Source organism: Micromonospora rhizosphaerae (assembly GCF_900091465.1).
In the GTDB taxonomy this organism is placed as follows: Bacteria; Actinomycetota; Actinomycetes; order Mycobacteriales; family Micromonosporaceae; genus Micromonospora; species Micromonospora rhizosphaerae.
In genome coordinates this window covers 6950134-7005603 of sequence record NZ_FMHV01000002.1, presented here as the reverse complement: position 1 = coordinate 7005603, position 55470 = coordinate 6950134, and the positions used below count along the sequence as shown (strand labels likewise).

At 73.4% G+C, this 55470-nt stretch carries 56 protein-coding genes and 2 pseudogenes (2 of these 58 cut by a window edge); 34 read left to right on the top strand and 24 right to left on the bottom strand.

The window, feature by feature from the left end; translation table 11 throughout:
* Window positions 1–409, top strand: partial view of a glycosyltransferase gene (locus GA0070624_RS32940; RefSeq protein ID WP_091347496.1) — the end only. It extends 794 nt beyond the left edge of the window; only the last 409 of its 1203 coding nucleotides appear in the window; its start codon lies off the left edge, out of view; its stop codon occupies window positions 407–409.
* Here the strand turns inward: GA0070624_RS32940 and GA0070624_RS32935 are convergent.
* From GA0070624_RS32935 to aroA, 4 genes and pseudogenes are all read right to left on the bottom strand, one after another.
* Window positions 364–1322 (bottom strand): annotated as a pseudogene (locus tag GA0070624_RS32935) (hypothetical protein). The gene GA0070624_RS32940 and the pseudogene GA0070624_RS32935 sit on opposite strands and share 46 nt — an antisense overlap.
* A gap of 59 nt (window positions 1323–1381) precedes the next feature.
* On the bottom strand, window positions 1382–2191 hold the full coding sequence (hisN, locus tag GA0070624_RS32930) for a histidinol-phosphatase (protein ID WP_091347490.1): 810 nt from the start codon (window positions 2189–2191) through the stop codon (window positions 1382–1384).
* Window positions 2192–2391: 200 nt separating this feature from the next.
* Window positions 2392–3327, bottom strand: coding sequence for a ribosome small subunit-dependent GTPase A (gene rsgA, locus GA0070624_RS32925; protein ID WP_091350346.1), 936 nt, complete (start codon window positions 3325–3327; stop codon window positions 2392–2394).
* Between the two features lie 165 nt (window positions 3328–3492).
* Window positions 3493–4794, bottom strand: a complete 1302-nt coding sequence (gene aroA, locus GA0070624_RS32920) for a 3-phosphoshikimate 1-carboxyvinyltransferase (protein ID WP_091347489.1) — start codon at window positions 4792–4794, stop codon at window positions 3493–3495.
* Window positions 4795–4896: 102 nt separating this feature from the next.
* Here aroA and GA0070624_RS32915 point away from each other — a divergent pair, with 102 nt between their 5' ends.
* The 5 genes from GA0070624_RS32915 (at window position 4897) to rsrA (ending at window position 8340) form a co-directional block, all read left to right on the top strand.
* Window positions 4897–5607 (top strand): SOS response-associated peptidase, encoded by a 711-nt coding sequence (locus GA0070624_RS32915; RefSeq protein WP_091347486.1) that lies wholly within the window; start codon window positions 4897–4899, stop codon window positions 5605–5607.
* Window positions 5608–5813: 206 nt separating this feature from the next.
* Entirely contained in the window at window positions 5814–6206 is a 393-nt protein-coding gene (locus GA0070624_RS32910) for a WhiB family transcriptional regulator (protein ID WP_091347484.1), read from the top strand.
* 107 nt (window positions 6207–6313) lie between these two features.
* Window positions 6314–6952 (top strand): alpha/beta hydrolase family protein, encoded by a 639-nt coding sequence (locus GA0070624_RS32905; protein WP_091347482.1) that lies wholly within the window; start codon window positions 6314–6316, stop codon window positions 6950–6952.
* Window positions 6953–7252: 300 nt separating this feature from the next.
* Window positions 7253–8050, top strand: coding sequence for a sigma-70 family RNA polymerase sigma factor (locus GA0070624_RS32900; protein ID WP_281181037.1), 798 nt, complete (start codon window positions 7253–7255; stop codon window positions 8048–8050).
* A gap of 2 nt (window positions 8051–8052) precedes the next feature.
* A complete protein-coding gene (gene rsrA / locus GA0070624_RS32895; RefSeq protein ID WP_091347478.1) occupies window positions 8053–8340 on the top strand; it encodes a mycothiol system anti-sigma-R factor in 288 nt (95 codons plus the stop codon).
* A 117-nt stretch (window positions 8341–8457) separates the two neighbouring features.
* Here the strand turns inward: rsrA and GA0070624_RS37075 are convergent, their stop codons facing one another.
* Entirely contained in the window at window positions 8458–8532 is a 75-nt protein-coding gene (locus GA0070624_RS37075; RefSeq protein WP_141715252.1) for a 50S ribosomal protein bL37, read from the bottom strand.
* 224 nt (window positions 8533–8756) lie between these two features.
* Between GA0070624_RS37075 and GA0070624_RS32890 the strand changes: the two genes are divergently transcribed.
* Together GA0070624_RS32890 and GA0070624_RS32885 are read left to right on the top strand one after the other, a co-directional pair.
* Window positions 8757–8972 carry a biotin/lipoyl-binding carrier protein gene (locus GA0070624_RS32890; protein ID WP_073834949.1) on the top strand — a complete coding sequence of 72 codons (216 nt, stop codon included), beginning with the start codon at window positions 8757–8759 and terminating at the stop codon, window positions 8970–8972.
* A complete protein-coding gene (locus tag GA0070624_RS32885; RefSeq protein WP_091347476.1) occupies window positions 8969–9481 on the top strand; it encodes a GNAT family N-acetyltransferase in 513 nt (170 codons plus the stop codon). Before GA0070624_RS32890 ends, GA0070624_RS32885 begins: the two co-directional genes overlap by 4 nt.
* On the opposite strand, the pseudogene GA0070624_RS32880 reads toward GA0070624_RS32885, so the two are convergent.
* Window positions 9379–10060: pseudogene (locus tag GA0070624_RS32880) on the bottom strand (TetR/AcrR family transcriptional regulator). The gene GA0070624_RS32885 and the pseudogene GA0070624_RS32880 sit on opposite strands and share 103 nt — an antisense overlap.
* Before the next feature lie 112 nt (window positions 10061–10172).
* Here GA0070624_RS32880 and GA0070624_RS32875 point away from each other — a divergent pair.
* Complete coding sequence (locus tag GA0070624_RS32875) at window positions 10173–11762, top strand: MDR family MFS transporter (protein ID WP_091347473.1); 1590 nt, start codon at window positions 10173–10175, stop codon at window positions 11760–11762.
* A 204-nt stretch (window positions 11763–11966) separates the two neighbouring features.
* Here the strand turns inward: GA0070624_RS32875 and GA0070624_RS32870 are convergent, their stop codons facing one another.
* Complete coding sequence (locus GA0070624_RS32870) at window positions 11967–13799, bottom strand: tetratricopeptide repeat protein (RefSeq protein WP_091347470.1); 1833 nt, start codon at window positions 13797–13799, stop codon at window positions 11967–11969.
* 184 nt (window positions 13800–13983) lie between these two features.
* Between GA0070624_RS32870 and GA0070624_RS32865 the strand changes: the two genes are divergently transcribed.
* Window positions 13984–15015, top strand: a complete 1032-nt coding sequence (locus GA0070624_RS32865) for an SIS domain-containing protein (protein ID WP_091347468.1) — start codon at window positions 13984–13986, stop codon at window positions 15013–15015.
* Between the two features lie 25 nt (window positions 15016–15040).
* Entirely contained in the window at window positions 15041–16600 is a 1560-nt protein-coding gene (locus GA0070624_RS32860; protein ID WP_091347466.1) for a sensor histidine kinase, read from the top strand.
* A 77-nt stretch (window positions 16601–16677) separates the two neighbouring features.
* On the opposite strand, the gene GA0070624_RS32855 is transcribed toward GA0070624_RS32860, so the two are convergent.
* The gene (locus GA0070624_RS32855; RefSeq protein WP_245719220.1) at window positions 16678–18099 is read right to left on the bottom strand and encodes a glycosyltransferase family 39 protein; all 1422 of its coding nucleotides are present in this window, start codon (window positions 18097–18099) and stop codon (window positions 16678–16680) included.
* 449 nt (window positions 18100–18548) lie between these two features.
* Here GA0070624_RS32855 and GA0070624_RS32850 point away from each other — a divergent pair, with 449 nt between their 5' ends.
* From GA0070624_RS32850 to GA0070624_RS32840, 4 genes are read left to right on the top strand one after another with little or no spacing between them, the layout of a single operon-like run.
* Window positions 18549–20258: a nitrite/sulfite reductase gene (locus tag GA0070624_RS32850; RefSeq protein ID WP_091347460.1), complete on the top strand. Its 1710-nt coding sequence runs from the start codon at window positions 18549–18551 to the stop codon at window positions 20256–20258.
* Complete coding sequence (locus tag GA0070624_RS34490; RefSeq protein WP_141715229.1) at window positions 20255–20413, top strand: IS1 family transposase; 159 nt, start codon at window positions 20255–20257, stop codon at window positions 20411–20413. Before GA0070624_RS32850 ends, GA0070624_RS34490 begins: the two co-directional genes overlap by 4 nt.
* A 53-nt stretch (window positions 20414–20466) precedes the next feature.
* On the top strand, window positions 20467–21228 hold the full coding sequence (locus tag GA0070624_RS32845) for a phosphoadenylyl-sulfate reductase (RefSeq protein WP_091347458.1): 762 nt from the start codon (window positions 20467–20469) through the stop codon (window positions 21226–21228).
* Window positions 21210–22028 (top strand): sirohydrochlorin chelatase, encoded by an 819-nt coding sequence (locus GA0070624_RS32840; protein ID WP_091347456.1) that lies wholly within the window; start codon window positions 21210–21212, stop codon window positions 22026–22028. The genes GA0070624_RS32845 and GA0070624_RS32840 overlap by 19 nt, the downstream gene beginning before the upstream one ends.
* On the opposite strand, the gene GA0070624_RS32835 is transcribed toward GA0070624_RS32840, so the two are convergent.
* Both GA0070624_RS32835 and GA0070624_RS32830 read right to left on the bottom strand, forming a co-directional pair.
* Complete coding sequence (locus GA0070624_RS32835) at window positions 22016–22273, bottom strand: WhiB family transcriptional regulator (RefSeq protein ID WP_091347454.1); 258 nt, start codon at window positions 22271–22273, stop codon at window positions 22016–22018. The two genes, GA0070624_RS32840 and GA0070624_RS32835, sit on opposite strands and share 13 nt — an antisense overlap.
* A gap of 441 nt (window positions 22274–22714) precedes the next feature.
* Window positions 22715–23665: a diacylglycerol/lipid kinase family protein gene (locus tag GA0070624_RS32830; protein ID WP_091347453.1), complete on the bottom strand. Its 951-nt coding sequence runs from the start codon at window positions 23663–23665 to the stop codon at window positions 22715–22717.
* Between GA0070624_RS32830 and GA0070624_RS32825 the strand changes: the two genes are divergently transcribed.
* Window positions 23664–24098 carry a hypothetical protein gene (locus GA0070624_RS32825; protein ID WP_425413532.1) on the top strand — a complete coding sequence of 145 codons (435 nt, stop codon included), beginning with the start codon at window positions 23664–23666 and terminating at the stop codon, window positions 24096–24098. The genes GA0070624_RS32830 and GA0070624_RS32825 overlap by 2 nt on opposite strands.
* A gap of 94 nt (window positions 24099–24192) precedes the next feature.
* Here GA0070624_RS32825 and GA0070624_RS32820 read toward each other — a convergent pair whose 3' ends face one another.
* The 3 genes from GA0070624_RS32820 to sodN form a co-directional block, all read right to left on the bottom strand.
* On the bottom strand, window positions 24193–24600 hold the full coding sequence (locus GA0070624_RS32820) for an ATP-binding protein (RefSeq protein ID WP_091347447.1): 408 nt from the start codon (window positions 24598–24600) through the stop codon (window positions 24193–24195).
* Window positions 24601–24632: 32 nt separating this feature from the next.
* The gene (locus GA0070624_RS32815; RefSeq protein ID WP_091350343.1) at window positions 24633–25088 is read right to left on the bottom strand and encodes a GNAT family N-acetyltransferase; all 456 of its coding nucleotides are present in this window, start codon (window positions 25086–25088) and stop codon (window positions 24633–24635) included.
* A 65-nt stretch (window positions 25089–25153) separates the two neighbouring features.
* Window positions 25154–25558, bottom strand: a complete 405-nt coding sequence (gene sodN / locus GA0070624_RS32810) for a superoxide dismutase, Ni (protein WP_091347444.1) — start codon at window positions 25556–25558, stop codon at window positions 25154–25156.
* Between the two features lie 85 nt (window positions 25559–25643).
* On the opposite strand from sodN, the gene GA0070624_RS32805 reads away from it, so the two are divergent.
* From GA0070624_RS32805 to GA0070624_RS32795, 3 genes are all read left to right on the top strand, one after another.
* Entirely contained in the window at window positions 25644–25994 is a 351-nt protein-coding gene (locus GA0070624_RS32805) for a S24/S26 family peptidase (RefSeq protein ID WP_245719094.1), read from the top strand.
* A 137-nt stretch (window positions 25995–26131) separates the two neighbouring features.
* The gene (locus tag GA0070624_RS32800) at window positions 26132–27307 is read left to right on the top strand and encodes an NAD(P)-dependent malic enzyme (protein ID WP_091347441.1); all 1176 of its coding nucleotides are present in this window, start codon (window positions 26132–26134) and stop codon (window positions 27305–27307) included.
* 127 nt (window positions 27308–27434) lie between these two features.
* The gene (locus tag GA0070624_RS32795; protein WP_176731958.1) at window positions 27435–28397 is read left to right on the top strand and encodes a zinc-binding dehydrogenase; all 963 of its coding nucleotides are present in this window, start codon (window positions 27435–27437) and stop codon (window positions 28395–28397) included.
* 109 nt (window positions 28398–28506) lie between these two features.
* On the opposite strand, the gene GA0070624_RS32790 is transcribed toward GA0070624_RS32795, so the two are convergent.
* Both GA0070624_RS32790 and GA0070624_RS32785 read right to left on the bottom strand, forming a co-directional pair.
* Entirely contained in the window at window positions 28507–29472 is a 966-nt protein-coding gene (locus GA0070624_RS32790; protein WP_091347436.1) for an alpha/beta hydrolase family protein, read from the bottom strand.
* Window positions 29473–29616: 144 nt separating this feature from the next.
* Window positions 29617–30585, bottom strand: coding sequence for an alpha/beta hydrolase family protein (locus tag GA0070624_RS32785; protein ID WP_091350334.1), 969 nt, complete (start codon window positions 30583–30585; stop codon window positions 29617–29619).
* Window positions 30586–30741: 156 nt separating this feature from the next.
* Between GA0070624_RS32785 and GA0070624_RS35155 the strand changes: the two genes are divergently transcribed.
* Window positions 30742–30912: a hypothetical protein gene (locus GA0070624_RS35155; RefSeq protein WP_176731957.1), complete on the top strand. Its 171-nt coding sequence runs from the start codon at window positions 30742–30744 to the stop codon at window positions 30910–30912.
* A gap of 13 nt (window positions 30913–30925) precedes the next feature.
* Here GA0070624_RS35155 and GA0070624_RS32780 read toward each other — a convergent pair whose 3' ends face one another.
* The 4 genes from GA0070624_RS32780 to GA0070624_RS32765 all read right to left on the bottom strand — a co-directional run bounded on the left by GA0070624_RS32780 (window position 30926) and on the right by GA0070624_RS32765 (window position 35508).
* A complete protein-coding gene (locus GA0070624_RS32780; RefSeq protein ID WP_091347434.1) occupies window positions 30926–32044 on the bottom strand; it encodes an acetate/propionate family kinase in 1119 nt (372 codons plus the stop codon).
* Complete coding sequence (gene pta, locus GA0070624_RS32775; RefSeq protein ID WP_091347432.1) at window positions 32041–34107, bottom strand: phosphate acetyltransferase; 2067 nt, start codon at window positions 34105–34107, stop codon at window positions 32041–32043. Before pta ends, GA0070624_RS32780 begins: the two co-directional genes overlap by 4 nt.
* Before the next feature lie 59 nt (window positions 34108–34166).
* Window positions 34167–34880: a hypothetical protein gene (locus tag GA0070624_RS32770; protein ID WP_091347430.1), complete on the bottom strand. Its 714-nt coding sequence runs from the start codon at window positions 34878–34880 to the stop codon at window positions 34167–34169.
* A 124-nt stretch (window positions 34881–35004) separates the two neighbouring features.
* Window positions 35005–35508: a GNAT family N-acetyltransferase gene (locus tag GA0070624_RS32765; protein WP_218105352.1), complete on the bottom strand. Its 504-nt coding sequence runs from the start codon at window positions 35506–35508 to the stop codon at window positions 35005–35007.
* A gap of 49 nt (window positions 35509–35557) precedes the next feature.
* Between GA0070624_RS32765 and GA0070624_RS32760 the strand changes: the two genes are divergently transcribed.
* Window positions 35558–36136 carry a TetR/AcrR family transcriptional regulator gene (locus GA0070624_RS32760; protein ID WP_091347426.1) on the top strand — a complete coding sequence of 193 codons (579 nt, stop codon included), beginning with the start codon at window positions 35558–35560 and terminating at the stop codon, window positions 36134–36136.
* A gap of 11 nt (window positions 36137–36147) precedes the next feature.
* On the opposite strand, the gene GA0070624_RS32755 is transcribed toward GA0070624_RS32760, so the two are convergent.
* The 5 genes from GA0070624_RS32755 to GA0070624_RS32735 all read right to left on the bottom strand — a co-directional run bounded on the left by GA0070624_RS32755 (window position 36148) and on the right by GA0070624_RS32735 (window position 42988).
* A complete protein-coding gene (locus tag GA0070624_RS32755) occupies window positions 36148–36327 on the bottom strand; it encodes a DUF6104 family protein (RefSeq protein WP_091347424.1) in 180 nt (59 codons plus the stop codon).
* 89 nt (window positions 36328–36416) lie between these two features.
* Window positions 36417–40142: a multifunctional oxoglutarate decarboxylase/oxoglutarate dehydrogenase thiamine pyrophosphate-binding subunit/dihydrolipoyllysine-residue succinyltransferase subunit gene (locus GA0070624_RS32750; protein ID WP_091347421.1), complete on the bottom strand. Its 3726-nt coding sequence runs from the start codon at window positions 40140–40142 to the stop codon at window positions 36417–36419.
* 258 nt (window positions 40143–40400) lie between these two features.
* Window positions 40401–41234: an ABC transporter permease subunit gene (locus GA0070624_RS32745; protein WP_091347419.1), complete on the bottom strand. Its 834-nt coding sequence runs from the start codon at window positions 41232–41234 to the stop codon at window positions 40401–40403.
* Window positions 41231–42169 carry an ABC transporter ATP-binding protein gene (locus tag GA0070624_RS32740; protein ID WP_091347417.1) on the bottom strand — a complete coding sequence of 313 codons (939 nt, stop codon included), beginning with the start codon at window positions 42167–42169 and terminating at the stop codon, window positions 41231–41233. The genes GA0070624_RS32745 and GA0070624_RS32740 overlap by 4 nt, the downstream gene beginning before the upstream one ends.
* Before the next feature lie 162 nt (window positions 42170–42331).
* Window positions 42332–42988 (bottom strand): hypothetical protein, encoded by a 657-nt coding sequence (locus GA0070624_RS32735; protein WP_091347415.1) that lies wholly within the window; start codon window positions 42986–42988, stop codon window positions 42332–42334.
* A gap of 215 nt (window positions 42989–43203) precedes the next feature.
* On the opposite strand from GA0070624_RS32735, the gene GA0070624_RS32730 reads away from it, so the two are divergent.
* The 13 genes from GA0070624_RS32730 to GA0070624_RS32670 all read left to right on the top strand — a co-directional run.
* On the top strand, window positions 43204–43983 hold the full coding sequence (locus GA0070624_RS32730; protein WP_091347413.1) for a GNAT family N-acetyltransferase: 780 nt from the start codon (window positions 43204–43206) through the stop codon (window positions 43981–43983).
* On the top strand, window positions 43980–44921 hold the full coding sequence (locus GA0070624_RS32725) for a lysophospholipid acyltransferase family protein (protein ID WP_091347411.1): 942 nt from the start codon (window positions 43980–43982) through the stop codon (window positions 44919–44921). Before GA0070624_RS32730 ends, GA0070624_RS32725 begins: the two co-directional genes overlap by 4 nt.
* Window positions 44922–45027: 106 nt before the next feature.
* Window positions 45028–45861, top strand: coding sequence for a DUF4097 family beta strand repeat-containing protein (locus GA0070624_RS32720; RefSeq protein ID WP_091347410.1), 834 nt, complete (start codon window positions 45028–45030; stop codon window positions 45859–45861).
* Window positions 45858–46475 (top strand): PadR family transcriptional regulator, encoded by a 618-nt coding sequence (locus tag GA0070624_RS32715; RefSeq protein WP_091347408.1) that lies wholly within the window; start codon window positions 45858–45860, stop codon window positions 46473–46475. Before GA0070624_RS32720 ends, GA0070624_RS32715 begins: the two co-directional genes overlap by 4 nt.
* 95 nt (window positions 46476–46570) lie before the next feature.
* Entirely contained in the window at window positions 46571–47272 is a 702-nt protein-coding gene (locus GA0070624_RS32710; RefSeq protein WP_073834697.1) for a response regulator transcription factor, read from the top strand.
* Window positions 47269–48822: a sensor histidine kinase gene (locus tag GA0070624_RS32705; protein ID WP_091347407.1), complete on the top strand. Its 1554-nt coding sequence runs from the start codon at window positions 47269–47271 to the stop codon at window positions 48820–48822. Before GA0070624_RS32710 ends, GA0070624_RS32705 begins: the two co-directional genes overlap by 4 nt.
* Before the next feature lie 62 nt (window positions 48823–48884).
* Window positions 48885–50426, top strand: a complete 1542-nt coding sequence (locus GA0070624_RS32700) for a S1C family serine protease (RefSeq protein ID WP_091347405.1) — start codon at window positions 48885–48887, stop codon at window positions 50424–50426.
* 164 nt (window positions 50427–50590) lie between these two features.
* Window positions 50591–51262 (top strand): BON domain-containing protein, encoded by a 672-nt coding sequence (locus GA0070624_RS32695; RefSeq protein ID WP_091347403.1) that lies wholly within the window; start codon window positions 50591–50593, stop codon window positions 51260–51262.
* Window positions 51263–51398: 136 nt separating this feature from the next.
* On the top strand, window positions 51399–52457 hold the full coding sequence (locus GA0070624_RS32690) for a glycosyltransferase family 4 protein (RefSeq protein ID WP_091350330.1): 1059 nt from the start codon (window positions 51399–51401) through the stop codon (window positions 52455–52457).
* A gap of 155 nt (window positions 52458–52612) precedes the next feature.
* Window positions 52613–53449: a patatin-like phospholipase family protein gene (locus GA0070624_RS32685; RefSeq protein WP_091347401.1), complete on the top strand. Its 837-nt coding sequence runs from the start codon at window positions 52613–52615 to the stop codon at window positions 53447–53449.
* Entirely contained in the window at window positions 53449–54471 is a 1023-nt protein-coding gene (locus GA0070624_RS32680) for a 1-acyl-sn-glycerol-3-phosphate acyltransferase (RefSeq protein ID WP_091347399.1), read from the top strand. The genes GA0070624_RS32685 and GA0070624_RS32680 overlap by 1 nt, the downstream gene beginning before the upstream one ends.
* 52 nt (window positions 54472–54523) lie before the next feature.
* Complete coding sequence (gene cutA, locus GA0070624_RS32675; protein WP_091347397.1) at window positions 54524–54844, top strand: divalent-cation tolerance protein CutA; 321 nt, start codon at window positions 54524–54526, stop codon at window positions 54842–54844.
* Between the two features lie 47 nt (window positions 54845–54891).
* Window positions 54892–55470, top strand: partial view of an SCO7613 C-terminal domain-containing membrane protein gene (locus GA0070624_RS32670; RefSeq protein ID WP_091347395.1) — the beginning only. It continues 2886 nt past the right edge of the window; only the first 579 of its 3465 coding nucleotides appear in the window; its start codon is at window positions 54892–54894; the stop codon falls past the right edge of the window.

Sequence of the window (55470 nt, the reverse complement as noted above, 5' to 3'; positions counted from 1 at the left end):
CACCGGGGTGGCCGACCAGGTGAAGCTGGTGGGCGCGGTGCCGCACGACCAGATGGCCACCTGGTACCGCTCCGCCGACGTGGTCGCCTGCACCCCGCACTACTCGTCGGCCGGGCGGGTGTCGCTGGAGGCGATGGCCTGCGGCGTGCCGGTGGTCGGCTACGCCATGGGCGGCATCGCCGACGCGGTGGTGGACGAGGTGACCGGGAAGCTGGTGCCGCCGGGGGACATCCGCACCCTCGGGGTGACCCTCCGTCGGCTGCTCTCCGACAACGCCGGGCGGTTCGCGTACGGGCACGCCGCGGTCGACCGGGTCCGGTGCAGCTACACCTGGGAGCGGACGGCCGGCGCGCTGGAGCGGCTCTACGAGCGGGTGGTCCGCCGTCGCAAGCCGGTCGAGGCGGCGTGATGGGGAAGGGCAGCGGCCGGTAGCGGCGGTATCGAGGGCCGGCCGGTCAGCGGCGCGGGCGGGCGGCCGAGCCGGCGCCGACCATCAAACGCTCCCGGTCCCGGGCCACCGCATGGTGGTGCTGCGGCTCGGCGTACCGGGTCAGGCCGACCACCGCGACCAGCGTGATCAGAAAGCCCGCGGCGGCCAGCCACTCCCGTCCCGGCCAGATCTTGTCGTTGAGCAGCAGCAGGCCGACGATCGCCGCGGGCACCGCCCCGGCGGCGTCCATCGCCGCCACCGCCGCCGTGGTGGAACCGCGCTGCATCGCCAGGCCGAGCAGCAACTGCCCGACCACCGAGTGGGCGACCAGCAGGTAGAGCAGCGGGTCCCGGACGAACGCCTCCGCGGAGTCCGCCGAGGCGAGCGGTCGGGCGGCCACCGCGGCGGCCGAGAACGCCAGGCCGGCGAGCGAGCCGAGCGCCACCGAGCCGGGCGCGCCGTGCAGCCGGACCGCGAAGAAGCCGAGCACGGCTATCGCGCCCAGCGCGGCCGCCAGCGCGATCAGCCCGGCCGTGCCGAGTTGCCGCGACGGCGCCGGCCGGGCGGCCAGCACCAGCGCGGTGATCCCGCCGAACAGCAGCGCGAGCAGCGCCACCTCGGCGGCCGGCAGCCGCCACTTGAGCACCATCACCCCGAGCAGGGCGGTCACCCCGAGCCCGGCCGCCACGCTGGCCTGGACCAGGAAGAGCGGCAGGTCACGGCGGGCCAGGAAGGCCAGCACGAAGCCGGTGACCTGGCAGAGCAGCCCGACCAGGTACGTCCGGTGGCTGGCCAGCCGCAGCAGCAGCCCCGGGTCGAAGGTGTGGTGCACCGTGGTGCGGGTGGCGGCCACGGACTGGAGGAGGTTGGCGAAGCCGTAGGCGACGATCATCGCCGCGAGAAAACACCAACCGGAGGACGCCACCTGGCGAGGATAGAGGCAACTGCCGGTCAACGCTCGGCCGGCCGACCGAGGCGGCCCAGGATGTCGGCGTGGAGCAGGCCGTTGCTGGCCACCGCGCTGTTCTCGCCGCCCGCCGGCGCGGGGCGTCCGGCCAGATCGGTGAAGGTACCGCCGGCCTCGGTGACGATCGGCACCAGCGCGGCGATGTCCCAGAGCGACAGCTCCGGCTCGACCATCACGTCCAGCGCCCCCTCGGCCAGCAGCATGTAGCCGTAGAAGTCGCCGTATGCCCGGCTGCGCCAGCTGTCCCGCATGATCTGCAGCATCGCGTCCAGCCGGCCGGCCTCCTCCCACCCGGTGAGCGAGGAGTAGCAGAAGCTGGCGTCGGCGAGGTCCTTCACCGCGGAGACCCGGATCGGCGTGCCGCCGGCGAGGTCCGGTCCGGCGTACGCCCCGGCGCCGAGCGCGCCCCACCAGCGCCGGCCCAGCGCCGGGGCGGAGACCAGGCCGAGGACCGGCCGATCCCCCTCCAGCAGCGCGATCAGGGTGGCCCAGACCGGCACCCCCCGGACGAAGTTCTTGGTGCCGTCGATCGGGTCGACCACCCAGCGCCGCCCGCCCGGAGCCGCCGCCGGCTGCTCGCCGTACTCCTCGCCGAGCAGGCCGTCGCCCGGGCGGTGCTCGGCAAGCAGGCCGCGGATCTCCCGCTCGACCGCGGTGTCCGCGTCGGAGACCGGGGTCAGGTCCGGCTTCGACTCGACCCGCAGGTCCAGGGCGCGGAACCGGGCCGTGGCGACGGCGTCGGCCCGGTCGGCGAGCAGGTGGGCGAGAGCGAGGTCCGCGGCGTACCCGGTCATGCCGGAAACGGTAACGATCGTCCCGGCGCCACGTTCCGGCGGGCGGATCGCCGCGCTGGTCTTTCGCGCGACCGCCGGGCTCGCAAGCTCACTCCTCGCGCTCGCCGGGCTGGTCTTTCGCTCGCGACTGCGGGGCTCGCAAGCTCACTCCTCGCGCTCGCCGGGCTGGTCTTTCGCTCGCGACTGCGGGGCTCGCAAGCTCACTCCTCGCGCTCGCCGGGCCCGCGCTGGGTGGGCTCGCCGCGCGGGTCGACCTCGCCGGCCCGGGAGGCCAGCAGCCGGCGGTACGACGCCAGCCGGCGCTGGTCGGCCTTGCCGGCCGCCACCCAGGCGTCCAGCGCGCAGTCCGCCTCGTCGGCGGTGTGCTGGCAGTTGGCGGGGCAGTTCACCGTCCCCTCCACCAGGTCGGGGAAGCCGTGCAGCAGGCTGTCCGCCGAGACGTGCGCCAGCCCGAAGCTGCGCACCCCGGGGGTGTCGATGATCCAGCCCGGGTCTCCCTTCGCGCCGGGTGCCGGTGGCAGTCGCAGCGCGACCGCGCTGGTCGAGGTGTGCCGGCCGCGACCGATGGCGCTCACCGTGCCGACCGCCCGGTCCGCCTCCGGCACCAGCCGGTTGACCAGCGTCGACTTGCCCACCCCGGAATGCCCCACCATGACCGAGATCCGGCCGGCGAGCAGCGTGCGCAGCGCGTCGAGGTCGGAGTCCGGTTGGATCAGCACGTACGGCAGTTCCAGCTCGGTGTAGTAGCCGAGCACCGCCTCCGGGCCGGCCAGGTCGGCCTTGGTCAGGCAGAGCAGCGGCTCGATGTCGGCGTCGTACGCGGCCACCAGGCAGCGGTCGATGAAGCCGGTACGCGGTGGCGGGTCCGCCAGCGCGCTGACGATCATCAACTGGTCGGCGTTGGCCACCACGACCCGTTCCAGTCGCCCCTCGGTCGTGGTCGCGTCGTCCTCGGCGGTGCGGCGCAGCACCGACCTGCGCTCGGCGATCCGGACGATCCGGGCCAGCGCCCCGGCCGCGCCGGAGGTGTCGCCGACCAGCGCGACCCGGTCGCCCACCACCACCGACTTGCGCCCCAGCTCGCGGGCCCGCATCGCGGTCACGGTCGGCCCCTCCGGCCCGACGTCGGGCAGCACGCAGGTGTACCGGCCCCGGTCGACGGCGATCACGAAGCCGTCCACCGCGTTCTCGTGCCGGGGGCGGGTGCGCGTACGCGGGCGCGAGGACTTCCCGGGTCGGACCCGTACGTCCTCCTCGTCGTACTCCCGCCGCCTGCTCGTCAGGACGTGCCCCCCGTCGCGTCAGCTCTTTCCGGTAACCATCGCCGACCATAGTGCCGGAAACTCGGGCATGGTCTTCGAGGTGCACGCCACGTCGTCCACCTCGATGCCCGGGACGGCCAGCCCGGCCACCGCGGCGGCATGCGCCATCCGGTGATCGGCGTACGTCCGGAATGTCCCGCCGCGCAGCGGGCGGGGGCGGATCTCCAGCCCGTCGGCGGACTCGGTGATGTCCGCGCCCAGCGCGGCGAACTCCCGGGCCAGCGCGGCGATCCGGTCGGTCTCGTGACCCCGGATGTGCCCGACGCCGGTCAGCCGGGACGGCGAGTCGGCGAGCATGGCCAGCGCGGTCAGCGCCGGGGTCAGCTCACTGACGTCGGAGAGGTCGGCGTCCAGGCCGTGCACCGTGCCGGTGCCCCGCACGGTCAGTCCGGCGGTGGTCAGGGTCACCTCGCCGCCCATCCGGTGCAGCAGCGAGCGGAGCTGCTCGACCGGCTGCATGCTGCTGCGCGGCCAGCCCTGCAGGGTCACCTCCCCGCCGGTGACCAGCGCGGCGGCGAAGAACGGGACCGCACCGGAGAGGTCCGGCTCGATCTTCCAGCCGCGGCCGCTCAGCGGGCCGGGCTCGACCGCCCAGACGTCCGGGGTGGTGTCGTCGACGGCGGCCCCGGCGGCCCGGAGCATCTGTACGGTCATCCGCAGGTGCGGCGCGGAGGGGACCGGCGGGCCCTGGTGCCGGACCACCACGCCCCGGTCGAAGCGCGGCGCGGCGAGCAGCAGCCCGGAGACGAGCTGGCTGGAGGCGGAGGCGTCGATCACCACCTCACCGCCGGTCACCCGCCCGGCGCCGAGGACCACCAGTGGCAGGCTGCGGGTGGCCGGGGCGTCGATGCGTACGCCGAGGGAGCGCAGCGCCCCGATCAGCGGGCCGAGCGGGCGGACCCGGGCCTGCGGGTCGCCGTCGAAGGTGACCCGACCCTCGGCGAGGCCGGCCACCGGCGGCACGAAGCGCATCACGGTGCCGGCCAGGCCGACGTCGACGTGGGCCGGGCCGACCAGCCGGTGCGGCCGGACCAGCCAGCGTTCGTCGTCGGAGATCGACACGTGTGCGCCCATCGCCCGCAGCCCGCCGGCCATCAGCTCGGTGTCCCGCGCGCGCAGCGGCCCGTCCAGCGTCGACGGGCCGTTGGCCAGGGCGCTGAGCACCAGGGCCCGCGCGGTCATCGACTTGGAACCGGGCAGGCGCAGCGTCGCGGCCACCGGGTCGCTGGCGGTCGGTGCGGTCCACGGCTGCGGCGGCCGGGTTGCGGTCAGATTCCCCACGGTTACATTCTGCCGTCTCCACCGACGGGCGGACCCGGCCGTCGGGCCGACTCCCGGTTGGCGGGACAGCCGGGGACCCGTCGGCGGGTTAGCGTGTGCGCCATGTGCGGGAGGTACGCGACGACCAGGAGCACGGACGACCTGAGCGCGCTGTTCGAGTCGTACGACGAGACCGGCGGCGGCGTCGGCCCGGACTTCAACGTCGCCCCCACCGACCCGGTGCCGTTGGTCCGGCTCGACCCGCAGCGGCGGCGCGCCCTGTCGGTCGGCCGGTGGGGGCTGGTCCCGCACTGGTCCCGGACGGCCGCCGGCGCGGCCCGCATGATCAACGCCCGGGCCGAGACGGTCGCCACCAGCCGGGCGTACGCCCCGTCCTTCGCCCGCCGGCGCTGCCTGGTCCCGGCCGACGGCTGGTACGAGTGGGTCCGTGAGCCGGGCGGTCGCCGGCAGCCCTACTACATGACGCCGAGAGACGGCTCGGTGCTCGCCTTCGCCGGCATCTGGTCGGTCTGGGAGTCGGCGGGCATCCCGCTGCTCACCTTCAGCGTGCTGACCACGGCGGCGGTCGGCGAGTTGGCCGAGGTGCACGACCGGATGCCGCTGCTGCTGCCCCGGCAGCGCTGGACGCCCTGGCTCGCCCCGACCGAGGATCCCGCCCGGCTGCTGGCCCCGCCGTCGGCTGAGTGGCTCGCCGGGCTGGAGATCCGCCCGGTCTCCCCGGCGGTCGGCGACGTCCGCAACGACGGCCCGCAGCTGACCGCCCGGGTGCCGACGGCGCGCGCGGAGGACGCGACGGAAATGACGCTCTTCTGATCACTGTCGTCACATTGTCGTGTGCTGATTTGCCAGGGTTGCGGGTGAAACGTCTCCCGGCCGTTTAGCCATCTTTACGGCAGAGTCTTGTCCACGCGTCGGCAAGTGCGATAGAACACAGCGCCGGCGATGGGCGTCCATTCGCACGGGGCGGGTGACCCCATCGATCTTCACGATCTTGCCGGTCCCACGGGGGAGGTGGGTGAATGACACGGGCGCGTATGCCCCGCCCGCATGAGGTGGCCGCCGCACGACGAGATCCGCGACTGTTGCGGGCCGTGCGAGAGCGGCGACAGGACGAGGCGTGGCGGACCAGAGGGACCTGCCAGAGTGTGGACCCGGAAACCTTCTTTCCGGCACCCAACGAACCGGCGGACACGGCCGTCGCGCTCTGCCGCAGTTGTGATGTCCAGGGGTCCTGCCTGGCCTGGGCGCTGGAGGTGGGCGACTGCCACGGCGTCTGGGGCGGCACCACACCGCGCGAGCGGCGGGCGATGCTCGTCGCCTGGCGCAGCGAGGTGCAGCCGGATCCGGACGCGGTCGACGAGGCCGGGCCGCCGGTGCGTGACCGCCTGCTCACCCTGGTGCCGCTGAGCTGACCCCTTGCCGCCCGCCTCCGCCGTTCACGGTGGGGGCGGGCGGATCCGTTCCGGCGTCGCTCGCCGAGGGCCCGTGCCACGTCCCGCCTCGGGCGCAGAATGGGCCGGTGCGGCACAGCGACGAGATAGACACGCCCCGCGGGCGGGCCCGGATCGACACCGATCTGCCGGCCGGGCCGGCCACCACCGTGCTCGTGCTCGGGCACGGCGCCGGCGGCGGGGTGGATGCGCCGGATCTGCTCGCGGTCCGCGACGCGGCGGTCGACGCCGGGGTGGCGGTGGTCCGGGTGACGCAGCCCTACCGGGTCGCCGGTCGACGCGCGCCGGCTCCGGCCGGGCAGTTGGACGAGGCGTGGACGGCGGTGCTCGCCGCGCTGCCGGAGCGCCATCCGACGGTGTCCCGGTTGGTGGTCGGCGGGCGCTCCAGCGGCGCCCGCGTCGCCTGCCGCACGGCGGGCGCGGTCGGCGCGGCGGGGATCGTGGCGCTGGCGTTCCCGCTGCACCCGCCGGGTCGTCCGGAGCGTTCGCGCGCGGCGGAGCTGTCGACGGGGTTGCCGACCCTCGTAGTCAACGGCGACCGGGATCCGTTCGGCGTGCCGGAGGCCGGCCCGGGGATCGAGGTCGTGGTGCGGCCGGGGGAGCGCCACGGCCTGCGGCGCGACCCGGCCGGCACGGCCGAGGCGGTGCTCGGGTGGCTGCGCCGGCAGGGCTGGACGGAGCAACCGCCCGAGTCGGCTCGTGGGTAGCCGCGGCGGCCGCGTCTGGGCGGGCGACCGGGCGGGTCCGGACGGGTCTGCCGGATGTTGATGCCGATCCGTTAGGCCGGCTCGGACAAGCGGGGCGTTTCCGGCGGTACCAGCAGCTCGTTGCAATCGATGGCACCAATCGCCCGGTTCGGACGTTTGGGGTCATCCTCCCAGGCCCTTCCTGGTCCCAGCGTCGGTTCGCGGCCGAGGCCGGGACCAGGATCGGCGGGGGCGGAATGAGCCGGCCCACGGCGCGCGTTACTACCCGCGGATGACGTTTTCAGCCGAGGGGGGTGACCGGTGCCGACCCAGACACGGAGCCGGGACGAACGGGACGCGCGGCAGCTGAGGCAGCTGCTGGACGCGCCGGAGTGGCCCGCGTCGGCCGTGGTGAGTACCACACCGGCCGGAACTGGATCTGCGGGCAGGTCCGCACGCGTATCCTCGGCGGGAAAGCATCCGACGCGAGGGGATGTGCGGTTGACCACCGAGAAGACGGACGAGCGCAGGGCCCGCTTCGAGCGGGACGCGATGCCCTTCGTCGATCAGCTCTACCCTGCCGCGCTGCGGATGACGCGTAACCCGGCGGATGCCGAGGATCTGGTCCAGGAGACGTTCCTGAAGGCGTACGCCGCCTTCCACCAGTTCGAGCAGGGCACCAACCTGAAGGCCTGGCTCTACCGGATCCTGACCAACACGTACATCAACTCCTACCGTCGGCGGCAGCGCCAGCCCATCCAGGCGCCCACCGACGAGATCACCGACTGGCAGCTCGCCGAGGCCGAGTCGCACACCTCCAGCGGGCTGCGCTCGGCGGAGACCGAGGCGCTGGACCGCCTGCCGGACAGCGATGTCAAGGAGGCCCTTCAGCAGCTGCCGGAGGAGTTCCGGCTGGCCGTCTACCTGACCGACGTCGAGGGCTTCTCCTACAAGGAGGTCGCCGAGATCATGGGCACGCCGATCGGCACCGTGATGTCGCGACTGCACCGGGGTCGACGTAATCTGCGCAAGCTGCTGGAGCAGTACGCCGCGGAGCGGGGCTTCAGCGCCGCGCCGGCGTCCAAGGGTTCGGCCGCCGCCGCCGGCCGGGAGGTGTGACCGTGAGCTGTGGAGAGCCGCACGAGACGGACTGCCGCGAGGTGCTCGCGGAGGTCTACCTCTACCTCGATCTGGAGTGCGCGGAGGAGCGCCGCACACTGATCCGCCACCACCTCGACGAGTGCGGGCACTGCCTGCGCGAGTACGGCATCGAGCAGGAGGTGAAGGCGCTGGTCGCCCGCTGCTGCGGCAACGAGATCGCGCCGGAGCAGCTGCGCGAGCGGCTGCGGGTGCGCCTCACCGAGCTGGTGGTCTTCGAGACGAACGAGTCCCGCGAGCTGGCGGAATGAGCGCCTGAGTGACGAGAAACCGGTGGCCCGGGTCGGATTCGACCCGGGCCACCGGTGTCTCCCGGCCCGGGGCCGCGGGAGCTGCTGATCGTCGCCGGCGGGTGCGCCCGCCGCCGATCAGGCGTTGGGGCGCTTGCCGTGGTTGGCGCTGCTCTTCTTCCGAGCCCTCTTCTTCCGGGCCTTCTTCGCCATGCTGTGCCTCCTTGAGCTGGTCACATCCGACCGCGGCGAGCGCGGCGGAGGTCGCGTACCGGTCCTCCGGGCTTCCGGGGTCCGACCCGCTGAGCCTAGTGCCGGCGGCGGCGCCGGTGGTCCGGCGGGGCCGAACGCGGCGTGATGACCGCTCCGCGCCCGCGGTGTCCCGGGTCATGATTGGATACCGTTCGCAGACACACCGGTGGAGGGAGGGCCGTGAGATGGCCGAGGAGATCCGCGCCGAGATGGTGGCGAACGTCTGGAAGGTCGTCGCGTCGGCCGGGGACACCGTCTCCGAAGGGGACACGCTGGTGATCCTCGAGTCGATGAAGATGGAGATCCCGGTCGTCGCCGAGTCCGACGGCGTGGTGCAGCAGATCGCGGTCAACGAGGGCGACGTCGTGCAGGACGGCGACCTGATCGCGGTGATCGGTTGACCGGCCTCTCGGTCCGCCGGGCGGACCCGACCGACTTCGCCGCGGTGGCCCGGCTGACGGTCGCGGCGTACGAGGCCGACGGCCAGCTCAAGGGCGAGAACGGCTACGGCGTGGTGCTCGCCGACGTGGCCACCCGGGCGGAGACCGGCGAGGTGCTGGTCGCCGTCGACGAGGCCACCGGTGAGGTGTTGGGGGCCGTGACGTTCGTGCTGCCCGGCAGCCCGTACGCCGAACTGTGTGGCCCGGGTGAGGCGGAGTTCCGGATGCTCGCCGTCGATCCGTCAGTCCAGGGCCGGGGAGCCGGGGCGGCCCTGGTCCGCGCCTGCGTGTCCCGGGCGACCGAGCTGGGCTGCTCGGCCGTGGTGATCTGCGTACGCAGCGGGATGGCCGCCACGGCGCACCGGCTCTACGAGCGGATGGGCTTCGTCCGCGTGCCGGAGAAGGACTGGTCCCCGCTGCCCGGGGTGATGCTGCTCGGCCTGCGCCTGGACCTGACCGGCCGGGCCTGATCGGTCGGGTCAGTCGGCGTCGGCGATCCTCGACAGCAGCTCGTCGGCGACCTCCAGGGCGATCTTCTTCCGCTCCTCGTCGGTGATGTGCGGGGCGCGCACCGCGAACCAGCTGCTGTGCACGGCGAAGAGGGTCAGCGCGGCGCGCAGCTGGGCGGCGGGCGAGTCGTCGCCGCGGCACAGCTCGTTGGCGAGGCGCATCATCCGGTCCCGCATCTGCTGGCCGGCGGCGAGGCTCTTCAGCACGGTCTGGTTCTGCTCGAAGAAGCGCATCACCGAGGGCTGTTCGCTGGCGAACATGGCGTCGGCGTACCTGGTGATCAGCGCCCGGCGGGTGGCCAGGGTGGCCGGCTGCGACTGGGCCCAGGCGATCAGCTCGTCCATCCGGCCCAGCCGGTCCTCGACGAAGCTGTTGACGATCTCGTCCTTGCTCTTGAAGTGGTAGTAGAGGGCGGCCTTGGTCACGCCCAGCCGCTCGGCGATCTCCCGGAGCGAGGTCTTCTCGTACCCCTGCTCGGTGAAGAGCTCCAGCGCGACGGCCTGGATGCGTTTCCGCGTGCCGCCTGTGCTCTCCCTCACCCGAACCACCTAACTCGCTTGACGGTTTCCTGCTGCCCAACTTACCGTCCGGCTAGTAAGGTGACTAGCCGGGCGGCAAGTAAGTTCGACACATCTTCGGGGGAGCTTACCCATGAGTCAGGAAATCCAGGCGTCGGCGCGACCCAACGTACGGGTCGTGCTCTTCGGCCTGATGATCGCGATGATGCTCGCGATGCTCGACAACATGATCGTCAGCACCGCCCTGCCGCGGATCGTCGGCGAGTTCGGCGGCGTCGACCACTTCACCTGGGTGGTCACCGCGTACGTGCTGGGCACCACGGTCTCTACCCCGATCTGGGGCAAGCTAGGCGACCTCTACGGCCGTAAGGCCGTCTTCCTCACCTCGGTGGTCGTCTTCCTGGTCGGCTCGGCGCTCTGCGGCATGTCCGGCTCGGACCTGTTCGGCGGCGTCCACGACGGCATGATCGAGCTGATCGCCTTCCGCGCCGTGCAGGGCCTCGGCGCCGGCGGCCTGATGGTCGGGGTGATGGCGATCATCGGCGACCTGGTGCCGCCCCGCGAGCGGGGCCGTTACCAGGGCATGATCGCCGGCATCATGGCCATCGCCATGGTCGCCGGCCCGCTGGTCGGCGGCTTCATCACCGACCACCTCTCCTGGCGCTGGGCGTTCTACGTCAACCTGCCGCTGGGCGGCGTGGCGCTGCTGGTGCTCGCCACCACCATGCACCTGCCGAAGTACCGCACCGAACACAGGATCGACTGGCTGGGCGCCGCGCTGCTCTCGGTCGGGATCACCGCTGTCGTGCTGCTCACCACGTGGGGCGGCAACGAGTACGACTGGGCCTCGCCGCAGATCCTCGGTCTCGCCGCCCTCGCCCTGGTCGCCCTGGTCGTCTTCGGCTTCGTCGAGCGGCGGGCGGCCGAGCCGATCCTGCCGCTGGGGCTCTTCGCCAACCGCAACTTCGCCCTCATCTCGGTGATCGGCTTCCTGCTCGGCTTCGCCATGTTCGGCGCGATGAGCTTCCTGCCGCTCTACCAGCAGACCGTGCAGGGCGCCTCGGCGACCAACAGCGGGCTGCTGCTGCTCCCGCTGATGTTCGGCATGCTGGTGGTCTCGCTCGTGGTCGGGCGCACGATCACGAAGACCGGCCGCTACCGGGCCTTCCCGATCATCGGCGGCGTGGTGATGACCGCGGGCATGGCGCTGCTGACCCGGCTGGACCTGGGCACCAGCAAGACCGAGTCGTCGCTCTACATGATCGTCCTCGGCGTCGGTATGGGCTTCCTCATGCAGACCTCGATGCTGATCGCGCAGAACAGCGTCGAGCAGCGGGACCTGGGCGCGGCGAGCGGCGCGGCGACCTTCTTCCGGTCCATCGGTGGCTCGTTCGGGGTCTCGCTGTTCGGCGCGATCTTCGCCAACCGGCTCGCCGAGTCCGCCGCCGGCGACGCGTTCAGCGGTGGCACCGGCGAGGGCCGGGGGATGGACCTGGAGAAGCTGAAGGAGCTGCCGGCGCAGCTGCGCGAGCTGGTCCTCGGTGGCCTGGCCGATGCCATCTCCCACGTCTTCCTGTGGGCGGTGCTCTTCACCGTCGTGGTGCCGGTGCTCGCCTGGTTCATCAAGGAGGTCCCGCTCCGCTCGGCCAACGACGCCCGGCCCGGCGGCGAGACCCCGGAGGACCAGGCCGAGACCGCCCTCGGCAAGGCCCCCGTCGCCTGACGCGCGGTCCGCGGCCACGCCGACCCTTCCCGGGTACGGCGTGGCCGCGCCGCATTTCCGCCCCGCCCCGCCCTACTCCGGGCGGCATGCCCGCCAGGGCCGTCACGGCTTGCGGCAGGTCGGGCTGTCAGCGCCCTCTGACACCGCGACATGCCGCGCCTTGAGTCGATCATCGGCGACCTGAGGGGACGGGTTCGCGGCGGGTCAGGGGTGCCGGAGTAGGGCGCCGAGGCGGCGCCAGAGGCGAGCCAGCGGGCCGGGCCGCCGCGGCCGCCCCGACGTGTCGCCGAGCAGCTCGTGGGCGAGCGCGATGGTCGCCGCGTCCACGGCGGGGGTGGCCAGGGCCAGGTGGGCCAGGGAGGCGGCGATCGGCACCCGGCGTTCCCGGGCCACGGCCGCCACGTCGGCGAGGCGTTCGGCCACCACCCGGGCCACGTCCGGGCGTACCGCAGGCTCCACCCAGGCGGCGGTGATCAGGGCGAAGAGCGCCGCCTCGGTGATCCAGTCCTCCACGCCCCAGACCAGCTGCACGAGCACCCGGCGCCGGGTGGATTCCGCCCACGACTCGTCCGTGCGGTGATGCAGCAGGCCGAGGCAGGCCCAGACCTGCACGCAGCGCACCCAGAGCGAAGGGTCCTGGCCCGCCAGCACCCGCCCCAACCCGGTCGGCGGCGCCGCGGGCGGGTGCACCAGCAGGCGGAGCAGGTCCTTCAGCTCCAGGGTGGCCAGCCCGACGGCGGCGTCGTACGCGGCCGGTGGGTGGGGCCAGGCCGGGTGGGCGAGCTGCCGGATCCGCTCCGTCGCCTCGCCCGAGGGGAGGGGCAGCGTGGGCGCGACCGTCGTGCCGTCGTACCGCCAGAGCTGGCAGGCGGTGGCCCGGCGGGGCTCGCGCGGATCCGGGTCGGCCACCTCCGCCACCTCGACGTCCAACCCGGGCACGGCCGCCGCGACGGTACGCATCGCGCTCGGCGGCTCAAGCGCGTCCAGCCGGACGGCCACCCGGGCGGCGCCCTCGGCGGCGAGGGCCTGCCGCAGCGCGTCCAGCATCAGCCCACCGGCCGGCGTCACCTGCCCCAGCCACGGGCGGCTGCGGCAGCACTCGGCCAGGTCGCCGTGCTCGTGGCTGTCGTCGGGATGGTCGCGGATGAAGTCGGCGAGCGCCACCAGGTGGGCCACGTCCCCGTCGCGCAGGAACCGCAGCCGGTGCGCGGTGTGCACGGCACAGTCGAAGGTGGGGTCGCGGGCCAGCGCCCGGTCGATCCAGTCGAGCGCCTCGTCGAGCCGGCCGTGGTCGGCCAGCGTGCCGGCGATGTCGGCGTAGACCGCGAGATCGTCCGGATCATGCCCGACCGCGCGGCCGAGCGCCGCCAGGGCGTCTCGGGTCCGGCCGGCACTGCGGTACGCGTACCCGAGCCAGACCTCGCCGAGTTTGGAGGGCTGCGCGCGTACCCCCCGGCTGGCCCAGGTGACGGCGAGGGTGACCTCGCCGACCCGCCGGGCCAGCGCGGACGCCGCGCCCAGCAGCAGGGAATGCCCGGGATGGACGGTGATCGCGTTGCGGGCGAGCGTGAGGTACGGCCGCAGCGGGTCCCGGGCGCGCCGGGGCACCGGGTCCGGCACGGCCGCACAGAGCTGCATGAGGATCCGGGCGGTCCGCTCGGGATCGAGCCGTTCGGGCAGCTCGGGCGCGGTGACCCAGGGCACGCCGGCCCAGTCGACGCCGGGCGCGTAGCCGGTGGCGGCGGCCAGCAGGTCGAGGCCCTCGGCCGGCCGCCCGGCGGCGGCGAGCAGGTGCGCGCGGGCCACCACCGCGCCGACGAAGGCGTGGTGCCCGAGCGGGAAGAGCTCCAGGTCGTTGCCGCTGGCCGCGGCGACCCGGGCCAGCGTTTCGTGCAGCTCGGGCAGGGTCGGGGCCTGGACGATGGCGGCGGCGACGTGGTCGGCGGCGTGTCGGAGGTCTCCCTCGGCCAGCGCCAGCCGGGCCAGCGCGAGCTCCTCCGCCGCGGACAGCGCGGGGTCGTCCGTTCCCTCGGGCACGTCGTCCTCTCGGTGAGTCGGTTCGCCGGCCGGGCAAGCCTAGGGGATGGTGCGTCAACATGGTGATCCACTGCGCATTGCTGTTCGTTCCATTGCTCGAGCAGGACAAATGATGCAAGACTGAGCACGGATCGCGCGGAAACCGCGCAGGGAGGAGCTCTTCGTGACCCGTCCAGGGGCCGGCATGGCGGCCGACATCGACGAGCAGCCGGCCGGTTACGAGCGCCTGCTCTCCGCCGAGCACGCCGGGGCGATCGCCCGGGTGGCGGCCGTGATCGCCGAGCGCCGCCCCCGGCACGTGGTCCTCACCGCGCGCGGCACCTCCGACCACGCCGCCCTCTACGCGGCGTACCTGACCGAGATCCGCCTCGGCCTCCCGGCCGGCCTCGCCTCGCCGAGCGCGATCACCGTCTTCGGCGCCCGGCCGGACCTCTCCGACGCCCTGGTAGTCGGGGTCAGCCAGAGCGGCGGCTCGCCCGACCTCGCCGAGGTGCTGCGGGTGGCCCGGGCCTCCGGCGCGCTCACCCTCGCGGTCACCAACGCTCCCGGCTCCCCGCTGGCGGAGACCGCCGAGCTCTCGGTGGACATCGCCGCCGGGCATGAGCGGGCGGTCGCCGCCACCAAGACGTACACCGCCGAGCTGCTCGCGCTGCTGATGCTGATAGAGGGCGTGCGGGCCGGCGACGGGGTGCTCCCGGCCGAGGAACGATCCGCCCTCGCCGCGCTGCCCGAGCTCGCCACCCGCACGCTGGCCGACCCCACCCCGGCCCAGCTCGCGCCGCGCTACCGGTTCGCCGCCCAACTGGTCACCACCGGCCGCGGGTACGCGTACCCGACCGCCCGGGAGGCGGCGCTGAAGCTGATGGAGACCTCCTACCTGCCCGCGCTCGCCTTCTCCGGCGCCGACCTGCTGCACGGCCCCCTCGCCATGACCGACCCGGACGTGCCGGTGCTCGCGGTGGTCGGCTCCGGCCCCGGCGGCCGGTCGATGCGGGAGGTGCTGCCCCGGCTCGGCGAGCGCCGCGCCGACGTGGTGGTGGTCGGCTCCGCCGACGTCGAGGCGACCGCCCGGATGGCCGTCCCCGAGGTCGACGAGCGGTACGCCCCGCTGCTGGACATCCTGCCGCTGCAGCGGCTCGCCCTGGCGCTGGCGCTGACCCGCGGCGAGGACCCGGACGCGCCCCGGGGGCTGCGGAAGATCACCGCGACGATGTGACGCCCGGCGTGGCACTCTTTTCAGCGTGTCCACGCTGCGCGACCTCGCCGAGGAGCACACCCAGCTCCGCCCGGCCGACATCGATCACCTGCACCGGATCGCCGGCGACTGGCAGCTGCTCTCCGACCTCTCCTTCGCCGACCTGCTGCTCTGGGTGCCGGTGGACGGCGAGGGCACCTTCCTCTGCGTGGCCCAGGTCCGCCCGACGACCGCGCCGACCGCGTACCTCGACGACCAGGTGGGCCGGATCGTCGGTGGGCCGGAGGTGGCCCACCTGGAGGTCGCCCACCGGCAGGGCCGGATCTGGCGGGAGGGCGACCCCGTCTGGTACGGCGACGTGCCCGCCCGGCACGAGGCGATCCCCGTCCGGCTGCGCAGCGCCGACGGAGAGAACGGCGAGATCATCGCGGTGGTCGGCCGGGACACCAACCTCTCCACGGCCCGCACGCCCAGCCAGCTCGAACTGAACTACCTCACCACCGCCGACGACCTGGCCCAGATGATCGCCGACGGCACCTTCCCGCCGCCGCGGCACCCCGGCGAGACCACCTCGGCGCCGCGGGTGGGCGACGGGCTGGTCCGGCTGGACGCCAACGGCAAGGTCACCTACGCCAGCCCGAACGCGCAGTCCGCGTACCGGCGGCTGGGATACGCCTCCCACCTGGTGGGGGAGGACCTGGCCAAGCTGCACCGCCGGCTGGCCGACGACCCGCTGGAGGGCACCGACGCCGGGAACGCCGTCCTGGCTGCGCTGCGCGGCGAGGCGCCGCCCCGGCGGGAGATCGACGCCCGGGGCGCGACCATGCTCACCCGGGCGCTGCCGCTGATGCCGGCCGGCGTGCCGATCGGCGCGCTGGTGCTGGTCCGCGACATCACCGAGGTACGCCGCCGGGATCGGGCGCTGATGACCAAGGACGCCACCATCCGGGAGATCCACCACCGGGTGAAGAACAACCTCCAGACCGTCGCCGCCCTGCTGCGCCTGCAGGCCCGCCGGGTCGCCATGCCCGAGGCCCGGGTCGCCCTGGAGGAGTCGGTACGCCGGGTCGCCTCGATCGCCCTGGTGCACGAGACGCTCTCCATGTCCAGCGACGAGGCGGTCGAGTTCGACGGCATCGTCGACCGGGTGGCCAGCGCGGCGACCGAGGTCGCGGCGACCGAGGTGACGGTCCGCATGCGGCGTTCGGGCAGCTTCGGCGTACTGCCCGCCGAGATCGCCACCTCGCTGGTGATGGTCCTCAACGAGCTGCTGCTCAACGCCGTCGAGCACGGATTCCCGCCGGCCGCCGCCGACGGCGAGCTGCCCTCGGAGCCGGTCGGGGACGCCGGCCTGCCGCCCGAGGTGGTGGTCTCGGCGCACCGGCTCCGCAAGGAGTTGCACGTCTCGGTCGCCGACAACGGGCGCGGCCTGCCCGAGCAGTTCGACGCCGAAAGCGGCAGCCGGCTGGGGCTCCAGATCGTCCGGGCGCTGGTGACCGGGGAGCTGCGCGGCACCATCGAGCTGCGCAACGGCACCACCGGCGGCACGGAGGCGGTGCTGGTCGTCCCGCTGGCCCGCCCCGGCGCCGACCGCCTAACCGCCTGAGACCCCTCCGCCCCCGGCGATCCGCGCCCGCTCAGAGAATCCTCCGGATACCGGGGCGGGGGTGGTGACGGGGCCCGTCAGCGGGTGAGGAGGGCGACGGTCAGGCCGGGGCGGGGCCAGACCTGCTGGACGGTGAAGCCGTCCCGCAGCGCCGCGCCCTTCGCCCCGGGCACGGCGGCCACCGGGTTGTTCCGCTGTCCGGTCACCACCAGCCAGACCCGTCGCACGCCGGCCAGGCACTCCGCCGGCCGGTCGCACTCGCTGGCCCAGAGGTCCGCGCGCTGCCGCTGGTCGCGAACCACCAGCACGTCGCGCGGCCGCCGCCCCCGCAGGTGGTACGCGGTGCCGACGTCGGGGAAGAGCCAGCTGTCCCGGGGCGAGAAGACGATCGTGTCACCGGGCTGCTCATGGTCGGCGATCACCCGGGCCACGCCCCGGTAGTCCACCGTGGCGCTGCGCGGCCACTCGTGGGTGCGGCGCAGCGCCGCCTGGTCGGGCAGGCCCAGCACCCCGGCCAGCGCCACCAGCGTGAGCGCCGGCGCCACCGGCACGCTGGCCAGGGCCGCGCCGGCCAGCAGGCAGCCGAACGGCACGGTGAAGACCAGGTAGCGCGGCACCCAGAGCGGTACGACCAGCCCGGCGGCGAAGACCAGCAGCACGGGCAGCAGGACGCACCCCCCCGACAGCAGCGCCCGCCGGCCGAGCCGTGCCGCGCCCAGCGCGGCGAGGCCGAGCACCAGCCCACCCACCGGGCCGCTCTGCGCCACCCCGCTCGGCAGCGCAATCAGGTCGCTCAGCCGGGCCAGGTCCACCCAGTCGAGCTGCCGGGATCGTTGCCCCCGGGCCAGCAGCACCAGCGGGGCCGCCAGCAGGACGGCCGGCAGCAGCGCCACCAGCCACCGCCACGCGCGACGTTCACCTGTCCGCAAGGTGGTCAGCACCGCCAGGGCGTGCGCGGCGAGCAGGGTGAGCGCGATGAGATGGGTCAGCCCGAGCGCGGCGACGGCGACGGCGTAGCCGGCCCAGCGTGACCACGCCGGTCGCCGCAGCGCGTCGACCAGGAGCAGGGTGGCCAGCACGGCGAGGAGCGTGGCCAGCGCGTACGGGCGGGCCTCCTGGGCGTACCGGGAGGTGCCGGGGAGGACGGCGAAGAGCAGCCCCGCGAGCAGGCCGACCCGGGCGCCGAGCAGCCGCTGGCCGAGCAGGGCGGTGAGCCCGGCCGCCCCGGCCATGGCCAGCACGGAGGGCAGCCGCAGCGCGGTGGTCGAGTCGCCGAACACCGCGACCCAGCCGTGCATCAGCAGGTAGTAGGGCCCGGTCGCGGCGTCGATCGTGCCGGCCAGCCGGAGCAGGTCCCCGACCGGGCGGGTCGCCGCGCTCCAGGTCGCCAGCTCGTCCCGCCACAGCTGGGCCCGATCGATCCCGGCGAGGGTGACGATCAGGGTGAGCAGCGTCGGCCCGAGCCAGACCAGCCCCGCCCACCGCGTCACGCGCCGCATGTCGTGGGCCGCCCGCCCGCCGGCCTCGTCCTGCCCGACCATTCGGGGATCACCGGCGCCGACTAATTGCCGCTTTCCGGACATTGTGCCCACGCGCCGAGCCTGCCACACCGCGCCACGCGCCGCTGCCGGACCTGGACGGCGGGCCGGGATCGCAGGGTGCTGGTCCGTGATGTGGGATGGCACACGCGGTCATTGGCCGGGTCCTCGGGGGTGTGGAAGCATGGGTCCATGACCGCCGCTGTCGTCCGCCGCTTCGTGGCCCGTCGCCACGTCGATTACGGCCGCGTGCGCAGCGCGATCTGTCCGGCCCACTGACGACGCCCGACCTTTCCGTCTCGGGCGCGCTCCCGCGCCGGCCGTTGAAAGACATCGCCGTCCACGGCCCTTCCTAGGGCCGGCCGCCGCGTCCGCGCACCCGGGCACCGCAGACAACGGAGGACGCCGCGATGGCGGTCAGCAGCACCCCGACCCGGCCCGAGACCCCGGCGCCCGCCGCGCGGGCGGCCCGCCGCCCGCGCGGTGAGGGGCAGTGGGCGCTCGGTCACCGCGAGCCGCTCAACGCCAACGAGCGGATCAAGAAGGACGACGACCCGCTGAACGTCCGGGCCCGGATCGAGAACATCTACGCCCACCGGGGCTTCGCCTCGATCGATCCGCAGGACCTGCGCGGCCGGTTCCGCTGGTGGGGGCTCTACACCCAGCGCAAGGCCGGCATCGACGGCGGGCGCACCGCCGTGCTGGAGCCGCACGAGCTGGAGGACGAGTTCTTCATGCTCCGGGTCCGGGTCGACGGCGGTCAGCTCAACCTGGCCCAGCTCCGGGTGATCGCCGATATCTCCCGGGAGTTCGCCCGGGACACCGCCGACATCACCGACCGGCAGAACATCCAGTTCCACTGGATCCGGGTCGAGGACGTGCCGGAGATCTGGCGCCGGCTGGAGGCGGTCGGCCTGCAGACCACCGAGGCCTGCGGTGACTGCCCGCGCATCGTGCTGGGCAGCCCGGTCGCCGGGGTGGCCGAGGCCGAGCTGGTCGACCCGACGCCGGCGATCGACGAGATCGTCCGCCGGTACATCGGCGACAAGCAGTTCTCCAACCTGCCGCGCAAGTTCAAGTCCTCGATCTCCTGGCTCGTGGACACCCCGTACGAGGCGAACGACATCGCCTTCCTCGGGGTGGACCACCCGGAGCACGGCCCCGGCTTCGACCTCTGGGTCGGCGGCGGCCTCTCCACCAACCCGATGCTGGCCCAGCGGCTCGGCGTCTGGGTGCCGCTGGGCGAGGTGCCGGACGTCTGGGCCGGCGTGGTCGGCATCTTCCGCGACTACGGCTACCGCCGGCTGCGCAACCGCGCCCGGCTGAAGTTCCTGGTCGCGGACTGGGGCGTGGGGAAGTTCCGCGAGGTACTGGAGAAGGAGTACCTGGGCCGGACGCTGCTCGACGGCCCGGCCCCGGAGCTGCCCGCGAAGCCGATGGACCACATCGGGGTGCACCCGCAGCGCGACGGGCGCAACTACGTGGGGGCCGCCCCGGTGGTGGGTCGGGTCTCCGGCCCGCAGCTGGCCCGGCTCGCCGACCTGGTCGAGGCGCACGGCAGCGACCGGGTCCGGCTCACCCCGTACCAGAAGCTGCTGGTGCTCGACGTGGCGCCGGAGCGGACGGAGTCGCTGGTCGAAGCGCTGCGCGGGGTCGGCCTGGAGGCCCGGCCGTCGGCCTGGCGGCGCGGCACCATGGCCTGCACCGGCATCGAGTACTGCAAGCTCGCCATCGTCGAGACCAAGCGGCGCGGCGAGGAGCTGGTGGCCCGGCTGGAGGAGCGGCTGCGCGACTTCGACGCCGACATCTCCATCCACCTCAACGGCTGCCCGAACGCCTGCGCGCGGACCCAGGTCGCCGACATCGGCCTCAAGGGCCAGCTCGTGGTCGGCCCGGACGGCCGGCAGGTGGAGGGCTTTCAGGTGCACCTCGGCGGCGGCCTCGGCATGGCGCAGGGGCAGACCGCCGGCTTCGGCCGCAAGCTGCGCGGCCTGAAGACCACCGCCGAGGAGCTTCCGGAGTACGTGGAACGGCTGGCCCGCCGCTACCTGGCCGGCCGGACCGAGGGCGAGACGTTCGCCAACTGGGTGATCAGGGTCGACGAGGAGGAATTGCGTTGAGTGAGACACGTTCCGCACCTCTCTACTGCCCGTACTGCGGCGAGGAGGACCTGCGGCCGAGCGAGGCCGGGCACGGCGCCTGGGAGTGCCACGCCTGCGCCCGGGTCTTCACGGTGAAGTTCACCGGCCTGCTCAGCAAGGTGATGGCCCGGTGAGCGCGAGGAGTGAGCTTGCGAGCCCCGCAGTCGCGAACGAAAAGCCAGCACAGATGACTCTGGGCTCCGCGGCCAACCTGGGCCTGGTCGGGATCGGTGGCCCGACGCCGGTCGACCCGGCGCGGCGCGACCCCGAGGAGCTGCGCGCGCTGGCCGAGGCGGCCGGCCGGGAGCTGGAGGGCGCCCCGGCGCTGGAGATCGCCCGTTGGGCGGCCGACACCTTCGGTGACCGGTTCTGCGTGACCAGCTCGATGGCGGACGCGGTGCTGGCGCACCTGGTCTCCCGGGTCGCGCCCGGCGTCGATGTGATCTTCCTGGACACCGGCCTGCACTTCCCGGAGACGTTGCGGGTCCGCGACGAGGTGGCCCGGCGGCTTCCCGTGAACGTGCGCTCGATCCGTCCCCGGATGACGGTCGGGCAGCAGGACGGCCAGTACGGCCCGCGGCTGTTCAACAAGTCCCCGGACGACTGCTGCCAACTGCGCAAGGTGGAGCCGCTGGAGCGGGCTCTCACCGGGTACGACGCCTGGGCCGCCGGGCTGCGCCGGGACGAGTCGCCGACCCGGGCCAACACGCCGGTGGTGGCCTTCGACGCCCGGCGCGGCAAGGTCAAGGTCAACCCGATCGCGGCCTGGAGCCAGCGGGACGTGGACGCCTACATCTCCCGGTACGACATCCCGGTCAACGAGCTGTTCAGCCGCGGCTACGGCTCGATCGGCTGCTGGCCCTGCACCCGCCGCACGAAGGCGGGGGAGGACCCGCGGGCGGGCCGGTGGGCCATGTTCGAGAAGACCGAGTGCGGCCTGCACGTCTGACCGCCCCCGCTGCCGACCCGGTGGTGCTGGTCGCCCACGGCAGCCGTGATCCACGGGCGGCCGAGGCGACCCGGGCGCTGGCCCGGGCCGTGGCGGCCGCCCGTCCCGGCACGACGGTGCTGCCGAGCTGGCTGGACCACACCGAGCCGGGGCCGACCGCGGTGCTGCGGGGCCTCGCCGAGGCGGGTCGGCCGCAGGCCGTGCTGGTGCCGTTGCTGCTCACCGCCGCGTACCACCGGCGGGTGGACATCCCGGCGGCGGTCGCCGCGGCCCGGGAGCCCGGTCCGGCGATGGACGTCCGGGTCACCGACGTGCTCGGCCCGGCGGACGCTGCGGTGGACGCCGCGCTGCTGGCCGCCCTGCGCCGCCGGCTGGCCGAGGCGGACCCGGGCCGGTTCGACGCGCTGGTGCTGGCGGCGGCGGGCACCCGCGATCCGCACGCCCGCGGCTCGGTGGGCCGGGTGGCCGCGGCCCTGGGCGGGGAGCTCGGGGTGCCCTGCCGGGTGTCGTACGCCTCGGCGGCGCCCCCGTCCACCGGTGCGGCGGTGACCCGGCTGCGCGCGGCCGGCGCCCGGCGGGTGGCGGTGGCCGCCTACTTCCTGGCGCCCGGCCGCTTCCATGACGCGGTCGTGGCGGCGGCCCGGGCTGCCGGCGCGGTGGCCGTGGCCGGCCCGCTCACCGACGCCCCCGAACTCGCCGACCTGGTCCTCCGCCGCGCCGCCCTGGCGGTGGACAGCAAGACGCCCCGGCGGATGGCTCGGCCGGGGCGTGCAGCTGTGCGGTTGGATCAGGCGGAGTGAGCGCGCAGCACCCGGAGACCGCCGCGGCGCTTGACCGCGCGGCGCTCCTCCTCGCTCATCCCGCCCCAGACGCCGGCGTCCTGACCCGACTCGAGCGCCCACTGCAGGCACTGGTCGGTCACGGGGCACCGCCGGCACACGGCCTTGGCCTGCTCGACCTGCAGCAGAGCCGGACCGGACGTCCCGATCGGGAAGAACAGCTCCGGGTCCTCGTCGCGGCAGACAGCACGGTGGCGCCAGTCCATGGCGGCAACACTCCTCGTTCTGGATGGGTGGCAGCTTTTACTTCATTGCGTTTTGTATATGCATCCGCAATGCCGATTGGTGACGGTCAGCATCCATCAATTCGGCACTGCGTGAGCAGGCTTACGGCCCCTCGGACCTGCTGGAACAGCTCAACCTGCCGAGCATATCCAGGCAATGTCCCGGTAACACGAGTTCGCTTGTGAATACTTTCACGAACTCTCGCGATGTCAAGGGCGCCGCTCGGAAAAACTCCGAGCAGTGAGCGACCTCACCACCCCTTTGTCCGGGTTTCAGAGCGCTCTGGTTACCCGGCGTACCACAGTCGAGGATCAATATAGTACAGTCCGCGTGACATTGCTGACATTTCCGGCACCTTCCGTCGGTGTGGCGGCCACCGCTTGCGGTGGTCCTTCGCGTCAACCGACGGCAGTACCCGAGACCTAGCAGATTACTCTCAGTGCGGCCGGAACGGACGTGAATCTAACTTTCTCCCGCTCGCCGAGGTAGTCCCCGTCCAGCTGGAAAGCCAGCGGACGGGCCGAGAGCACGGTGAACTCCGACACGTCGTGCAGCCGCAGCGCCTGACGGCCATGGGGATCGGCGTTTCGGGAGAAGAACTGGGTCACCGTCCGTGCCGTGCTGGCCACCCGCAGTCGACGCATTGCCAGCACGTCCAGCCCCAGGTCGAAGGACGCGTCCGGGTTCGGGTTGATCTCCCAGTCGCCGAGGTAGGTCCAGGGCGCCGTGTTCTGGATGATGACCGTGGCCAGCTCGCCCTCGGCCGCCTCACCGGGGCGTTCCAGTGTGATCGCCGGGTGCCGGCGGTCGGAGGCAAGGAAGTACTGGCCCACGGTCGACCGCAGGTAGAGCCCGGGCGTGGAGACCCGGCCCCGCCTGCGCGCCCGCTCCACCCGGTGGATCACCGCCGCGTCGATGCCGAAGCCGGCGCAGAAGGTGAAGTAGCGGTCGTCGGCGCGGCCGAGCCCGATCGTCCGCGACCGGCCGAGCCGCAGCCCCTCCAGGATCATGCTCGTGCCGTCCGGCCACTCGCGGGGAAGCCCGAGCGCGCGGGCGAAGACGTTGGTGGAGCCGCCCGGGACGGTGGCCAGCGCCGGCAGCCGGTCCGCGGGGGTGGCACCGGTCCGGAAGGTCGGTGGCTCGGCCGCCATCAGGCCGTTCACCACCTCGTTGACCGTGCCGTCACCACCGAGGGTGACCACCAGGTCGACCCCCTCCTCGGCCGCCTCCCGCGCCAGGTCCACGGCGTGGCCCCGTCGGCGGGTGTACCGCACCGACAGGTCGACTTCGCTGCGCAGCGCCCGGACAAGGACGTCCCGGCTGCGTTCGCTGGTGGTGGTGGCCTTCGGGTTGACCACCAGGACGGCCCGCATGGGCGGCACTGTACCGCGACTACCCACGGGTATCGTGTCGCGCGTGGCCATTGACTCCGACCCGATCCCCGTCACGCTCCGCTGGGCGGTACGCCTGCTGCGCGCCGAGGCGGTCGCCCTCGGCCTGGTCGCGGTGTGGCTGATCTGGTCCGATCTCACCGCCGCCACGACCCACCTCACGTCGGCGCTGCTGGTGACGGCGTTCGCGGTCGCGGGGGCGGCGGCGCTCTGGGCCCTCGGCGGCGCCTTGGCGCGCCGGAAGGCGGGCGCCCGCGCCCCGGCCATCGTGCTCCAGCTGATGCTGCTGCCGATCGGCTGGTACATGATCCAGGGCGGAATGGGCTGGCTCGGGCTGCCGCTGATGGCCCTCGGCCTCGGCGTGGCCGGGTTGCTGGTCAGCCCGCCGACCACCCGGGCGCTCGGCTTCGAATGACCTGCCGGCCCGTCGCGGCACGCGCTGCCCGACTGCGCGGCCTGGGCCGATCATCCGCCTGAAGCCGCGGGTCAGTAGCCCGCGGCGGCGTTGGTCAGTAGCCCGGGGCGCGGCGGGTGAGCAGCGAGATGGTGGCCCGGCCGTCGGCGGCCTTCGCGGAGGCGCCCGTGGTCAGCGCGGTGAGCACCTTCCAGGCGAAGGACGACTCCGAGGGGAGCGTCGCGCCCCGGACGGTCGGCACGGTCACCTCGACGGTCAGTGCGTCGTCGGTCACCGCGAACCGGCACTCCAGCTCGGCGTTGCGGGTGGCGATGGCGAGCAGCATGGCGCACGCCTCGTCAACGGCGATGCGCAGGTCCTCGATCTCGTCGAGGGCGAACTGTAGCCGGGCCGCGAGGCCGGCCGTGGCGGTGCGGAGCACGCCGAGGTAGCCGCCGTCGGCGGGCACGGTGAGGTGCACGACGTCCTCGTCGATCGTCGGCTGGCCGGTCAATGGAGTCACGCCTCATCCCCCCGGTGCGGGACTCTACCGGGTCAGGCGGTCGGGTGCGTGGGTGCGGCCGTCGCCTGCGCGGCCAGGCCGTGCAGTGCCGGCCCGGAGAGCCGGTACGGCACCCACTCCTGCATTGGAACCGCCCCGATGGACGCGTAGAAGCCGGCCGCGGGGTTCCAGTTGATCATCCACCACTCCAGCCGCCGGTAGCCCCGTTGCACGCAGATCGCGGCCAGGGTGGCCAGCAACAGCCGCCCCGCCCCGCTGCCCCGGGCGGCCGGGCGGACGTACAGGTCCTCCAGGTAGATGCCGTGCACGCCTTCCCAGGTGGAGAAGTTGAGGAACCAGAGCGCGAAGCCGATCGGCTCGTCCTCCGCGTCCACCGCGACGTGGCCGAAGAGCGCCGGGTCCGGCCCGAACAGGGCGGCGCTCAGCTGCTCGGTGGTCAGGTGGCACTGCTCGGCGGCCCGTTCGTACTCGGCCAGCTCGTGCACCATCGCGACGACGGCCGGCACGTCCTCGGGACGCGCCGGCCGGATCGTCGGTGCCTGGGAAGCCAGGGTCACGCCTTCTTGGTCTCCCAGAAGATCTTCGAGATCTCGTCGATCTTCTGCAGCAGCTGGTCGGCGATGGCCGGGTCGGTCGCGCCCTTGGCGCCGGCGGAGCCCGCCAGCTTGGTGGTCTCGTTGAAGAGCTGGTGCAGGTGCGGGTACTTCTCGAAGTGGGCCGGCTTGAAGTAGTCGGTCCAGAGCACCCAGAGGTGGTGCTTGACCAGCTCGGCGCGCTGCTCCTTGATGATGATCGCCCGGGTGCGGTACTCGGGGTCGGTGTTGGACTGGTACTTCTCGCAGATCATTTTGACCGACTCGGCCTCGATCCGGGCCTGCGCCGGGTCGTAGACGCCGCACGGCAGGTCGCAGTGGGCGCTGGCGGTCACACGGGGCGTAAGGATGCGAGGAAGGCGCATCAGGGTCCTCCATGGGATGTTTGCGATGATCCAAGCCGACATTACTCCTGGACATGCTCCCCAGCGGGCGGGAGGTGAAACCCCGGTGCGTGCGGTCGACGAGCCCGGCGGCCCCGAGCTGCGGGGGCCGCTGGTGCCCGTACTGGTCACCGGGCCCTCCATGGCCCCGACGCTGCGACACGGCGACGCGGTGCTGGTCCGCACCGGCGGGCGGGCGGTCCGGCCGGGAGACGTGGTGCTCGCGGTCTTCCGCAGCCGCCCTGAGCTGCTCGTGGTCAAGCGCGCGGTCCGTCCCGAGGAGGGCGGTTGGTGGGTACGCGGGGACAACGACCTGGTCGCCGACGACTCCCGGGCGTACGGGGTGGCCGACGTCCGGGGGCGGGTGGTGGTCCGCTACTGGCCCCGCCCCGGGCGGGTACGTCCTCGGCCGATATGACCCCGCTCACATCGGCGCTGCCCGCGCACCACTATGCTCGGAAGTGCCCGGGTGACCCCCGCACCGCCCGCCCCGCTCGCCGCTGACCTCGCGCCCGAGTCGGCCGGTCCGTCTGCTCGACAGATCCTGGAGTCACCATGTCTTCGTCCACCGTGGACCCCGCTGATCCCGTCTTCCGGCTGCACGTCGGCGGCAAGCTGGCGGTCGCCTCGACCGTCCCCCTCACCAGCCGGGAGGACCTCTCCCTCGCGTACACGCCGGGGGTGGCCCGGGTGTGTGAGGCGATCGCTGCCGACCCGGACCTGGCCGACGACTACACCTGGGTGTCGCACACCGTCGCGGTCGTCACCGACGGCTCCGCCGTACTCGGCCTGGGCAACATCGGCCCGCGCGCGGCGCTGCCGGTGATGGAGGGCAAGGCGGTGCTGTTCAAGCAGTTCGCCGGCGTGGACGCGGTGCCGATCTGCCTCGACACCCAGGACGTGGACGAGATCGTGGCGGCGGTGCGGGCGCTCGCGCCCTCGTTCGGCGGGATCAACCTCGAGGACATCAGCGCCCCGCGCTGCTTCGAGGTGGAGCGCCTGCTGGACGAGGCGCTGCCGATCCCGGTCTTCCACGACGACCAGCACGGCACCGCGATCGTCGTGCTGGCCGCGCTGCGCAACGCCGCCACCCTGCTCAACCGCAAGCTCGGCGACCTGCGGGTGGCGGTCAGCGGCGCCGGCGCGGCCGGGGTTGCGGTGACGAAGATGCTGGTCGCCGGGGGAGTGAACCCGGACCAGGTGGTGGTCTGCGACTCCAAGGGGATCATCGGCCGGCACCGCGACCTGACCGGGACCAAGGCCGAGCTGGCGGAGACCACCAACGCGGAGGGCCGGCAGGGCGACATCACCGAGGCGCTGCGCGGCGCCGACGTGCTGGTCGGCGTCTCCGGCGGGCAGATCCCCGAGGAGGCGGTGGCGGGCATGGCGTCCGGCGGGATCGTCTTCGCGCTGGCCAACCCGACCCCCGAAGTGCACCCGGAGGTGGCCGCCCGGCACGTGGCGGTGGTCGCCACCGGGCGCAGCGACTACCCCAACCAGATCAACAACGTGCTGGCCTTCCCCGGCGTGTTCCGCGGAGCGCTGGACGCCGGTGCCACCCGGATCACCGACGGGATGAAGGTGGCCGCCGCCGACGCGATCGCCGGCGTGGTCGCCGAGTCGCTGACCGCCGATGCGATCGTGCCCTCCCCGTTGGACCCGCGGGTCGCCCCGGCGGTCGCCGAGGCGGTCGCCGAGGCCGCCCGCCGCGACGGCGTCGCCCGCCGCTGAGGTCGACGGACGAACGGGCCGGGGGCGTCCCGACGCGCGGGACTCGCCGCCGGCCCGTTCGCAGGCCCCCTGCTACCGCTTCGGGTAGGGGCGGGGCCCCTTCTGAACACCCGCTCCTCTTGTTACGGTGCCGATCATGCGTGCCGCCTATGCCTCGAGCTTCGACGCCGACAACCCGCTCGCCGCGCTCAGCGTCGGCGACCGCCCCGAGCCGACCCACCCCGATGACGACTGGGTCACCGTGCAGGTGCAGGCCAGCTCGCTCAACCACCACGACCTGTGGTCGCTGCGCGGAGTCGGGCTCAGCTCGGACCAGCTGCCGATGACCCTCGGCTGCGACGCGGTCGGCACGGACCCGGACGGCAACGAGGTGGTCATCTACCCCGTCGTGCCCACCCCGGGTGACCCGCGGGGAGTCTCCATCCTCTCCGAGCACTTCCCCGGCACCTTCGCCGAGCGGGTGGCCGTACCCCGGATGAACCTGCTGCCGCTGCCGACGGGCCTGTCGGTGACCGACGCGGCGTGCCTGCCGACGTCCTGGCTCACCGCGTGGCGGATGCTGACCACCAAGGGCCGGGTCGACGAGGGCGAGTCGGTGCTGGTCCAGGGCGCCGGCGGCGGCGTCGCCACCGCGGCCGTCGCGCTCGGCGTCGCGCTCGGCAAGCGGGTGTACGCGACCAGCCGGGACGCCGCCAAGCGGGAGCGGATCACCGAACTGGGGGCGACCGCGCTGGAGCCCGGCGCGCGCCTGCCCGAGCGGGTCGACGTGGTGATCGAGACGGTCGGCGCGGCCACCTTCGACCACTCGCTGAAGTCGGCGGCGCCGATGGGCCGGATCGTCGTCTCCGGCGCCACCGCCGGGCACGAGCCCAAGGTCAACCTGCGCCGGGTCTTCGCGATGCAACTGGAGATCCTGGGCACCTCGATGGGCACGCCGGACGAGCTGACCGAGCTGCTGGCGTTCTGCGCCGAGCGCGACGTGCACCCGGTGATCGACAGCGTCATGCCGTTCAGCCGGATCGAGGAGGCCTTCGCCCGGCTGCACTCCGGCGAGGTCTTCGGCAAGGTCGTCATCGACCACACCGCCTGACGCGGCGCCCGGGCAAAATCCCCGCAAATTCACCGAAAGAGTGGCCATTTCCGCGCGGATGGCCACTCTTTCGGTGAAAGAGCGTGCCTGCGGGCGGGATGCGGCGCCGTCAGAGGTGGTCGTCGAGGGTGGCGAGGTTGCCGCGGGTGGCCTCGGCGGGGAGCCGGCGCTTGGCCGCCGCGTCGCCGTAGAGGGTCCAGCGGAGGAACTCGACCGTGGTGTCGGAGACCACGCGGAGGGCCTTGCCGTCGGCGAGCAGCGCCTGCCCGTGGTCCCCCTTGGGCAGGCTGAGCATCGCCTTCGGCCAGGGCACCGCGTCGTAGGCCGCCTTGCCGGCGGCGTAGTCCACCACCTCGTCGGCCTCGCCGTGCACGAAGAGCTGCGGCGCGGCCGCCCCGGCAAAGGCAGTACCGACCCCGAGCGCGGTGCCGGCGAAGACCACGCCGGCGTCGAGCCGGTCGTCCCGGCCGGCGGTGAAGAGCCCGATCGTGGTCACCCCGCCGGCGCTGTGCCCGGCCGCGGCCACCCGGTCGGGGTCCAGCCGGCCGCGCAGCGGGTCGCCCGCCCTGGTGTCGAGCGTGAGCACCTGGGTCAGCGCGTACGACACGTCGGCGGGCTGGTTGAGCACGTCGAGCACGTTGCCGTCGCCGCCCTTGCCGGTGTGCGGGAACTTCGGCGCGGCGACGACGAAGCCGGCCGCCGCCCAGCGGCTCAGCAGCAGTTGGTAGTCCTCCGGGCGGGCGCCGAGGCCGTGGCTGAACATCACCACCGGGAACCGGCCGGTCGCCGCCGGGGCGGACCGCTCCGGCGGGCCGCCGGCAGTGCCGCCGGCCGGGTACCAGACGGTCACCGGCAGGGGGCGGTCGCCGCCGCGGTTCAGCGTGAGCTGGCGTACGCCGACCGCGAAGGCCTTGGTGGGTGCGTGCCCGGCGGGTACCCGCGGCGCCGGGGTGGTCGCCTTCGGCGGCGCCGTCGGGACGCTGCGCGGGGCCCGGGCGGCATCGCTCGAGCAGCCCACCAGGCTCAGGGTGAGCAGCGCGGCGGCGATCAGGGCGGGGGTACGGCGGCGGGACATGAAGACGATTGTGCCTGGCACCCGCGGACCGCCGACCCGACATCGGCGCGACCGGGGGCGACCCCGCGCAAGATCGTCACGAGGCGCCGCATCTGGGGGTGTCGGATACGTCGGGACACCCCTATCTCCGGCAAACGGAGTGGATCAGCCCTCGCCCGTCGTCCCGCCGTCGGTGAAGGTGGTGATGCCGGGGAGGTGGGCGTCGGTGGGGAGGCGGTGCCGGGCCGTCGGGTCGTCGTAGAGGGTCCAGCGGAGGAAGTCGGTGGTGGTGGCGAGGACCTGGGCGAAGCCGGGACGGCCCGGGGTCAGGTACTCGCCGTGGCCCTGGCCGGACAGGCTCAGGAACGCCACCGGTCCGGTCGTCCGGGCGTACGCGGCGCGGCCGACGGACTCCGGCACGATCGGGTCGGCCCCGCCGTGCACGAAGAGCAGCGGCGCGGCCGGACCGGCGAAGCTGCCGGCCAGGCCCCCGCCGGCGATGACGATGCCGGAGCGCAGCCGCGCCGAGTGACCGGAGGTGAACATCCCGGCCGTGGTGAAGCCGCCTGCCGAGTGGCCGGCCGCCGCGATCCGGTTGACGTCCAGGTGGCCGGCGAGGGGATCGTCCCGGCGGGCGTCGAGGCGTACCAGGTGGTGGATCAGCCGCCAGCCGTCGGCGGGCTGGTTGCGGACGTCCGCCCGGGTGAAGTCCGGCGCGTGGAGGTTGGTCCGCGGGTAGGTCGGGGCGGCCACCACGAAGCCGGCGGCGGCCCACCGGGTGGTCAGCGGGGCGTGCAGCTCCGGGAGGCTGCGCAACCCGTGGCTGTAGACCACCACCGGGAACCGTCCGGCGGCGATCGGCGCGCCGGCGATGACCGTCGCCGGGACCGAGGCCATCGGGCCCGGATCCGCCGGGTACCAGATCGTCACGGGGAGGGGCCTCGCGCCGCCCGGGTCGACGGTGAGCTGCCGTACGCCCACCGGATACGGCCCGTCCGGGGCGTGCCGGGACGCCTCCGGGCGATCCACGCGGGATGCGCTCCGCGGCGGCGCGTCGCCGGTGACGGCGGTGGCCGGGCCGCAGCCCGCCAGCAGCGCCGTCATCAGCACGGCGATCAGCCGCTGTACGCCCACGTTTCCACGGTAGGCGGCCGGGCGGTCCGCCCGGTCCCGCCGTCCGGATCCGCCGCCACCGCCACCCGGTCGATCCGTCTCCACCGGCCGGACCGACCTGCCGTGACCGGCCCGCCGGGACGGCCGGGTTCGACGAGCTTCGCTAGGCTCGGCGGCATGCCTGAGAACTACACCGACCCGAGCGGCAACACCGAGCAGTTCCGTGCCTTCGCCAGCGCGCCCGAGGCCACCGCTCCGGCCGCCGCTTCCTCCCGCCTGCCGCTGATCGTCGGCGCGGTGGTCGTGGTGCTGCTGCTGGCCGTCGTCGCCTGGCTGGCGCTGAGCTGACCGCCCGCCCGGGTCAGTGCTGGTTCGCCACCACGGCCCGGGTCTCCCGGGCGATCTCCCGTTCCTCGTCGGTGGCGATCACGCAGACGGTCACCTCGGCGCCGTCCGGCGAGATCACCCGGTCGCCGCTGCCGCCGTTGCGCGCCGGGTCGACCGTGATGCCGAGCCGGTCCAGCCCGGCCAGCGCCGCAGCGCGGACCGGCGCGGCGTGCTCGCCCACCCCGGCGGTGAAGGTGATCGCGTCCACCCGCCCGAGCAGCGCGTAGTACCCCCCGACGTAGCCGGTGATCCGGCGGCAGTAGACGTCGAAGGCGAGCGCCGCCGCGGCGTCCCCGGCCTCCCGGCGCTGGAGCACCTCGCGCATGTCGTTGGCGCCGGTCAGCCCGAGCAGACCGCTGTGGTGGTTGAGCAGGTCGTCGATGTCGTCGACGCCCATCCCGCCCTCGCGACGCAGGTGGAAGATGATCGTCGGGTCGAGGTCCCCGCTGCGGGTGCCCATCACGAGCCCTTCGAGCGGCGACATCCCCATCGAGGTGGCCACGCTGCGGCCGCCCCGGACCGCGCAGGCGCTGGCGCCGTTGCCCAAGTGCAGCGTGATGATGTTCAACTCCTCGTACGGCCGCTCCAGCAGCTCGGCGGTGCGCCGGGAGACGTACGCGTGCGAGGTGCCGTGGAAGCCGTACCGCCGGATGCCGTAGCGCTGCGCGACGTCCCGCTCGATCGCGTACGTGGCGGCGGCCTCCGACAGCGTGTGATGGAACGCGGTGTCGAAGACCGCGACCTGCGGGACGTCCGGCAGCGACTCGCGGGCGACCCGGATGCCGGTCAGGTTGCCCGGGTTGTGCAGCGGTGCGAGCGGCACCAGATCCTCGATCGCGGCGAACACCGCATCGTCGATCAGCATCGGTTCGCTGAACGTCCGGCCGCCGTGCACCACCCGGTGCCCCACCGCGCTCAGCCCGGTCAGGTCCAGCCGGGCGATGATCTCCCGGACCGCGGTCTCGTGGTCGGCAGGGCCGCCACCCGGCTCGCCGATTCGCTCCACCGTGCCCTTGTCGCGCACGGTCTCGCCGTCGTAGAGCCGGTACTTGACCGACGACGACCCGCAGTTGAGGACGAGCACCCGACTCATGACGACTCCCCGGCCGCGGCCTGGATGGCGGTGATGGCGACGGTGTTGACGATGTCCGGGACGGTGGCCCCGCGGGACAGGTCGTTGACCGGCCGGCGCAGGCCCTGCATCACCGGCCCGACCGCCACCGCGCCGGCCGAGCGCTGCACCGCCTTGTAGGTGTTGTTGCCGGTGTTCAGGTCCGGGAAGATGAAGACCGTGGCCCGCCCGGCCACCGGGCTGTCCGGCAGCTTTGTGGCCGCGACCTGCGGATCGATCGCCGCGTCGTACTGGATCGGGCCCTCCACCAGCAGCTCCGGGCGGCGCTCGCGGACCAGCTTGGTGGCCGCCGCGACCTTCTCCACGTCGGCGCCGGCACCGGACCTGCCGGTCGAGTACGACAGCATCGCCACCCGCGGCTCGATGCCGAACCGGGCCGTGGTGTCGGCGGAGGAGATGGCGATGTCGGCGAGCTGGGCGGCGTCCGGGTCGCGGTTGACCGCGCAGTCGCCGTAGACCAGCACGCGATCGGCGAGCAGCATGAAGAAGACGCTGGAGGCGATCGAGACGCCCGGCACGGTCCGGATGATCTCGAAGGCGGGGCGGATGGTGGCCGCCGTGGTGTGGGTGGCGCCGGAGACCATGCCGTCCGCGTGCCCGGTCTGCACCATCATCGTGCCGAAGTAGTTGGGCTGCGCCACGATGTCGTGGGCCAGTTCGACGCTGACTCCCCGGTGCGCGCGCAGCTTCGCGTACTCGGCGGCGAACGCGTCCCGCCACTCGCTGGTGACCGGGTCGACCACCTCGGCGTCGCCGATGTCGACGCCCAGCTCCCGAGCGCGCCGAGCGATGTCGTCGGGACGGCCGAGCAGGGTCAGGTCCGCGACGCCCCGGCGCAGCAGGATCTCCGCCGCCCGCAGGATCCGTTCCTCGAAGCCCTCCGGCAGCACCAGCCGGCGGCGCTGCGCCCGGGCCCGGTCGATCAGGTCGTTCTCGAACATCAGCGGGGTGACCCGCTCGGAGCGGCTGACCCGCAGCCGGCGGGCCAGCTCGACGGTGTCCACGCAGCGCTCGAACGCGCCGAGCGCGGCCTCCACCTTGCGCGGGTTGTCGACGCTGGGCCGGCCCTCGATCCGGCTGGACGCCGCCACCGTGTCGTAGCTGTCGCTGGGCACCGAGAGCACGGCGAGCCCGGTGTTGAGCCGCTCGACCAGCCGCATCGCCCGCGGGTCGGGCAGTTCGCCGAGGGTGAGCACCAGCCCGGCCAGCGAGACCTGACCGGCCACGTGCGCGGCGCTCGCCGCCACCAGCAGGTCGGCCCGGTCGCCCGGCGTGATCACGAGCGCGCCCTCGGTCAGGTGGTCGAGCAGGGTGGGCACGTGCGCCGCGCCGACCACGTAGTCGAGCACGTCCCGGCCGAGCGCGGTGTCGTCACCGGCCAGCAGGGTGGCGCCGAGCGCCGCCGCCACCTCGGCCACCGTTGGCGCCGACACGGTCGGCACCTCCGGGATGGCGTACGCGGGGACGGGCAGCTCGGGCAGAGTCATCGGGCCGGGCACCCGGTTTGCGATCACCGCCAGCACCGTCGCCGCCAGGTCCTCCAGATCGTGGTACGCCCCGCGGGCCGCCGCCGCGATCGCCTCCGGCTCCTGGCCGAACCCGTCGATCACGGGCACCACCACGCTGCTGAACTCGGTGGCCAGCCGGGCGTTGAAGGCCAGCTCGCGCGGGCCGCCGCCGTCCCCGTCGGCGAAGTCGCTGCCCACCACGACCACCGCCGGGCAGCGCCGCTCCACGTCCCGGTAGCGATCCACGATCCGGGAGATCAGCTCCTCCCGCCGGCCGTCGGCGACCAGCATCCTCGCCTCCGCGTACGTCGCGCCGGAGAGCTCGGCGATCGGGAGGTCCATCCGGTAGCGGCCGGTGAGCAGCGCGAGGATCGGATCGGGGTCGGTGCCGGAGACCAGCGGCCGGAACGCGCCGATCCGCTCAACCTGCCGGGAGAGCAGCTCGGCCAGCCCGAGCGCGATGGTGGACTTCCCCCCGCCGGACCCCACGCTGGTGAGGTAGACGCTGCGAGCCACGTCCCCACCCTAGGAGATCGCGGCGCCCCTCGCCCGGGTCCTTGTGCCCGGGCCGTTGCTCACGAATTCGCCGTCACGGGCGGCCCGGACGCGGCGGTGGAGCCCAGGTCATGCCCCGGCTCGTCCGGCGGGCTGGACGCCCGGAACAGCTCGTAGCTCTTGGCCAGCCATGCGGCGCCGAAGGCGAACACCGCGAGCGTCTCGCACCACAACAGCGGCTTGAGCGTGTCGCGCAGGTCGTCGGGGAGCGCGTTGCTCGCCAGGGCGAGCCCGATCGCGGCGAGGATGAGCCAGCCGCAGGTGCGGTAGAACCGGTTGCCGGGTCGCGCCGGTCGGCCGGCCCGGTCGGTCCCGGTGAAGATGAACAGGCAGAAGACGGCGAGGAGGACGAACAGGGCCGCGGCGGAGACCTGGTGCACCAGCCCGACCATTCGGTCGCTGGCGCTGGTCGTGCCCGGGGCGTCCGTCGTGGTGGGGAAGAGCGCCACCGCGATCGCCAGCAGGCCCGCGATCGTGCTCAGGATGTCGTCCGGTCGCCGGTACCGGTAGCTGAGGAGGAACACCCCGATGGCGCACAGGCTGCCGACGAAGACATCCCGCATCTCGGTGTGGTAGTAGCCGCTGAGCGAGTCGAGCAGCGTGGGCCGGCGGGCGACGATCAGGTGACCGACCATCAGCACGATCGGCAGTGCGATGCCGACGGATCCGATGCCGAGTCGGAGGCGGCGGACCGTCACGGCGTCCTGCGGCGGCTTGCGGGCTTCGGGGTTCATTCCGCCTCCCTGGCGTCGGGCGGCGTGGGGTCCGGCGCGTCCTCGTCGGACCCTGGACGCTGCTCTCCAGTGGACGCGACGGAGAGGCGTCGCGTCAATCGCTCGGGGCCGTCCACCAGGGTCGTCACGCCTCCGCCGGTTCCAGGTCCCGTTCGTACACCTGGCCGGTCAGGGCCACGCCGAAGCTGTGGTGTGGCTCCTCCCGGACCAGGCGGAAGCCCCGGGAGAGATAGATCTGACGGGCAGCGACCAGCGGGTGATTGGTCCAGAGCCGGATTCGGGCGTACCCCGCCCGCCGGGCGAAGGCCAGGCACTCGTCGACCAGTTGGCCGCCGAGGCGCCGTCCCCGGGCCGACGGGGCGATCAACAGGATCCGGAGCTGGGCCGTGCGCTCGTCCGCGGCGACGCAGAAGACGCAGCCGACCCGTTCCCCGTCGACCTCGGCGATCCACGCGGCCTCCCGCGCCGGGTCGTGTTCGGCGGCGTAGTCGGCGACGATCCGTGCCACGAGCGCCTCGAAGCTCGTGTCCCAGCCGAACTCGGCCGCGTACACCTCGCCGTGGGCCATCACCACCCAGCCGAGGTCACCCGGACGACCGAGCGGACGAATTACGGCCTCTGCGCTCATCGACATCCCTCCACCACTGAAACAGTCGTTTCAGTGGCAGAGTAGCGCTGTGACGCAGCACGATCGACCCCCGAGCGCCCGCCGCGACGAACTCCTCGAGCGGGCCTACCAGTACGCGCTGGAGCACGGACTCGCGCAGCTGTCGTTGCGCCCGCTCGCCGCGGCCATCGGGTCCAGCCCCCGCGTCCTGCTCTTTCTCTTCGGCTCCAAGGACGAGCTGATCCGTGCCCTGCTCGCGCGGGCCCGAGCCGACGAACTGACCGCGCTGCGGCGGGCCCGGGACGCGGGGGGCTCCGAGGACCTCGTCGCCACGATCCGGACCACCTGGAGATGGCTCGTGGATCCGGCGCACCGACCGATGCTGATCCTCTGGCTCCAGGCGTACGCCCGTTCGCTGAGCGAGCCGGACGGGCCGTGGGCGGGCTTCGCCCGGCAGACGGTCGAGGACTGGCTCGGGCTGCTGGCCGCGCTGCCCGGCGGCGGCCATGGTGGCGACGCGACGCGCGACGCCCTCGGCCTGGCGCTGCTGCGCGGTGCCCTCCTCGACCTGCTGGCCACCGGTGACGTCGAGCGCACGACGGCGGTGGTCGAACGCTGTGTGCGCCTCGTCGAGGCAGGGGAGCGCTGACCTGCGGGCGGCTACTCCTCGTCCTCGTCGTCCAGCCGGGCGAGCCAGGTGGCGAAGCGCTCGATCGGGGTTTCGAACTCCGGGTTCAGGTCGACGAAGTCGCGCAGGCGCTCGCCGAGCCACTCCATGCTGACCTGCTCGTCACCCCGGCGCTCGACCAGTTCCTCGATGCCGCGGTCGGTGAAGTACATGCTCTGTCCTCTCGGATGGTCCGCCCACGAAACCGGGGCAGAGCCGTCGTGCTGACGGTCTCTGCCCCGGCCTCGGCGGTGCGGTCGGGTTACGGGCGGGGGAGGGCCGCCTCGATCAGCGCGGCCTGCTCGACGTCGTGCATCTTGGCCGAGCCCACCGAAGGGGCGGCGGCGGCCGGGCGGGAGATGCGGCGGAGCCGGATCTCGCTCAGGTGCTCCAGCAGGTTGAGCGCCACGAAGGACCAGGCCCCCTGGTTGGCCGGCTCCTCCTGCACCCAGGCGAAGTCCTCGGCGTTCGGGTACAGCGCCAGCGCGGCCCGGATCTCCTCGACCGGCAGCGGGTAGAGCTGCTCCATCCGGATGATCGCGGTGTCGGTGACGCCCCGCTCGGCCCGGGCCTGGAACAGGTCGTAGTAGACCTTGCCCGAGCAGAGCAGCACCCGCTTCACCTGCTCCGGCGCCGGGGCACCCGTGTCCCGAAGCACCGGCTGGAAGGTGCCGGTGGTGAAGTCCTCGACCGGGGAGACGCAGAGCTTGTGCCGCAGCAGCGACTTCGGCGTGAACACCACCAGCGGCTTGCGCTTCGGCGAGAGGGCCTGGCGACGCAGCAGGTGGAAGTAGTTCGCCGGGGTGGTCGGGATGGCCACCCGCATGTTGTCCTCGGCGCAGAGCTGGAGGAACCGCTCGGGGCGGCCGGAGGTGTGGTCCGGGCCCTGGCCCTCGTGGCCGTGCGGCAGCAGCAGCGTGACCGCGGAGCGCTGGCCCCACTTCACCTCGCCGGAGGAGATGAACTCGTCGATCACCGACTGGGCGCCGTTGACGAAGTCGCCGAACTGGGCCTCCCAGCAGACCAGCGCGTTGACGTTCTCCACCGAGTAGCCGTACTCGAAGCCCATCGCGGCGTACTCGCTGAGCAGCGAGTCGTGCACGAAGAAGCGGGACCGCTCGCCGTCGCCGGTGAGCGACTTCAGTGGCAGGTAGTCGTCGCCGGTCTTGGCGTCCACCACCGACGCGTGCCGCTGGACGAAGGTGCCCCGGCGGGAGTCCTGCCCGGCGAGCCGGACGGTGACGCCGTCGTGCAGCAGCGCGCCGAAGGCGATGATCTCGCCGAAGCCCCAGTCGATGTTGCCCTCGACGGACATCTTGGCCCGCCGGTCGAGCAGCTGCTGGATCCGCTTGTGCGGGGTGAAGCCCTCCGGCAGGTTGACGTGCGCCTCGCCGATCGCCTTGACGACGGCGGCGTCGGTCGCGGTCTCGACCTGCGGCTCCGGTTCCACCAGACGGGGCGAGCGGCTGAGGTGACGCGGCGTGCTGGCCGCGTCCCGGGTGGCCTTGAAGACCCGCTCCAGCTGCGCCTGGTAGTCGCGCAGCAGCTCCTCCGCGTCCTCCACGGTGATGTCACCCCGCCCGATGAGCTCCTCGGTGTAGAGCTTCCGGACCGAGCGCTTCGAGTCGATGATCCGGTACATCTGCGGGTTGGACATCGACGGGTCGTCGCCCTCGTTGTGTCCGCGCCGGCGGTAGCAGACCATGTCGATCACGACGTCCTTGTTGAACGCCTGCCGGTACTCGAAGGACAGCCGGGCCACCCGGACGACCGCCTCGGGGTCGTCGCCGTTCACGTGGAAGATCGGCGCCTGGATCATCCGGGCCACGTCGGTGCTGTAGAGGCTGGACCGGCTGTACTCCGGGGCGGTGGTGAAGCCGACCTGGTTGTTGACCACCACGTGCACGGTGCCGCCGGTGCGGTAGCCGCGCAGCTGGGACAGGTTGAGCGTCTCGGCGACCACGCCCTGGCCGGCGAAGGCGGCGTCACCGTGCACCGCCAGCGGCAGCACGGTGTAGCCCTCCAGCTTGAGGTCGATCCGGTCCTGCTTGGCCCGGACGATGCCCTCCAGCACCGGGTCCACGGCCTCCAGGTGCGACGGGTTGGCCACCACCGACACCTTGACCGCGTGCTGGCCGTCCGGGGTGGTGAACTTGCCGTTCTGGCCGAGGTGGTACTTCACGTCGCCCGAGCCCTGCGTCGAGCGCGGGTCGAGGTGCCCCTCGAACTCGGAGAAGATCTTCTCGTACGGCTTGCCGACAATGTTGGCCAGCACGTTGAGCCGGCCCCGGTGGGCCATGCCGATGACGACCTCGTCAAGCCCCCCCTCGGCGGAGGACTCCAGCACCTCGCCGAGCAGCGGGATCAGCGACTCGCCGCCCTCCAGCGAGAAGCGCTTCTGCCCGACGTACTTGGTCTGCAGGAAGGTCTCGAACGCCTCGGCGGCGTTGAGCCGGTTGAGCACGTGCTTCTGCTCGTCGGCGGTGGGCTTCTCGTACTTGCGCTCGACCCGCTCCTGGAGCCAGCGCCGCTCCTCCGGGTCCTGGATGTGCATGTACTCGATGCCGACGCGGCGGCAGTACGAGTCGCGCAGCACGCCCAGGATCTCCCGCAGCTTCATCCGCTGCCTGCCGGCGAAGCCGTTGACCGGGAAGACCCGGTCCAGGTCCCAGAGGGTCAGGCCGTGCTGGAGCACGTCCAGGTCCGGGTGCCTGCGGATCTTGAACTCCAGCGGGTCGGTGTCGGCCATCAGGTGGCCGCGGACCCGGTACGCGTGGATCAGCTCGTGCACCCGGGCGGTCTTGTTGATCTGGCCCTCGGAGTCGACCGCGACGTCCCGCATCCAGCGCACCGGCTCGTACGGGATGCGCAGCGAGGTGAAGACGTCGTCGTAGAAGCCGCGCTCGCCCAGGAGCAGCTCGTGCATGACCTTGAGGAACTCGCCGGACTGCGCGCCCTGGATGATCCGGTGGTCGTACGTGCTGGTCAGGGTGATGACCTTGCTGACCGCCAGCTCGGCGAGGGTCGCCTCGGACATGCCCTGGTACGGCGCCGGGTACTCCATCGCGCCGACGCCGATGATCGCGCTCTGCCCCTGCATCAGCCGGGGGATCGAGTGAACCGTGCCGATGCCGCCCGGGTTGGTCAGCGAGATGGTGGTGCCGGCGTAGTCCTCCATGGTCAGCTCGTTGCGGCGGGCGCGCCGGACCACGTCCTCGTACGCCTGCCAGAACTGCCGGAAGTCCATCTGCTCGCAGGCCTTGATGGACGGCACCACCAGGTTGCGCGACCCGTCCGGCTTGGTCAGGTCGATCGCGATGCCCAGGTTGACGTGCTCGGGGCGGACCACCGCCGGCTTGCCGTCGACCTCGGCGAAGGAGTTGTTCATCTCCGGGTGCTCGACCAGCGCCCGGACCATCGCGTACCCGATCAGGTGGGTGAAGCTGACCTTGCCGCCCCGCCCGCGGGCGAGGTGGTTGTTGATCACGATGCGGTTGTCGACGAGCAGCTTGGCCGGGACCGAGCGCACGCTGGTCGCGGTCGGGACGCTCAGCGAGGCGTCCATGTTCTGCACGATCTTGGCGGCGACGCCACGCAGCGGAGTGGTGCTCGCGCCAGCCGGCGCCGGGGCCTTGACGGCGGGCTTCGTCGGGGCGGCCTTCGCGGCCGGCGCGGGCTTGGCGGCGGCCGGCTTGGCGGGCGCGGGCTTCGCGGGGGCCGGCTTGGCGGCGGCCGGCTGCTGGGCGACCGCAGCGGCCGGCTCCTGCTGCCCGGCGGGCTCCGGCCTGGCGGCCGGCTGCGCCTTCGGCTCGGCGGGGCGCGGCGTGGCGGCGCCCGGCGCGGGCCGGTAGTCGGCGAAGAAGTCGTGCCAGGCCGAGTCGACGCTCGAGGGGTCGGCGAGGTAGCGCTGGTACATCTCCTCGACGATCCACTCGTTCGGGCCGAAACCCGCCAGTGGGTTCTCCTGCGAAGTCTGCTGGGTCGACACGGCCGGTAATCGCCTCTTTCACGCGGGTTCGTATGTCACGCGGTGTCCGCCGTGCCGGAATAAGGGCGCACGGGAGACGGCTCCCAGGCTACGCCGTACGGATGGCGCAGGCATTCTCGCCTCCGCCTGGTGGTCCGTTTCACAAAAGATGCCAGAAGTTCGGCAAACGCGGCGTGTCCCGTCGGCTCCTGTGGGACGACGAACGGCCCCGGGCCGGTGACGTCCGGTCACCGGCCCGGGGCCGCTCAAGGGTCGCGCTCAGGCGATGTCGCGCCGCCGCATGATCATCGTGCCGACCGCGCCGGTCACCGCCGCATACCCGATGAGCACCGCGGCGCCCACCCACTGGGGCGGGCTGCCGGGCAGTTCCGTCCCGCTGATCATCAGGGACGAGGCGGTGGACGGAACGATCACCGCCAGCTTGCTGATCCAGTCCCAGCCCAGCCACTGCTGGAGCAGGAAGAAGACCAGGTTCGCCGCGGTCGTGCCGACCAGGTAGAGCACCACCGCCGTGATGGTCGCGCCGATCTGACTGCGGATCAGCACGCCGAAGCCGACGCCGAAGATGCCCCAGAGCACGTACGCGAGCAGGTTGAGCAGGATCGCCCGGGTCACGTCCCACGACCCGAGGTGGGCGTCCCAGCCCTGGACACCGAAGTAGATGAGCGTCGCCGGCACGGTCAGCAGGGTGGTGACCAGCCAGAGCAGCGCGCCGAACAGCGCCGCCGTGACCAGCTTCGCGAGGACCACCAGCGTGCGCCGCGGCGTGGTGAGGAAGGTGGTGGTCGCGGTCTGGTGGTAGAACTCGTTGGTCACCACGAGGATGCCGAGCAGCAGCACGAAGAGCAGCCCGAAGTACTGCCCCGAGGTGAACAGGTTCGCCGCCTGGTAGACCTCGTTCGCGGTCGCCCGGATCTGCTCGGCCTGGTCCGCCGGTACGCCCTCCAGATCCTGTCCGCCACTCAGGCTGAAGTTCGCGTTCACCGCGTTCACCAGGAACGCCAGCGCCAGGGTGACCAGCGCGCCGATGCCGAAGAGCCACCAGGTGTTGGTCGTACGGATCTTGAGCAGCTCGGATCGGACCAGGTTCATCGGATGTCCGCCTTTCCGGCCGTCAGTTCAAGGAAGACCCGTTCCAGGTCGGGCCGTTCCGTGGTCAGCTCGTGCAGCTCCACCTTGGCGGCGAGGGCGATCCGGCCGACGGTCGGGGCGTCCACCCCGCCGACCAGCAGCGTGCCGTGCTCGGCGGTGTCCACGGTGGCCGCCTGCTCGCGCAGCGCGGCGACCAGCTCGTCCGCCTGCGGGGTGCGGACCCGCACCCGGGAGCCGTGGGCCATCGAGCCGATCACCTGGTCGACCGGCCCCTGTTGGACCAGCCGGCCGGCCGCGATGATCACCACGTCGTCGGCCAGCAGCTGCATCTCCGACAGCAGGTGGCTGGAGACCAGCACGGTCCGGCCCTCGGCGGCCAGCCCCTTGAGGAAGCCGCGCATCCACCGGATGCCCTCCGGGTCGAGGCCGTTCGCCGGCTCGTCGAGGATCAGCACCTGCGGATTGCCGAGCATCGCGGCGGCGATGCCGAGTCGCTGCTTCATGCCCAGCGAGTAGCCCTTGAACTTGCGCCTCGCCGCCGGGGTGAGCCCGACCAGCGCGAGCGCCTCGTCGGCCCGCCGGCGGGGCAGGCCCGCCGCCGCGCAGATCACCCGCAGGTGGTTGAGGCCGGTGCGGCCCTTGTGCGCGCTGGACGCCTCCAGCACCGCGCCGACCGAGCGCAGCGGGGCGGTCAGATCGGCGTACCGGTGGCCGCCGATGGTCGCCGCACCGGCGGTCGGGGTCACCAGGTTGAGCAGCATGCGCAGGGTGGTCGTCTTGCCGGCGCCGTTGGGGCCGAGGAAGCCGGTCACCCGCCCCGGCTCGACGGTGAAGGACAGATTGTCGACCGCCCGGACGTTCTTGTACTGCTTGGTCAGTCCGGACACCACGATCTGGCCGGTCCCGGCGCTGGGGCTCCACTGCCCGTCGGACATCGTTCTCCTCTCCTGCCGCGGCACGGGGACGCGCCGGTGGGGACGCCGTTGCGGAGGCGCCGACGGACAGCGTGGCAAGGCCGGGCAAGCCGGTCAATCAGGCGAGGTCCGTAGGCGCGCCTCCGCCTCGGGCAGGAGGTGATCATCCGCAGGGATGAGGGATCAGCCCGGCGGCAGCGCGATCCAGGTCGCCCGGGCGTAGCCGAGCAGGTCCCCGGTCGGGCCGTAGAGGCTGGAGTGGACCAGCGCCTTGCGACCCTCGGCGCCCACCATCGCGCCGGTCACCACGCACTCGTCGCCCGGCTTCGGCAGCGCCGCGACCACCGTGGCGATCCGGCCGAGGACGTACGGGCGGCCGGGGGCGATCACCGCCCAGCCGCCGGGGCAGTCCAGCGCGGCCCAGACCGTCGCCGGCACCACCCGCTCCGGCGCCCGGAATGGCGCCCCGGTCCGCCCGTCCGGCAGCCGGCCGGGGAAGATCCGCAGCCCCTGCGGGTTCTCCGGGCCGCAGACGTAGCAGCCGGGGAAGGGGTGGTCGACCAGTCCGGGGTACGCCTTCGCGGCGGCCTCGGCCGTCGGCCGGTCCACCGGCGGGACCACAGCGGTGAACGGCTCGACCCCGCGTACCTGGGCCACGACCTGTCCCTCGGGATCGCGGATCTCCCCATCGACGGCGGCGAGCGGGGTCTCCAACGGCGGCGGCTTACGCAGGGTCACCTCGACCGGGCCGCGGTCGCCGAGCGCCGCCGCGAACACCCCGGCGCTCCAGCCGCCGTTGCCCGAGCCGGGCGGTCCGTTGAAGCGCGACTCGATGATCATCTACGTCCTCCGAGGCGTGGTCCGGCCCCGGCCGCGTCGCCGGGTCCGCCCCGGCAGCCTCGCACGTCGGTCCGCGGTGTCGGCACCTGGCCGGTGCCGGCCGGCGGGCGATGCGGGGCAGGTGGAGCGCGGGGCCCCGGCCGCCGGCCGCCGTTCACCGGATCGACACCCCGCGCCCCCGCAGCCGGCAACCCGGGGCACCTACACAGATACCCATGGCCGTTCTGCACGCCGCTGGCGCACCCCTGACGACCAGCGGATACACCCTGCTGATCGCCGACGACCCCACCCTGGTCGCGGCCGCTCAACGTCTGCGCCACGAGGTGTTCGCCACCGAACTCGGGGCGACGCTGCACCCGGGCGCCGCCGGACTGGACACCGACGGCTTCGACGCCCACTGCGACCACCTGATCGTCCGGGAGGAGCGCACCGGCGAGGTGGTCGGCACCTACCGGCTGCTACCGCCCGGGCGTACCGATCGCCGGTACGCCGAGGGCGAGTTCGACCTGACCGCGCTCGATCCGCTCCGCGACGACCTGGTGGAGGCCGGGCGGTCCTGCGTGCACCCGGACCACCGTTCCGGCGCGGTGATCAACCTGATGTGGGTCGGCATCACCCGCTACCTGCACCTGCGCGGGTCGCGCTGGCTCGGCGGCTGCGCCTCGGTGCCGGTGGCCGACGGCGGGACCGCCGCGGCCGAGGTCTGGGCACAGGTCACCGCCCGGCACCTGGCCCCGCCGCCGCTGCGGGTCCGCCCGCTGCGCCCGTGGTTCGCCGAGGTGCCGGCGGCCGCCGACCCGGGCACCCTCCCGTCGGCCGAGCGCCGCGCGCTGGTCCCGCCGCTGCTGCGCGGGTACCTGCGGCTCGGCGCCTGGGTCTGCGGCGAGCCGGCGTACGACCCGGACTTCGGGGTGGCCGACTTCTACGTGCTCTTCTCGCTGGACCGGATGAACCCCCGCTACCTGCGGCACTTCCTCGGCGGTGAGCAGCGGTGAGCGGCGGCGACCTCTGGCGGCCCGCCTCCGGCTGCGGTCCGGACTGCCTGCCGGTGCCCGCCGAGCCCGCGGTGCCGGCCCTGCGGCGGGCGGGTCGGCTGGTGGCCGTACTCAGCATGCTCGTCGTCGGGGTCGGTCTGGCCGCGCTGGTGCCGGTGCTGCCCCCGCGGGAGCGGGACGCCGCGGTGCGCGGCTGGGCTCGCGGGACGCTCCGGGCGCTGGGCGTGCGGCTGGTGATCCGGGGTCGGCTGCCGCGCCGGCGTGCCCTGTTGGTCGCCAACCACCTCTCCTGGCTGGACGTGCTGGCGGTGCTGGCGGTCGCGCCGGCCCGGATGCTGGCCAAGCGCGAGGTGCGCGGCTGGCCGCTGGTCGGCCTGCTGGCCGCCGCGGCGGGCACGGTCTTCGTCGACCGGTCGCGGCCGCGGGACCTGCCGGCCACGGTGGGCCGGGTCGCCGCCGCGCTGCGCGCCGGTCACCCGGTCGCCGTCTTTCCGGAGGGTACGACGTGGTGCGGCGAGGCGGCGGACTGCCGGCCCGGCCGGGGGTTCCGGCCGGCCATGTTCCAGGCGGCGATCGACGCGGGGGCGCCGGTGGTGCCGCTGCGGATCGGTTACCGGTACGCCGGCACCGACTCCGACACGACGGCGGCCGCCTTCGTCGGCGACGAGACCCTGTGGGAGTCGGTGCGCCGCGTGCTCGCCGCCCGGGATCTGACGGCCCGGATCGCGGTCGCCTCGGCGCTGCATCCGGGGGCCGGCGCCGATCGTCGGCCGCTCGCGCGGGTCGCCGAGTCGGCGGTCCACCTGCTCCCGGCGGGGCCGCGCCGGGTGCCGGCCAGCGTCGGCGTGCGGTCCGTGCCGGTGGCCGGTGCGCCGGCGCGGCCCGTCGCGCTGCCCCCCTGGCGGGCCGAGGGGGAGGAGCTTCGTCGGGCCGCCTGACGGATCGGCGACACGCGACAGTCTTGTTCAGTCGCGATGTATCGCGTTATGCTCTCCCCGTTGCTCGACGTGCCGTGGGCCGGCGCGTCGCCGAGGGGAGGACATCATGGCCAGCTGGACGGTCGACAGCCCGCAACGGCTCACCCTGGAGGGGCCGGTCACCCGGCTCGACGTACGGCTGATCACCGGGCGGCTCAACGTGGTCGGCACCGACGGCCCGGCCCGGGTCGACGTCACCCGGGTGAGCCGGCGGCCGGTCATCGTGGAGCACCGGGACGGGCGCCTGCAGGTCGGCCACGAGCGGCACCCCCGATGGCCGGGGTTCCTCTGGTGGCTCGGCCAGCTCGGCCGCCGGTTCCGGGCCGAGGTCTCCATCGCCGTCCCGGCCGACGTGCTGGCCGACCTGCGCCTGATCGACGGCTCGCTGGTCACCTCCGGACTGCGCCGGGACACCCGGGTCGACGTCACCTCCGGGCAGATCACCCTGATGGGGCTGCGCGGCCGGACCGCCGCGAAGATCATCTCTGGTCCGGTGGAGGCGCTCGGGGTGGCCGGCGACCTGACCCTGGAGGCGGTCTCCGGCGAGGTGATCCTGGCCGAGAGCGCGGCCGACCGGGTGCAGGCGCACACCGTCTCCGGGGCGATCACCTGCGATCTGGACAACCCCCGGCGCAGCGAGATCCGGCTCAGCGCCATCTCCGGCAGCATCACCGTGCGGGTTCGCGAGGACAGTGACCTCGCCGTCCACCTGCACACCACCTCCGGCCGGATCACCAGCGGCTTCCCGCAGGTACGCGGCGACGCCGGGCTCGCTGCGGTCAAGGACAGCCACGGCGTTCTGGGCGCGGGCGAGGGTAAGCTCTGGGCGTCCGCGACCTCGGGCAGCATCGCGCTGCTCGCCCGCCCGGTCGACGACGAGGACGAGGAGGAGCTGCCGTGACCGCCGTGTTCAGTCACGGGCGGCTCCGGCTCTACCTGCTCAAGCTCCTCGACGACGGCCCGAAGCACGGCTACGAGCTGATCCGGCTGCTGGAGGACCGCTTCCTCGGCCTGTACGCGCCGAGCGCCGGCACCATCTACCCCCGGCTGCAACGGCTGGAGGCCGAGGGGCTGGTCACCCACACCGCCGCCGGCGGCCGCAAGGTGTACGAGATCACCGAGGCGGGCCGGGCCGAGCTGCGGCAGCGCGCCGACGAGCTGGCCACCCTGGAATCCGACATCAGCGCCTCCGTCGAGGACCTCTCCGCACTGGCCGGTGAGATCCAGACCGAGGTACGCGGCTCGGTGCGCGACCTCAAGCGCGAGCTGCGCGAGGCGGCCCGGCAGACCCGACGGACCCGGTGGGAGCCGCCGCCGCCCACCCGGCCGCGCGCCAACGGTGCCCCGCGGAGCGCGGAGTCGCCCCTGCTCGCCGAGTTCGACCAGCGGCTGGCCGAGTTCACCGTCGAGGTCGGCGCGCTGGTCCGGGCCGGCCGCCTCAGCGACACCCAGTTGCGTACCGCGATCCGGGTGCTGGACGGGGCGCTCGACGGGCTGCGCCGACTGCTCCGCTGACGCCGGCGCCCCGGGAGGGGCCGACGACCAGGCTCACAGGTTGTTTCCAGGAACCGCCCAGCGGAGCCGCAGCCACAGCGCGGATGATGGGCCTCATGGTGGCTACCCAGACCGAGGCGCGACTGCTCGTCGTCGAGGACGATCCCAACATCCTCGAACTGCTCTCCGCGAGCCTGCGCTTCGCGGGCTTCGACGTGGCCACCGCGACCAGCGGCAGCGCGGCGCTGAACGCCGCCAAGGACCACCGGCCGGATCTGGTGGTGCTCGACGTGATGCTGCCCGACCTGGACGGCTTCGAGGTCATCCGGATGCTCCGCGAGGGCGGTACGCGTACCCCGGTGGTGTTCCTGACCGCCCGGGACGCCACCGACGACAAGATCCGCGGGCTGACCCTGGGCGGCGACGACTACGTCACCAAGCCGTTCAGCCTGGAGGAGCTGACCGCCCGGATCCGGGCCGTGCTGCGGCGTACCGCGACGGGCGAGCAGGCGCCGTCCCGGCTCACCTTCGCCGACCTGGAGCTGGACGAGGAGACCCACGAGGTGCACCGGGCCGGTCAGCGGGTGCAGCTCTCGCCGACGGAGTTCAAGCTCCTGCGTTACCTGATGTTGAACGCCAACCGGGTGCTCTCCAAGGCGCAGATCCTCGACCACGTCTGGAACTACGACTTCCGGGGCGACGACAACATCGTCGAGTCCTACATCTCCTACCTGCGGCGCAAGGTCGACAACACCGAACCCCGGCTGATCCACACCCTGCGCGGGGTCGGCTACGTGCTGCGCAAGCCGGCAGCGTGAATCCCGTCCAACAGGTGAAGGGGCGGCTGCGCAGCGTCCCGCTCCGGATCAAGCTGGTCGCCTCGGTCCTGGCGCTGGTCGCCGCCGCGCTGGTCGTGATCAGCCTGCTGACGGCCTTCTTCCTGCGCAGCTATCTGATCGGACAGGTGGACGGAGAGCTGCAGTCGGCGAGCGGGTCGATCGGCAAGGTACTGCCTGATCTGGAGGCGGGTCGGGCCCGGGCGACGGTGCCCACCGACTACTTCGTCGCGCTGGCCGACCCCGAGCAGACGCGGATCCTCTTTTACGACCCGAACCTGGCCGCGGACGACCTTCCGCCGATCCCGGCAGACCTGACGGGCTTTCGTGACCGCGAGGGCCAGCCCTTCAGCGTCCGCGCCGTGGACCGCGGTGGACGGTGGCGGATGCTCTACCGCGAGCTGCCGGACGGCCGAGTGCTGGCCATCGGGCAGCACCTCACCGACGTCGACCTGGCGGTCAAGCAGCTTGTCTGGATCGACCTGCTGGTCGGCGGGGCGGTGCTGATCCTGCTCGCGTCGGTCGGTGCGGCGATCGTGCGTACCAGCCTCAAGCCACTGGTGGAGATCGAGCGCACAGCGGCCGCGATCGCCGGCGGCGACCTGACCCGGCGGGTGCCCGATCCGGAGGAGGGGCGCGCCTGCCCCACCTCCGAGCTGGGCCGGTTGTCCCGGGCGCTGAACGCGATGCTCACCCAGATCGAGGCGGCGTTCACCGCCCGGGCCACCTCCGAGGCAGCGGCGCGCAGCGCCGAGGTCAGCGCGCGCGACGCGGCCGCGTCGGCGCAGGCGTCCGAGGCCCGGGCCAAGCGGTCCGAGGAGCGGATGCGGCAGTTCGTCGCGGACGCCTCGCACGAGCTGCGCACGCCGCTGACCACGATTCGGGGCTTCGCCGAGCTCTACCGGCAGGGCGCGGCCCGCGCCCCGGAGCAGACCGCCGGCCTGCTCCGCCGGATCGAGGACGAGGCGGCCCGGATGGGGTTGCTGGTGGAGGACCTGCTGCTGCTCGCCCGGTTGGACCGGGAACGGCCGTTGGCGCTGGCGCCGGTGGAGCTGCCGGTGCTGGCCGGCGACGCGGTGCAGGCGGCCCGGGCGGTCGCCCCGGAGCGCAGGATCGAGCTGGAGATCGAGCCGGGCGCCGGCCAACTGGTGGTGCACGGCGACGACGCCCGGCTCCGGCAGGTGATCGGCAACCTGATGACCAACGCGCTCACCCACACCCCGCCGGACGCCTCGGTGACCCTGCGGCTGCGTGCCGAGCCGGGCAACCTGGCCGTGGTGGAGGTGGCGGACACCGGTCCCGGGTTGACCCCGGAGCAGGCCGAGCGGGTCTTCGAGCGGTTCTACCGGGCGGACCCGGCGCGGACCCGGCGGGCCGGCGGGGTCATCAGCACGGGGCTGGGGCTGGCCATCGTCGCGGCGCTGGTGACGGCCCACCACGGCACCGTGGAGGTCGCCGAGACCCCCGGCGGCGGGGCCACCTTCCGGGTCCGGCTGCCGCTGCTGCCCGAGACGCCGAGCGAGACCGAGTGACTTTCAGCCAACTTCCAGGCGGGTTCCAGGCCGATCGCAGTGCCAGGGGAGAAGGTGGATCCATGACCGAGTACGAGACCGACCCGCAGCGGTCGCCGGCTGCGGCCGACGCCGAGCCCACCGCCGAGCTGCCCCCCGCCCAGCGCGGGCAGTCCGACACCGCTCCCGACACCCCGGCCGCCGCGCCGGCTCCGGCCGATTCCCCGGCGGCCGGAGCCCTCGCCGCTCCGGACACCACGCCCACCGCCCCCGACGCGGGCCGCGCCGACGCGCCGGCTCCCGGCACCCACCCCGCCGGGCCGTACGCACCGCAGACGGTCACCCCGTCCGCCCCGCCGTACCCCGGGTCGGGGCAGCCGCAGCCGGGCGGGCAGCACCCGGGCGCCCCCTGGTACGCCGGGCCGCAGCAGACCGGCTGGACCGCCGGGGCACACCAGGGCGGGACGGCCTACCAGCCGCACCCCGGCGGGGCGGTCCCGCCGTACCAGGGGTACCAGCCGCACCACGCCGGCCAGCCGGTCCCGCCGTGGGCCCAGGCGCCGGCCGCGCGCCCTGGCCGGGCGGCCAAGTTCGTCGGCGCGGGCGCCCTGGTGCTGGCGCTGATGTTCGGCTCCGGCGTGGCCGGCGGCGCGCTCGCCCTCGCTGTCGACGGCGGCTCGGGCGGTGTCACCCGCACCTACTCGGCGGCCCCCGTGCTCAACAGCGCGGACCTGCCCAAGATTGCCGCGTCCGTCCAGGACAGCGTCGTCTCGATCATCACGGACAACGGTGAGGGCTCCGGGGTGATCCTCAGCGCCGACGGTTTCGTGCTGACCAACAACCACGTGGTGGCCTCCGCCAGCGGCGACACGGTCAGGGTGGTCTTCGCCGACGGCAAGAGCGCCCAGGCGAAGATCGTCGGGACCGATCCCAAGACCGACCTGGCGGTGGTCAAGGCCAGCGGGGTGAGCGGCCTCAAGGCGGCGAAGTTCGGCGACAGCGACGCCATGCAGGTCGGCGACCAGGTGCTCGCCCTGGGCAGCCCGCTCGGCCTCCAGGGCTCGGTCACGGCCGGCATCCTCAGCGCCCGGGACCGCACCATCCAGGCCGGCGAGGGTGGCCAGCAGCAGGACCCGCGGCAGGGCGCCAGCTCGATCTCCGGCCTGCTCCAGACCGACGCGCCGATCAACCCCGGCAACTCCGGCGGCGCCCTGGTCAACACCCGGGGCGAGGTGATCGGCATCAACACCGCGATCGCCACCGCCGGGCAGGGCAGCAACGGCAACATCGGCGTCGGCTTCGCCATCCCGAGCAACAAGGCCAAGGACGTCGCCGAGAAGCTCCAGCGCGGCGAGAAGGTGAGCCACCCCTCCCTCGGGGTCAGCGTCAACGCCGCCGAGGACGGCGGGGCGCTGATCGCCGCGGTCACCCCGGGCAGCCCCGCCGAGAAGGCGGGACTCCAGCGGGGTGACGTGATCACCAGGTTCGGTGACAAGGTGATCAACGACTCCAACGACCTGGTGGGGGCCGTCCAGTCCGGCAAGGTGGGCGACCGGGTCGAGGTGCAGTTCAAGCGGAACGGTTCGACCGAGACGGCAACCGTGACGCTGGCCGAGACGTCATAACAGACACGGACCTGCCTCCTCCCAGGCGGCGGGCGACGGAGCCAAGGGGGTTGGTTCCGGCGCCCGCCGCCTTCTTCCGTTCCGGGCTCACCCTCAGCGGGTGAGCCCGGCTCACCCGCTCCGGCGGCACCCTCGATGCAGGAAACTCACGGGGAGGGGACGTCATGACCACCGCAGCCGCCGTCCGCACCGATCAGGAAATCCAGCGCGACGTGCTGGACGAGCTCGTCTGGGACCCCCAGGTGCAGCCGAACGAGATCGGCGTGACCGTCTCCGACGGCGTGGTCACGCTGACCGGATGGGTGGACCTGTACGCCCGCAAGTGGGCCGCGGAGAAATGCGCGCACCGGGTAGGCGGGGTCCGGGCGGTCGCCAGCGACATCGAGGTGCGTTTGCCGGCCGCCGAGGAGCGCACCGACGCGGAGATCGCGATCGCGGCCAGCCGGGCGCTGGAATGGGACAGCTTCGTGCCGGCCGAGCGGTTGGACGTCACCGTCGCCAACGGTTGGGTGATGCTCCGCGGCGAGGTGGAGTACGGCTTCCAGCGGCGTACCGCCGAACGGGAGCTGCGCCGGCTGCGGGGCGTACGCGGGATCACCAACCTGGTGGAGGTCCGCCCGCCGGCCCCGTCCAGTGCCGAGCAGACCCGCCGTGAGCTGCAACGGGCGCTGATCCGGCGGACCGGCACCGAACGGATCGACATCCAGGTGAGCGGGGACACGGTGGTGCTCCGCGGGGTGGTCCGCTCCTGGTGGCAGCGGAACGAGGCGGAGCGCGCCGCCTGGGCGACCCCGGGCGTGTGCGAGGTGCACGACCAGCTCGTCGTGGCCGGGTGAGCACCGCCCGTCGTTTACCGCCGAAGGCGCCGGGAAAGCGCCGCGGAGCACAGTCACCGGGCACCAGCGGGGAGGACTCGTGGCCGTGAACTACCTGCCGTCGGATCGAGCGCGGGAAGGGCCGCTCCGGATCGCGATGGTGGTGCCACCGTGGCTCCCGGTGCCGCCGGCCGGATACGGCGGCCTGGAGCACCTGGTGGCCGGGCTGGTGGACGCCCTGGTCCGGCAGGGCCACGCCGTGACCCTCTTCGGTGCTGGTCACGACCACGGGACCGCCGCCGACTTCGTCTCCACCGAGCCCGACCTCCAGTACGAACGCCTCGGCGAGTCGTTGCCCGAACTGGCCCACGTGGCCCGGATCCAGCACCTGGTGACCGCCGCCGACTTCGACGTCATCCATGACCACACCACCATCGGCCCGTTGGTCGCCGGCCGGCGGGCGGTGCCCACCGTGGCCACCGTGCACGGCAACCCGGTGGGGGAGTACGGCGACGTGCTCAGCGACACCGACCACGGGGTCGGCCTGGTGGCCATCTCGCATGCCCAACGCCGCCTGAACCCGCAGCTGCCCTGGGTCGGCACCGTGCACAACGCGATGCCGTTGGAGGGCATCCCCCGCAAGACGAGGCCCACTCCCGGGCCGGTGCTCTGGCTGGCCCGATTCAGCCCGGACAAGGGCCCCGACGTCGCCATCCGGGCCTGCCGGGCGGCCGGCCTGCCGCTGATCATGGCCGGCAAGTGCAACGAGCCCGCCGAGCGCCGCTACTTCGAGCAGGTCGTCGAGCCGATGCTGGACGAGGACGTGACCCTGGTGCTGAACGCCGGCCGGGACGCGGCACTGCGACTGCTCCTGGACGCCCGCTGTCTGATCATGCCGGTCCAATGGGACGAGCCGTTCGGCATGGTGATGGTGGAGGCGATGGCGACCGGTACGCCGGTGGTGGCGCTGCGCCGCGGCGCGGTTCCGGAACTGGTCCGTCAAGGGGTGACCGGGCTGATCTGCGACAGCGTCGACGAGCTGCCGGCCGCGCTGCGCGAGTCGACTCGGCTGGACCCGGCCGACTGCGTGGCGCACGTCGGGGAGGACTTCTCCGCCGAGCGGATGGCCAGCGGCTACGCGGAGGTGTTCCGGCGCTTCCTCACCGGCGCCGGCCAGGCGGGCGTGCGGGAGACGGTCCGGGCCGCGGCCCGCTGACGGTTCAGCTACCCACGGCGGCCGGCTCGCGCCGGCCGCTTCGAGCGTGCGTTGCCGATCGCGGAGCGCGACGGCCCATGTCGCAGGGGTGACGGTGGACGGGTGGCCGAGTGGCTCGCCGGGACCCTTTCGGGGCGCGTGCCAGGATGAACGCCATGGTTGGCGGTCCGGTGGCGTTCGTGCTCGGCGGCGGGGGAGTGCTCGGCGCGGTCGAGGTGGGCATGCTCCGTGCCCTGTTCCGGGCCCGGATCCGGCCGGACATGGTGCTCGGCACCTCGATCGGGGCGGTCAACGGCGCCCTGGTCGCGGCTGACCCGTCCGAGGCGGTCACCGACCGACTGGTCCGGCTCTGGGCCTCCCCCGAGGCGAGCGAGGTGTACGGCGACTCGGTGGCCCGGCAGCTGCGCCGTTTCGCCGCCCGTACCCACCTGCACTCGCCCCGGCCGTTGCGCCGGCTGCTCGAGAGCGAGCTGGGCGAGGAGACCACCTTCGCCGACCTGAAGGTGCCGTTCCGCTGCTGCGCGGCGCACATCGAGCGGGCCGCCGAGCACTGGTTCCACCGCGGACCGCTGGTGCCGGCGGTGCTCGCCTCCGCCTCGGTGCCGGGGCTGCTGCCACCGACCGAGATCGACGGCCAGCACTACGTTGACGGCGGGATCGTCAACTCCATCCCGATCGGCGAGGCGGTCGCGGCCGGCGCGACGAGAATCTTCGTGCTGCAGGTGGGGCGGATCGAGCGGGAGCTGAGCCCGCCCCGGCGGCCCTGGGAGATCGCCCAGGTCGCCTTCGAGATCGCCCGGCGGCACCGGTTCGCCCGGGAGATGGCGGCCCTGCCCGACGAGGTGGAGGTGCACGTGCTGCCCACCGGGGGCGGGAGTCCGCGCGACGACAGCCCATGGGCGTACCGGGACATGGCGGCGGTGGGGCGGCGGATCAGCCGCGCGTACACCGCCTCCCGGCACTACCTCGCGACCCAACAGCTGGACCGCTGATGCCGTTGCCGCCGCGGTGGGTGCGCCGGTTGCTGCTGGCTCCCGGCGTGGTGCTGCTCGCGGCGGCGCTGCTGACCACACTGCCGGTCTGGGCGCTGCTCGCGCTGGCCGGCTCGCCGCTGGTGCCCGGCCGGCTCCGACCGCTGCGTCTGCTCTGGATCGGCGCGGTCTACCTGGTCTGGGACGCGGCCGCGCTGCTCGCCCTCTTCGCCCTCTGGGTGGCCTCCGGGTTCGGAACCCGCAAGCGGTCACCGGCGTTCCAGCGGGCGCACTACCGGTTGGCCGGGTGGTTCCTCCGGGTGCTGTTCTGGCAGGCCCGGTGGACGCTGCGGCTGCGCATCGACGTGATCGGCGCGGACCCGGACACCGCGCTGCCCGGCCGGCCGGAGCTGGTGCTCTGCCGGCACGCGGGGCCCGGTGACTCGTTCATCCTGATCCACGCGCTGGTGAACTGGTTCCACCGGGAGCCCCGGATCGTGCTCAAGGAGAGCCTGCAGTGGGACCCGGCGATCGACGTGATGCTGAACCGGCTGCCCAACCGCTTCATCGCACCCGGGCCGGACGGTCGGGAGTCGGTGATCGCGCAGATCGGCCACCTCGCGTCCGACCTGGACGACGACGACGCGTTCGTGATCTTTCCGGAGGGCGGCAACTTCACCCCGCGCCGGCGGCTGCGGGCCATCGCCCGGCTGCGCGCGCTCGGGCTGGAACGGATGGCGCGGCGCGCGGAGCGGATGCAGCACGTGCTGGCTCCGCAGCCCGGCGGACTGCTCGCCGCCCTCGACGCCGCCCCGGACGCTGGCGTGATCTTCGTGGCACACACCGGGCTGGACCGGATGCTGACCGTGACCGACGTCTGGCGGGAGCTGCCGATGGACAAGCGGATCGTGATGCGGTTCTGGTCGGTCCCGCCGGAGGAGGTCCCCGCCGACAGGCAAAAGCGCATCGAATGGCTCTTCGACTGGTGGACCCGGATCGACGAGTGGATCGCGGCCAACCGGGACGGCGTCGCCACCCGCTGACCCGCCGGCCGGAGTCGACCGGATGGGTGGGGATTCCGCGTAGGGTGCGCTCGTGGAGCAGATCTGCGTGGTGACGACGATGGTGGACGCGCGCTCCGTCGCGGACGTGCTGGCGGCCACGGCCGTGGCCGGGCGGCTGGCGGCGTGCGCCCGGGTCGGCGGGCAGGTGGACAGCACCTACTGGTGGAAGTCGGCGATGGAGACCACGGCCGAGTGGCCGGTGCAGTTCAAGACCGCGCCCGACCGGGTGGCCGCCCTGGTCGACCAGCTCCGCGCCAACCACCCGTACGAGGTGCCGGAGATCCTGGTGACCCGGGTGGAGAGCGCCAACCCCGACTACTCGGCCTGGCTGCACGAGCACACCCGTCCCTAGGTACGCGCACTCTTGGCGGCCGGCCGTCCGGCCACGATGCTGGCCGCGTGGAGAACACCGGCTACCCCTGTCCCGGCTGCGGCGCTCCCGCCGACCTTGCCTCCGGCTGCCCCGGCTGCGGTCGCCCGCCCTACCCGCCCGCAGCCGAGGTGGTCCGGCTGGACCAGGAGATCGTGTCGCTGGGGGCGGAGCTGGAGCGGGCGCGACGGAGGTACCAGGACCTGCTGGATCGGCTCCAGGTGACCCGGCAGCGCCGGGCGGAGCTGGTGGTCCTGATCCGCGCCGAGATCCCGGCGCCAGGCTCGGTGCCGCCGGCCCCGTCCCGCCCCGCGCCGCCGATCGTGCCCGCGGCGCAGGTCATCCCGGGTCGACCGGAGACCTCGACCCGGACCGTGCAGGGTCTGCTCTTCGTCCTCGGCGGGCTGCTCCTCGGCACCGCGGCGGTGGTCTTCACCGCTGTCGCCTGGGCGGCCGTCGGGGTGGCCGGTCGGGCGCTGATCCTGGCCGCGTTCACCGCGCTCGCGCTGGCCGTGCCGCTGATCGCCGCCCGGCGCGGGCTGCGCGGCACCGCCGAGACGTTCGCCGCGGTGGGGCTGCTGCTGGTGCTCCTCGACGGGTACGCCGCC

Coding starts and splice junctions, on each gene's coding strand:
- GA0070624_RS32865 (WP_091347468.1), top strand. CDS start 13,984: ATGGCGGCCGACATCGACGAGCAGCCGGCCGGTTACGAGCGCCTGCTC.
- GA0070624_RS32690 (WP_091350330.1), top strand. CDS start 51,399: ATGGTGGTGCCACCGTGGCTCCCGGTGCCGCCGGCCGGATACGGCGGC.
- GA0070624_RS32755 (WP_091347424.1), bottom strand. CDS start 36,327: ATGTACTTCACCGACCGCGGCATCGAGGAACTGGTCGAGCGCCGGGGT.
- GA0070624_RS32680 (WP_091347399.1), top strand. CDS start 53,449: ATGCCGTTGCCGCCGCGGTGGGTGCGCCGGTTGCTGCTGGCTCCCGGC.
- GA0070624_RS32835 (WP_091347454.1), bottom strand. CDS start 22,273: ATGGACTGGCGCCACCGTGCTGTCTGCCGCGACGAGGACCCGGAGCTG.
- GA0070624_RS32790 (WP_091347436.1), bottom strand. CDS start 29,472: ATGTCCCGCCGCCGTACCCCCGCCCTGATCGCCGCCGCGCTGCTCACC.
- GA0070624_RS32815 (WP_091350343.1), bottom strand. CDS start 25,088: ATGGTGCACGAGCTGGCCGAGTACGAACGGGCCGCCGAGCAGTGCCAC.
- GA0070624_RS32910 (WP_091347484.1), top strand. CDS start 5,814: ATGACACGGGCGCGTATGCCCCGCCCGCATGAGGTGGCCGCCGCACGA.
- GA0070624_RS32850 (WP_091347460.1), top strand. CDS start 18,549: ATGGCGGTCAGCAGCACCCCGACCCGGCCCGAGACCCCGGCGCCCGCC.
- GA0070624_RS32745 (WP_091347419.1), bottom strand. CDS start 41,234: ATGAACCTGGTCCGATCCGAGCTGCTCAAGATCCGTACGACCAACACC.
- GA0070624_RS32890 (WP_073834949.1), top strand. CDS start 8,757: ATGGCCGAGGAGATCCGCGCCGAGATGGTGGCGAACGTCTGGAAGGTC.
- GA0070624_RS32695 (WP_091347403.1), top strand. CDS start 50,591: ATGACCACCGCAGCCGCCGTCCGCACCGATCAGGAAATCCAGCGCGAC.
- GA0070624_RS35155 (WP_176731957.1), top strand. CDS start 30,742: ATGCCTGAGAACTACACCGACCCGAGCGGCAACACCGAGCAGTTCCGT.
- GA0070624_RS32730 (WP_091347413.1), top strand. CDS start 43,204: ATGGCCGTTCTGCACGCCGCTGGCGCACCCCTGACGACCAGCGGATAC.
- GA0070624_RS32915 (WP_091347486.1), top strand. CDS start 4,897: ATGTGCGGGAGGTACGCGACGACCAGGAGCACGGACGACCTGAGCGCG.
- GA0070624_RS32740 (WP_091347417.1), bottom strand. CDS start 42,169: ATGTCCGACGGGCAGTGGAGCCCCAGCGCCGGGACCGGCCAGATCGTG.
- GA0070624_RS32855 (WP_245719220.1), bottom strand. CDS start 18,099: ATGCGGCGCGTGACGCGGTGGGCGGGGCTGGTCTGGCTCGGGCCGACG.
- GA0070624_RS32765 (WP_218105352.1), bottom strand. CDS start 35,508: ATGAGCGCAGAGGCCGTAATTCGTCCGCTCGGTCGTCCGGGTGACCTC.
- GA0070624_RS32720 (WP_091347410.1), top strand. CDS start 45,028: ATGGCCAGCTGGACGGTCGACAGCCCGCAACGGCTCACCCTGGAGGGG.
- GA0070624_RS32825 (WP_425413532.1), top strand. CDS start 23,664: ATGGGCGGCACTGTACCGCGACTACCCACGGGTATCGTGTCGCGCGTG.
- GA0070624_RS32780 (WP_091347434.1), bottom strand. CDS start 32,044: ATGAGTCGGGTGCTCGTCCTCAACTGCGGGTCGTCGTCGGTCAAGTAC.
- GA0070624_RS32735 (WP_091347415.1), bottom strand. CDS start 42,988: ATGATCATCGAGTCGCGCTTCAACGGACCGCCCGGCTCGGGCAACGGC.
- GA0070624_RS32830 (WP_091347453.1), bottom strand. CDS start 23,665: ATGCGGGCCGTCCTGGTGGTCAACCCGAAGGCCACCACCACCAGCGAA.
- GA0070624_RS32845 (WP_091347458.1), top strand. CDS start 20,467: ATGACTCTGGGCTCCGCGGCCAACCTGGGCCTGGTCGGGATCGGTGGC.
- hisN (WP_091347490.1), bottom strand. CDS start 2,191: ATGACCGGGTACGCCGCGGACCTCGCTCTCGCCCACCTGCTCGCCGAC.
- GA0070624_RS32800 (WP_091347441.1), top strand. CDS start 26,132: ATGTCTTCGTCCACCGTGGACCCCGCTGATCCCGTCTTCCGGCTGCAC.
- GA0070624_RS32875 (WP_091347473.1), top strand. CDS start 10,173: ATGAGTCAGGAAATCCAGGCGTCGGCGCGACCCAACGTACGGGTCGTG.
- GA0070624_RS32770 (WP_091347430.1), bottom strand. CDS start 34,880: ATGAACCCCGAAGCCCGCAAGCCGCCGCAGGACGCCGTGACGGTCCGC.
- sodN (WP_091347444.1), bottom strand. CDS start 25,558: ATGCGCCTTCCTCGCATCCTTACGCCCCGTGTGACCGCCAGCGCCCAC.
- GA0070624_RS32700 (WP_091347405.1), top strand. CDS start 48,885: ATGACCGAGTACGAGACCGACCCGCAGCGGTCGCCGGCTGCGGCCGAC.
- GA0070624_RS32685 (WP_091347401.1), top strand. CDS start 52,613: ATGGTTGGCGGTCCGGTGGCGTTCGTGCTCGGCGGCGGGGGAGTGCTC.
- GA0070624_RS32710 (WP_073834697.1), top strand. CDS start 46,571: ATGGTGGCTACCCAGACCGAGGCGCGACTGCTCGTCGTCGAGGACGAT.